Origin of the sequence: Nocardioides sp., from assembly GCF_025965415.1 — a bacterium.
Lineage (GTDB): Bacteria > Actinomycetota > Actinomycetes > Propionibacteriales > Nocardioidaceae > Nocardioides.
In genome coordinates this window covers 1-50,255 of the sequence record NZ_JAOPWY010000114.1, presented here as the reverse complement: position 1 = coordinate 50,255, position 50,255 = coordinate 1, and the positions used below count along the sequence as shown (strand labels likewise).

Genomic DNA, 50,255 nt, shown 5'->3' with positions numbered 1-50,255 from the left:
GGCGAACACCGCGTGGTGCCGATTCGCCGGCTGCTCAGCACGGCGCCTCATCAGCACGTCGACCGCGAACGGCGGCAGGGCGATGGTGCGCTTGGACGCATCGGACTTGGGCTTGGACTTGCGGTAGGTGCCCTTTCCGGTCTCCGTCTTGATCGTCCCGCTGATCGTGGCCGTCGGCGGGGTCGCAGACAGGTCGATGTCGGTCCATCGCAACGCGAGTACTTCACCGATCCGGCAACCGGTAGCGAGCAGCAGGTCGATGATGTCGGGCATGTCCATGCTCGGCTTCGGGCCGGGCCGCTTCTGGGTCATCCATGCGTCGACGGCTGAACGGACGGCGTTGAGATCCGCGAGCGAGAGCGCCTGGATCTCGTTCTTCTGGCCACGGAGCCTCGATGTGGAGGAGACAGGGTTGGCGGGGAGCGCGTCATCGATGACAGCAGCGTCGAGCATCATCTTGAGCACCGTCTTGGTCTTCTTACGGCGGCTGTGCGATTCCTGCGACCTGATCAGCCGTTCCAGGCGCCCAGCTGTTGCCTCGCGCAGACGGATGTTGCCGATGGCGGGGTTGATGACGTTCTCGATGACGCGCTGGTACTCGTTCGCCGTGGTTGCTTCCGAGCGTTGCTCGGCGCGATACAGCGAGAGCCAGATCTCGGCGACGTGACTGATGCGCATGTCGGGATCGATGAGGTCACCGGTGGGTGCGCTCCGGTCGGCGATCTTGGTCTTGAGCTCTCGCGTTGCTGCGGCGGTGCTGCGACCGGTCGCCTTGACTTCGCGGGTCACGCCGTCGAAGTCGCGGAAACGGGTTCGGGCGCGGTAGACGCCGGAGCGCACCTCCGTGGTCGTGATCCTCCCGAATGTTCCGAGGGGAAGTGTGGGGCGAGCCAATGCGGCGTCCTTGTCGACGTGGGCGAGCTAGCGACTGCGTGGACCGGACCGTCGTGACATGGACCTTGGAGCGCGGGACGCGGCCGGCTTGTCGAGCCTCGAGTCCTGGTCGTGCTGCTCGGCGTCCAGTTCCGGTGCGAGATCGAGTGCCTCGGTGTGGGCCTCGAGCCATGCTTCGAGGTCCGAACGGCGGTACCGCAGCGCGCCTCCCGCTTTCACTGCGCGTGGCCCGAAACCGGGGCGCCGCGTGCGCCAGGTGTAGAGGGTCGACTTCGCGATGCCGATGTAGTCGGCCGCTTGCGCAATGGTCATGGTGGCGGGGATTAGTACCAGCCCACCACGTGCGGTGGGGTCTGGGTCGCCACCACGCACCGTCTCCTGCTCCTTCATGGCCGTGCCTTGCTGCTGACCTGGGGTGCTGGCCCTGGTGCTGACGGGTGCGTTCGCCGTGTTGGCCAACCAGCGTTGGATGACCTCACCCATGCTGGGAGTCTGCTCGACGTTGTCCATCTCTTTGTCTCCTCCAACTGCCGCTGGATCGGGGTTGTCGTCACCCATCCCATGTCTGATGGTCACCTATGTTGCCGACCTGGCTCGGAGCGATCAGTGCAGCCTGTGGATAACGTGTGTTGCTCGGCCTGCTTGCGCGTAGGCACTGGCGCGGAGCTCTGGTCCCACTGCGCGTTCGCCAAAGCCGACTGAGCCGGCGAGGCAACAGCTCCAGCGACCGTCGCTGCCTGCACGACTGCTTCGCCGGAGGCCCGGAGGCCTTCAGTGACCGGCGGTGGAGCGGCGACCATGTGCTTGGCGAGGATGTCGGTGGGGGACACCCACACGACATCGCCTTCGAGGGCGGCGACGCGGCCGGCTTCGATGTCGTTGTGCGCTCGGATGGACAGGGCCCGGGCTCGGCCGGTGAGTCCCGGGGTGGTGCCCTTCTCGGCGACGGCGTGGGCGAGCTCGTCGGCGTGCTCGAGCGCGTGGAGGACGGCCTGGAGGTCCTCGTGGAATCCCGGCCGGGTTGCGATCGTGTGCGGAGTCGCCATGGGGGCGCCGTCGTGGGTGAGGTTTCGTGTCGCGGCGCGGATCTCGCTTGCGGCGACCAGTAGTTGGGGCGAGGGTCGCACGTTCGCAGGCGTGAGGTCGTCCCAGCGGCTGCCGAGGTCGTTCCAGGCGGCACCGGATCGTTCGAGAGCAGGCCCGAGCCGCGGCGAGAGGTCGAGTATCCCGCCGGCGGCCGCAGCGGTGACCAGGACCATGGCGGTCCCGGTGATGAGTGCTTGGGTGCGGGTGATCAGGACCATGTTGTCGAGCCAGTCGGGACAGACGAGTCCTCGGTGTGCTTGGACTTCCCAGTGGGCCAGGGCTCGAACGAGCCGGCCGGCGTCCGCCGGCGGTGTGCGTTGTTCGCCGTTGAGCAGGGCGGGGAGTCGGCCGTGGGGGGCGAAGCTGGCCGCGGCGGCCTCGGCCGCGGACATTCGCCGTACCCATGCGGTGGTCGGCGCCACGGCGTACGGGGTCTGGTTGGCTGGCGTGGCCAAGGGCCGGCGGCTGGTTGCGGCTTGGTGGTAGCGGATTCGGCCGTGCTGGAGGAGGGACACGGTGACCGCGTGGGTGGCGACGTAGAGGCTGTGCATGATTCGAGCTCGCGCTGCGTGGAGGTCCTCGCGCGCTGCGTCGCTGAGAGGCGTGCGGTCGGCGAATCGCCGGACGAGGGACGCCGCTTGGTCGAGGGTGTTCGCCATGTTGCTCAGGCGTGGGTCGGGAGCCGTGGCGGGTGGCCATGGGCTGGTCCTCAGCCGCTGGGAGATCCTGTGGCTGATCTGGGCGACGCGGTCGATGGAGGTTGCCGTCTGGGCGGGGTGCCCGGGGGTGTGGGGGAGTGCCTGCCACAGGTCGACAGCCCTGGAGACGAGTGTCGGCCAGGCATGCAGCAGCTGTGCGGCGTCGTCCTCGGTCACGTCGATCAACAGAAGGCGTGCCTGGCGATCGACGTCGACGAGGAGCTCTCCGACGCTGCGCTGGTCGCTGGTGTGCGTGAGCTGGTCGAGGTCGAAGAGCTCGACGTCGGCGTTGGTATACCTGCCCGGCCCGCCGCTAGCAGTCAAGGTGACCGGCCTCGCGGATCAGGTCGCACAGGGCGACGACCAGGTCGGAGGTTTCCGCCATTTCGGGCCGGTGCAACGGCAGAGTCTGGGTGCGGTGCTCTGCATCTCGGAGCAGCTGCGCGACGGTGCGGCCGTCCACGACCCCGAGCGGGATCTGGTAGTCGACAGGCAGCAAGAGGCTTGCCTGCGCGTGCGCGAGGTCGATCCCCAGCCCCAGGGACACGCGCGGCGACTCGGTCGCCGCGTCGTGCCACGTCTGCTCGCTGGCCTGATGCAGCAGCTCGACGATCTCCCCGATCACCCGGTGGGAGTCCTCGGCGATGGTGGCTGAGGCACTCACGTTCGCGGGTTCCCTTCGGTTGGCCGTGATGCCCGATGAACCCACACGGCCGGCCGCTCACGCCCTAGGACCACCGACCTGTGGATAACCGCATCGGTGTCGGCGGTTGGGCACACACTGGTCACGAGTACCTACGGCAAGGGACCGCCGGGAGCGGTCAGGAGATGGTCGGCGCGCGCGCCGTCGGCTTTGGACACCCGAGAGGAGAGGGTCGCGTTGAGAGTCGTTCCGACGCCGTTGTTGCGCCTGGTCCGCGCCGGACCAGTCCTGGTGGTGAGCCTGATGATCGAGCTGACGGTCTTCAGCCTGTTGCCCGACCCGGTCGCAGGGCCGACCATGCTGGTCTTCGCGGTCCTGGTCGGCGCACTGGCCCTTGGCTTCCTCGAGTCCCCGACGGTGAGGCTGGTGACCTGGTCTCGGCCGGCGTCATGTGCTGAGCTCAGATGTGGGCCCCGCTGCAGGCGTACCTGGCCCGGTGCGGGTTGGAGGAGCGGCACGTGTTGATCAGGCGATCGCCGCGGAACACGACTCAAGGGGTAGTTCGACTCGGCCAGGAGTCTCTGGTGATCACCCCAGGCCTACTCGACGCGTTCTACCAGCGACGGCTCACCGTCTCTGAGGTCGCCGCCGTGATCGCTCACACCGAGGGGTGGCACCGGGCCATGACCGGGCGTGGCGAGCTGGCCATGATGGTGGTCACCGTCCCGTGGCGAGTGCTGGCTGCCGTGTTCCGCGAGATGACGGGCGGGATGTCCCGGCTCCCGCTGGGCGGGATCGCATGGCAATTCCGAGGCGTGATTGGCGTGATCTGCGTCGTACAAGCCGCAGTGGAGGACCGGCCATGGAGCGGCGTGCTGGGTGGCGTGGTGATCGCGCTGAGCTACCTGTCGCCCGCCGCCGGGCAGAAGCTTTCCGGACGAGCAATGGAGCGGGCAGACGACCTGGTGGTCAGCCTCGGGTTGGGCAGCGTCCTCGCTGCGCTGTGGTGTCGCTTGGGCGAGCCAGTAGCGAACCTGCAACTGCAGCGTCTGGAGACACCTGCGGCGCCTGCCATGGAAGCTCCGAAGCGCGGTCTCTACATGGTTCCGGGCTGAAGTCGATTAGAACGTGGTGCTTCCCACTGGTGGGCCTCCAACCAGCTTCGAACCGCCCAATGAGATCCCGTGTGAGAATCAGGGTGCGCGGTGGAGCGCGGCACATAGTTGTTGGGTGACGCGGGTTGACCCGCAGGACCCGCCGCCTAGTGGGAAGACCGACGAGGACGGCGACTGGTACTACTGCGCTCCTCCGCCGCCCTACATCGCCCCGCCCGGTGGACCTCCGAAGGTGTGGATCGAGGAGCCTCCGACAACCTGGGTGAATCCGGGCGAGCTGGCCGCTAGAGCGGTGGCGGCGATGGATCTCGAGCCGATCGGGATCGGGATCGTCCCGGAGCCGGGTCAGAACCGGATGGGCTTGATCGGTCTACCCGTCTGGATGTGGGTCGCGAACCCGACGCCGAATACGTACGGACCCATCACTAGGTCCGCATCCGAAGCGGGCGTCACGGTGACCGCGAGCGCGTCCGTCGTCGAGGTCGTGTGGGACATGGGCGACGGCTCGGAACCGATCTCGTGTGGGACGGGCACGCCGTATGCAGATCATTTCGGAAAGAAGGATTCTCCGACCTGTGGCCACCGCTACCAGCTCACGAGCGCGGATCAGCCCGCGGGTGCGTACACGGTGACTGCCTCGTCGTACTGGGTGGTTGAGTGGGCCGGTGGTGGGATGACTGGGACGATGGAGTTCGATCTGGCCAGCACCGAGGACGTCAGGGTCGGCGAGGCCCAGGTCCTTACCCAGTAGGGGCAGGGGCGGGAGATGCCGTACGCAGGGCGGTTGCGGCTCAGCCACGTCCTGAGTAGGAGCAAACCGCGGTCGCGAGGTCAAACGCCTCGTCAGTGCGCCTGGTCGCGACCAGTTGCGGCGGCGGAATACGGCTCTGGTCGAGCGGGTCGCGAGCTGCGCGACCTCACCAGAACTGCTCCGCGTGCTCTTCTCGAATGGTGACACCACGGCCGGAGGGCCAGGTCAGGATGCTTGAGGCTTCCTGGCTGCCGTCGACGCGCTCAGGTGTCGACCTGTCGAAGACGACCGGGCGTTGGCAATTTTCGTGACGGACGAACGCGTGGTCACGCCCTTGGCCGTATTCCGCTTGATGATGTTGCGAGCAGCGGACTGTTCAGCGCCCGTCACTGTGACTCGCTTAGCCATCGGCAGATCCTTCCGCTTCGTCGTCCTGTGTTGAGTCTAGGTCGTCCGAGGGTGGCGGTTCCAGCGAAGAGGGCTCCCAGTCGCGCACGACTTCGACCTCTGGTCCCGCGGCTTCGACCTCTTGGACGGCGTCGTTCACAACCGCTGCGAGCGCCGCATCGACGAAGAGCTGTTGGTCGACGTCGAGCAGGTCGGAGTCTCCAAGGGCGACGAGTTGTGCGACACCGAGCGCAGACTTCGCCTCGTCGTCGGTTACGGCGAGCTCGGCGGCCCACCGAAGGTTGCGCATCGTCTCTTCACGCTTGGAACGGGTCTCCAATTCTTTGGCGCCCTTCCTGCCGACGAGCTGCGCGAAGAGCACCCCGAGGAACGCGAGCACCGGGGCGCCGAAGCTGACCGCAAACACGGCCCACAGAGGCATGGTCACCACGCTTTCAGGCTAGGCGGGAAGGGCCGGGTCGGCCGGTCGCCACGCGGTGCCCGCCCGCCACGGTGAGCTGAGCGCTCTCGACGCGCAGAGTAGTCACGCGGCGCCGGCGCGCGAGACGCATCCTCTACATCTAGTTGTGGGGACCGGCCTTGGAGGTAGCGAGCACCGGGGCCCCTTCCACTTTCGGGGGGACGCCCTCTGGCCTGCGTAAACGCGCTTCGGCGGGGGCGTCCCCCCACGCGTTCTACGGGATGGGGGGACGGGTACGGGGACGCCGCTCGGCGACCTTCACGACGTGCTGATTCATGTCGTGGAAGGAGTTTGATCGATGAGTGCAGTGGAAGAACTACTTGGCCTGGAGGACGGCGGCGAGCTGTTGGAGATTGCTCGGTGCCGCTGGGCTGAGTGGTCGGAGGCTGATGCCCGGTTCCGGGTTGTCGCCGAATACGACCAGCTGCGGCCGTGGCTCCGCGAAGCCGACTACGAGGCGATCGACGACATCTTCTTGGCGTTGGCAGAGCTGGCGGCACCGGACGGCGGCAACGACGTCGTGGCCGCGGGCGTGCTCGCCAAGTGCCTGATGCCGGGCGCATGTCAGCTCGCCGCCTGGCTGCACCGGCGGCACAAGAGCCAGCCCTTCCGCGACAACCAACCCGCAGTCAGCGTGGGTACGGCCAGCGTCGTCGACGAGCTCGTCGCTTCCCAGCTGTGGATCGAAGTCCGCACAGTCGGGTGGCAGCGGATACGGCGGGTGGCCGCGAACATCCTGCTTGACACTCGTGCCGCGGTGTTGCTGGAGCTGGGCGACCACTTCCAGGTGGAGCGCCGTGACCGCTCCTGGGCGCGCACGCTCGTGACAGACGACCCAGTCAACGCGGCACCCCCGGCGACAGACGAGCACGGCGGCGAAGCGGTCTCGGAGCTCGCCGACCTGCTGGCGTGGGCGGACGAGTCGGAGGTGATCTCATCCAGCGACGGGCAGCTGCTCGCTTCGGTCCTGGAAGAGGCGGCCGCGTTGGAGACCCGCAACCTGCGACGCGGGTGCGGCGGGTTCATGAGCAACGAGCTGTCGCGTCGGGTCGCAGCCCGTATGGGGGTCTCGGAAAGCACGGTGCGACGCCACACCTCGCGCACCGTCCGCGCGTTGGCCGACGCGGCGCCGAGGTTCACCAATGCCTGTTGACGGCCGACACCGGCCCAGCGGACGTAGGGGAGTGGAGGTGGTCCAGATGACCCACGACAGGTCGGCAGCGCGGAGCCCGGAGGGGGTGGCTGAGCTGTTGGAGATCGCTGCCAGTGAGGCACTGGTGATCCGACACCTCACCGACTGCCTGGAGCAGCTGACTCAGGCACATGCCGCCCAGCGCGAGCTGTCTGAACTGACGTCCGCCGAGGTCCAGGACGCCGTGGCCCGCCGCCGGACGATCAGCGTCCGAGGGATCAGCGCATGACGAGGACGACTACCGCAAGTCCGGTGCGTCCGGTGGCAGTCGACGAGCTCAAGCGAGCCTGGCAGGCCGTGACCGCCGGGACGTTTCGACCTGAAGGAGTCGGACCCATCGTGCCCTGCCGGACTGCGGTCGCGGCCGAGTGGACGCGGGCCAAGGGCGAGCGGACGGTGGCGATCGTGGGATGTGTGGGCTCGGCCGGCGCCAGCACCCTTGCGCTGTCGGCCGCGCTGGCCGCGCCCGGCCCGGTGCGGGTGCTCGAGTGTTGCTCGGCGACCGCGTCGGGGCTCGCCTCGGCTGCCACCGCGGAGCTCGGGGTCGACCCGAGTGGCTGGAGCCAGGCCCGGCGCGAGCATGTGCTGCTCGAGCGGGCCAGTGAGGTCCTGGCCGCCCTCGACGACGTCCCGGTCCCCACGCCAGCCAACTCGGGCACCCTCACCTTCCTCGATGTCGGTTGGGAGGCCGGCCAGCTGCACACCGCCGCGAGCTGGCTCACCCATTCGGTCGCCGAGGCCGACCTGCTGGTCCTGGTGACCCCGGCGACCACGCCGGGGATGCGGCGCCTCGGCGTGGCCCTCGGTTTGCTGACCGACCCGGCCAGCCCACACCTCGACGAGCGGGTCGTGGTCGCCGTACGCGGACCCCGCCGACGCAGGTGGGACCGAGGCGTGGAACACGCGGCCGGCCCGCACCTTCAGCGGGTGCTGGCGAGCGGCGCTCTTGTGCAGATCCCCGAGTGCCGCGGCATCGCCGTGACCGGCCTGGACTCCCGGCCGGTGCCGCCTGCCCTGGTCACGGCTGCCGGTCAGCTGCTCGGCGCCCTCAGGTGCACCACCCCGAACCCCTGACTCGCCTCCTGAGGCGAGGACACCCAACCGAAGGGAAGCACTCGGCATGGACATCGTCACCGCAACCGCCCACGCATCGTCGACCGTGATGGCGGTCTGCCCCAAGGCGCCAGCGGGCGCCCAGGTCCCCACCGACACAATCACGGGATACGTGCTGTGGGGCGTCGGCATCCTCTTCGTGATCGGCATCGTCATCGCCATCGGCGCGATCGTCGCCGGCCGCGTGTTCGCCATGCCCCACGCCTCGAAGGTCGGCGTCATCTCGGTGGTGGTCGTCTTCTTGGCCGCCATCGGATATCTGGTGCTGCCCAGCATGCTCAGCGCCCTCCTCGGCAGCGGCTGCATCTGATGGACGCAGCCGTTACTACGTCCCAGAACTCGCCGGCGGGGTGGAGCCGCGGGCGGCTGGTGGGGATCCTCGCCGCCGCCGGCGGGGTGGCCGCCGTGCTCTTGTGCGCCCTGGCGTACGGGATCTACCTCGCGATCTCCGGGGTGCACACCGTCACTACGACGAAGGCTTCGTCGCCCGGGACCGGCGAGTCGTCTCTTCCTGAGGCGGGACCGCAGCGACGCGACGCGATCGCGGCCGCGCTGATGCTCGAGGTCAGCCCGACTGCGGCCAGGCCCACCGAACAGACCAGTTCAGACGGTTCCACGATCAAGGTCCCTGCTGGCACTGCCGTGCCGGGTCCGGCCCTGGTGATGACTGGGTACCCCCGAACGCCCCAGGGGGCGATCGGGCAGCTCGCGCAGATCGACGCTGCGGTGCTGCACGCCATGAGCGTGGCCGCCGCACGCGAGGTGCACGCCGCGTGGGCGCTGCCGGGAGGCGCCCCTGTCGACTCGTGGTGGATCACCACCAGCGTCCGCGCCTTCCTGGACGGCGCCGGCATGGGGCAGGTCAAGGACTCAGCGGTGTGGGTCCGCGTCGAGCCCGCGGCCGCACTAGTGAAGGGCGTCGACGGGCCGGACTGGACAACCGTGTGCGTGCTGATGAAGGTCACCGCCACCTACCGGAGCGAGGGACAGACCGCCCTGGGACATTGCGAGCGCATGCAGTGGGTCGGTGGCCGCTGGATGATCGCGCCCGGCGCCCCACCTGCCCCGGCGCCCTCGACCTGGCCCCAGACCCCGCTGGCGGTCGAGGCCGGCTGGGCCACGTGGGTGACCACCGAGCCAGAGGCGGCAGGACAGTGATGACGCGGGTCTCCCTGCGAAGCACGCTCGTTCTCGTCGCCGTCGCGGTGCTCGCCGCAGTGACCGTCGGTGCGGTCTCCCTGCATCGCGATCCCCCCGACGCCACTCGAGCAGCCTCGGCGGACGGCACGCGCGCTGGAGTGCGCGCGATCTCCGCCGAGGCAACACCCCATGCGTCGCTGCTCACCGGCACACGTCACGTTGACGGGCTCCCAACTGGCTTCGCGCACGACGAGGTGGGCGCGGTGGCCACCGCGGTGGCGGTGACGCGCGCCCAGATCGGGTTCGACCCCGATCAGGCGGCCGCCGTGGCCGCCGCCTATGCCGACCCCGCAGAACGGGTTGCCTACGAGGACCGCGCGCGGGCCGCGGTGGCCGACCGGCGCGCTCAGGCGGGTGTCGGGGCGACGGAGCCGCCACCGCCTCCGGCATCGTACGCCGCCACACCCCTGGCCTACACCGTCCACGAGGTCGCCCCCGAGCTGTACGCGGTCCACCTCCTCAGCTGGATCACGCTGACCTCGACCACCGCCGAAATCAAGGACCACCTCTATGTCGGCACGCAGCTGCTCAGGTGGAGCGGCGACTGGCGACTGATCACACCCGCGGCTGACCTGCGCCGCGACCTCGCCGAGCAGCAGCCACCCACTGCCGCCTCGGGCAGCGACGCGTTCACCCGCGCCGGCTGGGTGCTGATCGAGGACGTGAACCGATGACGACACCTGGGTGCGGGCGCCGGTGCGGCGGGATGCTCGCACGACCGTTCAGGTTCATCGTCGCCTGCCTTGCCGCCGGGCTCCTCCTCGGTCCGGCTAGTCCGGCCACCGCCGCCAGCACCAGCACCAGCAATGGCTCCAGCACCGCCACGGTCAGCAGCACTGCGACGGTGACTCTCTCTACGTCCGAGCGGGCCAGGAGAGCCGCCGATCGACGTCACCGCGAACCCGCGACGTGCTCGACCCTGGACTCGCTGTGCGCCACCGAACCCGCGCGGCCGGGCAGACATCGCACACCGCCGGCCGCGAAGATCGACCTGGTCCCTGACATCGATCTCAACCCGCTCGACGACCTGGGTTCGACGATCGCGAAGGCGGCCGCGGACGTGTGGACATCAGCCATGATGGCCGTCTGGGCCTCGGGCCTGTTCGTGCTGCGCATCGTGCTCACCTTCTCCGAGGCCTTCCTCACCCCCGACATCGGCAGTGACGGACCGGGCCGTGACGTCTACGCGTTCACGTTGTGGATGGCCGGCGCGCTGGCCACGGTCCTGGTGTTGGTGCAGCTGGGCGCGGCCGCCTTCAAACGCGAGGGCAAGAGCCTGGCGCGAGCCGTGATCGGTGCCGCCCAGTTCGTGCTGGCCTACGCCTGCTGGTTCGGCTACTGCGCGGTCATCGTCGCGGCCTGCGGGGCCCTGTCCAGGGCGCTGATGAACGCGCTTCTGAGCATCCAGACCTGGCCGGACTTCGACCCCCTGAAGGGCGTCTCGACCGAGGACATCACCGACGCCGGCACGGCCACGGTGCTGGCGTTCCTCGGCGTGTTCTTGTGGTTGGCCGCGATCGGCCACATTCTCGTCTACCTGGCCCGGGCTGCGTCGCTGCTGGTGCTCGCTGCCACCGGGCCCATCGCCGCGGCCGGGCTGGTGGCCGATGCGACCAGGTCGTGGTTCTGGAAGAGCCTCCGCTGGTTCCACGCCGCCGCGTTCACACCGGTGTTGATGGTGCTCGTGCTCGGCATCGGGGTGCAGTTCAGCAACGGGGTGGCCGCCTCCATGTCCGACGGCGCCCAGAAGGCAGTCGGCACCGCACTGCCGGCGGTGATGCTCATCTTGGTCAGCGTGGTCGCGCCCCTGGCTTTGTTCAAGCTGTTGGCGTTCGTCGACCCGGGCACCCCCTCGGGTGCCTCGTTCCGCCACGGGATGGCCGCTGTTGGTGGCGTACAAGGTCTCCTGTCCGGCGGCGGCGCGGGTGGGGGAGCGGGCGGGGCAGGCGGCGGTTCCGCGACTGCCGCCAGCGCCGATGGGAACGGCCGGTCATCGGGTGAGCAGACTGCCGAGGATGCCACCGGCGACCGGTTCAACAAGTCCGCCCAGGGCCTCATCGGCACGCTCGGCCCGATGGGCCAGGCCGCTGCCGCTGGAATGGGGATGGTCACCAAGGCCGGCGGCATGGCGGTCTCACTCATGTCGGACGCGTCCAACCAGGCCGGTGTGGGTCAGGGCATCTACGGCCCGGACTTCAGCGCAATGGGCAGCCGCGGCCGTGGCGGCCAGTCCGGGTCCGGTTCGGGTGGGCGGCCCGAACCCTCCGACGACAACTCCTCCGACGGCGACGTTGGAAGCCCGCCGAGCCCGGCGACGCGACCGGCGTCACCACTCCCCGGAAACCGGGTCGGTACCGGCAGCCCTGCCGCGCCCGACGCCGCACCGAATCCCTGGTCCACGCCCGCTGTTGCCGGTGGCGCATCGGGGGCTCTGCCGGCAGGAGGGGCCGCCCCTGGCGGCGTCGCTGGGGGCGGTGCCGCCGTGATCCCGCCCGTCGCCTAAGGAAGCGAGTCCATCATGAGTACGACGTACAGCGCCTACACCCGTGACCGCATCGGCTGGTTCTTCGGACTCTCCGGGTTTCAGCTCGGGTTCTTGGCGGTGACCATCCTCCCGGTGTTCTGGTCGATCAGCCGCAGCGCGTGGACGTCGGCGCTGCTCTTTGCCCCGATCTGGGTGGTGATGCTGCTGGTCACGATCGTGCCCGTGCACGGCCGCTCGGCGCTCGGGTGGTTGGCCGCGTCGCTCAACTATGCCGCGGGTGGGCTGGCCGGCTGGACGTCCTTCCGAGCCGCTGCAACCGCCGGCAAAGCCGAGGACCTCGCCACACCCGACCTCCCGGGAGTGCTCCAAGGCGTCCAGGTGCACGAGGGCCCACCGCAAGGGCCTCAGATGACCCGGGTCGCCATCATCCAGAACCACGCCACCCGCACCTGGGCGGTGACCGCAGCCGTGGTCCACCCGGGCATCGGGATGCAGGACGCCAGCGCCCGCCACGCCTACGGCGAGGCACTGGCCGGTCTCCTGGACGTCGCGGCCCGCACCGAGAAGATCGACGAGCTCCTCATCCTGGTTCGTACCGTTCCCGAGGACGGCGCGGAGCGGGAGCTGTGGGTCTCCCGGCACCGTCGGCCGGGGTCGCCCGTCCTGGCTGAGCAGGTCAACACCGACCTGGCCCACAGCCTCACCCAAGCGTCGGTGCGCACCGAGACGTTCGTGACGATCGTGGTGCCGGAGACCCGGATTGCCCGCGCCGCGAAGGAGTCCGGTGGTGGCCTGGAAGGCCGGTGCCGGGAGATCTACCTGCTCATGGGTGAGGTCGAGGCCCACCTGATGGGTCCGCTGGGCATGACGTCGGTGCGGTGGTTGCGAAGCCCCGAACTGTCCATGGCGTGTCGTACCGGGTTCGCCCCGGGGGACCGGGCCGGAATCATCGAGGCGCTGGCACAACGCGCAGCCGATGCCGGGGTCAACGCCGACGTGCCCTGGGCCATGGCTGGCCCCTCGGGCGCGGACACCACCGTGCGGCACTACAGCCACGACGCGTGGAACTCGATCAGCGCCACCCTCAAGCTCCCGAACCGGGGAGCCGTGATGGGGGCGCTGGCTCCGGTCCTGACTCCCAGCGAGGCCGGCGAGCGGCGGTCCTTCCTGGTCGCCTACCCGATCATGTCGCAGGCCAAGGCGGACCGGCAGTCCGGCAACGCGGAGTGGGCCGCCGACCTGTCCCAAGGCGTCAACGACAAGCTCGGCCGCAAGACCCGGGCCGCCCAGCGAGACGCCCAGAGCAAGACTCGAGGGTTCGACGCGAAGCTGGCCCGGGGGAGCGCGCTCACTCGCCCGTACGCCGTAGCGACCGTCACCGTTCCGAAGACGATGCGGATCACGGAGTTCGGCCGCCGTCTGGACGCGGCGGTGCGCCGGTCCGGCTTCGCGCCGCTGCGGCTCGACCTGGCCCAAGACGTCGGGTTCGCTGCCTCCACGGTGCCGATGGGGATCAGCCTCACCCGGAACGGGGCCGCGTGATGGCGAAAAGTCGAAGCGCCCGCATAGGCGAGAGCAGGGATGTCGCGTCTCTACTCGCTGACTTCGGCCACGATCTGCCCGCCGTTCCTGCGCCGGCGGCACCGGTCAAGGAGCCGAAGCTGTGGCGTCACCTGCCGTCGCGCGGTGCTACGCGCCGCGGCCGAGGGTGGGCGCCGGCGAAGGCGCCTGCGGCGGCGTGGCGGATGACGTCCGATCAGGCGCCGGTGCTGTGGCCGTTCATCTCCGCGCCAGCCCTGCCGCCCTCTGGCGCCCTGATGGGTATCGACCAGCTGTCGGGCGGGTCGTTCTACTGCGACCCGTTCGGGTGGGTGCTGCGTGACGACGTGCCGGTGACCAACCCGAACATCTTCCAGTTCGCCAAACCCGGCACTGGGAAGTCCGGGACGACCAAGAGCTTCTGTAACCGGATGATGCCGTTCGGGTACCGCACTCTGGTCCTCGGCGATCCGAAGGACGAGTACGAGGCGCTGTGCCGGGCACATGGCGTGCAGCCGTTCGTGATCGGCCCCGGGATGGGCACGCGGATCAACCCCATGTCGATAGGCCCGCTCGCGCACGGCTGGGACGACCTCTCGGCCGCGGAGGCCCAGCAGCGGGCCACGATCCTCTTCGGACGCTGGCTGACCCTGGTCCGGGGACTCATCGGCAGCATGAAGATCGGTCAGGCCCATGTGCCGTTCGGACCCGACGAAAGCGACGTGGTCCGTACCGGGCTGCAGATCCTCACCGGCTACGCGGCCGGCGACACCCGGGTACGCGAGACCACCATCCCCGAGCTGTGGCACCTGCTGCACAACCCCACCCAGGACCTCATCGCCCTATCGCGCTACGAGAGCGAACGCCAGTTCCTCGACGAGACCAGGCTGCTCCGCAACGCGCTGGGTCAGCTCGTGACGGGCACCCTGGCCGGACTGTTCGACGAGCACACCAACATCGAGATCGACTGGCGCGCACCGATCCAGTCCTTGAGCCTGTCGCGGCTCGACCCTCTGGGGGACGAGGCGATGGGCATCGCGTTGCTGTGCCTCAACTCCTGGGGCCGTGGCCTGCGCGAGATCGCCGAGCCCGGCGACCTACGCATCGTGGTCCGAGACGAGGTCTGGAAGCAGATGCGCCTCGGAGTGGCGGCAGTGATGAGCTTCGACGCCGACCTGCGGCTCTCCCGCGGCATGGCCGGCAAGGGCGGAGACATCCAGTTCGCCAACCTGCACAAGCCCTCCGACCTGCTCTCGGTCGGTGACGCCGGTTCACAGGCCGCCATGATCGCCAAGGATCTGCTCGAGCTTGCCGACATCAAGATCCTCGGCGGGCAAAAACCCAGGGTCGCCGAGGAGCTCGACTCGATGCTCGGACTCGGGCCGATCGCCCAGTCCCTGGTCAGCGGCTGGGCGATGCAGGGCAAGGGCCGGGCCCTGTGGAGCGTGGGCGAGTCCGCCTACAAGGTGCAGACCGTGCTGCACCCGGTCGAGCGGCAGCTGTTCTACACCAACGACGCCATCGCGGCCGCGTCCTGAAGGCCTAGGGGTATCGGTGAAGAAGGCACTCGGAGCGACCCTCGCCGTCCTGATGATCCTGCTCGGGCTACCGCTCGCGGCCGCCGTGGTGGTGTCCATGGGCGCTGGCGCAGCCACCGAATGCTCGATCGAGGCCTCGCAGCCCACCACCATCGGCACCGTCCCGGTCGAGGGGCCGGTGGGCGGGCCCGTGAGAGGGGACATCGTGGTTGCGCACGCCAACATCCCCAACCGGGTCGGCATGGTCGGCTTCAACGCCTCGATGCCGCGCGTGCTCTCCACCCGGCCCGACTTCGTGTCGCTCAACGAGATGGCCGGGCGCAGCCTCGCGCAGATCGAGGCCGCGGCGCCCGGCTATGCGGCCTACCGAGAACCCGACGCCGTCCCCGGCTCGAGCGCTCGGGAGTCGATCAGCAACGTCGTCGCCTGGCGCACCGACACCTGGACCCGCGTCGCCGGCGGCCGGGTCACGATCGTCGACGGCGACCGGGGGTTCTACGACGGTCGCCCGATCGTGTGGGACCGCTACGTCATCTGGACGATGCTGCAACGCGCCGACGGTGCGGTGGTGTCGATGCTCTCGACCCACCACATGATCAACCCGCACAAGTACCCCCGCCAGCACGGCCACCCGCCCCTGACCCGCGCCGAGCAGTACGGCCACGGCATGGACACCCTCATCGGGCTGGCCACTTCGCTGGCTGCTCACGGACCGGTCCTCGTCGCCGGCGACATGAACACCCACGCCACCTACACCGACCTCCCGTGGTCGGCGGTCGCGAAGATGAGCGCGGCCGGGTATGGCTGGCATTCGGCGGCAGTCGACTTCATCTTCTACCCACACCAGCTAGGCGTCACCCTCACCCGAAGCTGGTCCGGGCCGATGCAGTCTGACCACCCCTGGATCGCCGCCAAGTTCGCGATGAACGGCGTCGGACCCACCACCAGCCCAGCAGCGCCCGCCACCCCCACCCCGACCCCCAGCCTGGCCAGCGACGTGGTGACGCAGCTGACCGCGCTGCCCCTCGGTCCAGGCCTTCCCTCGCTGACCGCCGAGCAGGCGGGCAACGCGCTCGAGATTGCCCGGGTGGCCGACGACCTGCAGGTACCCACCTTCGGGCTGCAGATCGCGCTGGCGACCGCGCTCCAGGAGTCTGGCCTGCGCAACCTCGGCGGGGGTCACGCACACTCCGCCGGCCTGTTCCAGCAACGGCCCTCGACTGGATGGGGCACCAGGGCCAACGTCACGGACCCCGCGCTTGCGACGCAGGCGTTCTTCGGCCGAGCCCCGCACACCACCAACCCCGGGCTCCTCGACGTCAGCGGTTGGGAACAGCTCTCGCTGACCGAGGCGGCCGCTCGTGTTCAACGACCCAGTGACAACCTCCGCGGCGCCTACGCAGCGTGGGAGACGGTCGCCGGCGACATCGCCGCCATTGTCAGCGGCAACCTCACCACCTCCTTCACGCCGACGTCGACGTCGACGGGGGAGTGCGCCACCACCAGCACCAGCAGCGCATGCACGATCCAGCCTGCTGGCTACGCCCTCGGTCCCGTGACGCCTGAGCTCGCACGACTCGTCGGGATCCTCGCGCCGATGTTCGGCATCCACACCGTCGGCGGGTACCGAGAGTCCGCCCACGACCCGAACGGACACCCCTCCGGACTGGCGGCCGACTTCATGGTGCCCTTCACAGCGGCGGGCAAGGCGCAGGGGACAGCGCTCGCCGAGTACGCCCGCTCCCGTGCCGGACGGCTCGGCGTCGACTACATCATCTGGTACCAGCGGATCTGGTCCGCTGCTCGCGCCGGAGAGGGCTGGCGGCCGATGGACGACCGGGGGAACGCCACCGAGATCCATCGCGACCACGTGTACATCAACGTCGTACCGGCGACCTCAGTGGACAGTGTCGGCGACGTCGCCGGCACCCCGGGCTGCGCTGAGGTGGTCTACCCGGTCCCGGAGCAGTACGTCGGCAGCGACCAGCACAACTGGCACGCCGAGGGCTCGAGCTGGTCGTCGTGGCACACCGGGACCGACTTCTCCATGCCCTGCGGCACCCCGGTCTACGCCGCCCACGCCGGCACGGTCGAGATCGACACCACGCAGTCATGGGCGGGCCCGTACCTGGTCAAGATCGCCACCGGGCCGACGTCACTAGCGACGTGGTACGCCCACATGGAGTCGGTCACGGTCAGCCGCGCACAAGTCGTCGCCGCCGGCGACCGGATCGGCACCACCGGGAACCTCGGCAACTCACGCGGATGCCACCTGCACCTCGAGGTGCACCTGGAGAACGGCTCGATCTACGGCCCCGACAACGTCAATCCCAGCGACTGGCTCGCCCAACACGCACCACGCCCCATCGCGCGCCGGGTGACCGCCCGCACCACCCGCAGCGACATAGGTGGGCAGGAGGCACACCATGCAGCGTGAACGACTCAAGACGCCCTACCCGTGGACCTGGGAGATCCCGGCCGCGGTGACCGTTGTGGTCCTGCTCTGCGTCGTCCTCGGTATCCAGGTCGGCAGGACGCTGGCCAACCTGGTCGCCGGGGCCGGTATGACCTGGCCCGCCGCCAACACCTACGCGGACACCTCCGCCGGCATCGGCGGTGTAGAGGTGTCCTCACCGATTGGGGCACAATTTTGGACCAGCCTGCCCGGTGTCCTCAGTGGAGACGCTGCCGCCGGGCTGCCGACTCCGGCGCCCGATGCGCTGGCCCCGCCGTGGCTGGTGTGGGCGGCCGTGTCCGGCATCGAAGTGCTGTTCCTCAGCCTCACGACCTGGGTGGGCGTCATGTGCGCCACCCGGTGGGGACCGGGGCGCATGCGAGGGATGGCGTCGGCCGCCGAGGCCGAGCAACTCCTGGGGCTGACCAAGTTGGGCAAGGTCTCGGCGCTGGTGCGACCCGATGTCTACGGCAAGAAGGCCGCTCTGCTGTCCGCCCCTATCGAGCAGGACCCGTTGAGGTCGACGTTCAACCCGAACGGCGAACGCCGCAGTCCCTGGCTGATGGTGAGCCGCGATCGGGGAGAGACGCGATGAGACAGCGCGTGAACGCCGGGGACGTCGGCTGGCGTATCGGTCGGGCGCACGAGCCGCGTGGCGGGGATCTGTGGGTGCCTTGGGATCGCACGGCCGGCGTGATTGGTCCGCAGGGGTCCGGGAAGACGCTCGACCTGCTCACTCCGGCTCTGCTGGGAGCCCCGGGTGCGGCGCTGGTCACCCTCACCAAGGTCGAGGACCTTCTGCTCAGCCTCACCTCCCGATCAGCGGGCGACCGGCCCTGCGTCGTCCTCGACCCGTTCGGTCTGGCTGACGGGTTGTGGGGCCCCGCTGGAGGTGGGGGAGTCCAGGAGCTCGTGTGGGACCCGATCGCCGGGTGTGTGGATCCCAAGGTGGCCGAGCGACGCGCAAAGGCGTTCACGGCCGGCACGGTGAAGGGCGCGATCAACGGCGGCACCGGCGACGACGCCGCCCGCTTCTACGCAGCGGAATCCGCCAAAGTCCTGCAGGGCTACTTCCACGCCGCAGCCCTCACCGGGAAGACCCTCAACGACCTGCTCCGCTGGGTCGCCAACCCCGCTGCGGCATCCGACCCCGCCGAGATCCTGCGCCGACACCCGCATGCCGAACCCTTCTGGCACGGACTGCTCCATGGAGCCCTCAACGGCGACCATCGGACCGCCGGGAACACCGTCACCACTGTCCAGCAGGCGCTGTCGCTGTTCTTCCAAGCCGACACCCGACGCCGCTGCGTCCCCAGCCACAAAAGACCCGCCACCGATCTGGCCGAGGTGATCGACCAGCGAGGCACGATCTACCTTCTCGGCCGCGAGGACCCCTACGCCTCGGCAAGCCCGTTGATGACCGCAGTCGCCGAGCACGTGCTCGACACCGCTCTCATGCTGGCCCACACGTCACCGTGGGGCGGCCGGCTCTGCCCACCGCTGCTCGCGTGCCTCGACGAGCTGCCCTCGACCGCACCGCTGCCGACGTTGCGGACCCGGATGGCCAACGAACGGGCGCTGGGCCTGTCGTTCATCTACGCGGCGCAGACCCGCGCCCAGCTCACCTCGCTGTTCGGCGAACACGAGTCGCGGGCGCTGTTGGGACTGACCAACGTCCTGGTCATGTTCGGTGGTTCCAAGGACGTCTCCTTCAACCAGGAGATCTCTGACCTTTTGGGCACGGTGCGGGTCGGTCGCGTCACCCACAACTCCGGAGGCCGCGGCGCAGGACGCAGCTACTCCGGCGACGACATCGCGATCATGCGACCCGAAGAAGTGCGCCAGTTGCCCGAACGCAAAGCACTGGTCATCGCCGAGAACGGCAAACCCATCATCGCGAAGCTGCAGCGCTGTGTCGAAGGCAAAGAAGGTGCCGACCTGCTGGCCCAGCAGCGAGCCTTGAGACAGCAACTCACCAGGGACCGCAGCCGCCAAACCGTTACGCCCGAAGCGCGGACCGCCGCGGCACAGGTCGAAGCCCGCCGACTCGGATTCAGCCATGACGACGACCGGAGCGCCGCCTCGTGACCGCCCGCCCAGAGCCACGCCCCCAGCACAGGCCGATGATCCTGCCCTTTCCCCAACCAGGAGAGCTGGTCCGGCTCGCGTACTGGGAGCTGCACGTCGCGGCCAACGGCACCCCTGCAGAACAGAAGGCGCTGGGTCCGCACTCGCAGTTGCCGCGCCCTTGGGAGCCCAGCACCTGCACCGACCCCCGTCTGCGGCACCAGGTGTGGGAATGGCTCGAGCAGGTAGTGATCTGGCTCAACCATGAGTACACCTGGGGTGCGCACGCATTGGTACCGCCGTGCTGGCCCGAACACCCACACCTGATCCACGAGATTGCAGTGATCGCCGACCAGCGCCGCCGATCAGTCCTGGCCAAGACCAGCGACGCCTTGGAGGAATGGCACCGCTACTGCCTACCTACGTTCGTAGACCGCATGCAGAACCGGCTGCGCGGGCGCTGCGACGACGCCCACGCGCCCTGGCCCGGCCGGCCCAGTCACAGCGAGTACACCGCGACGTCCCAGACGCAGCGCCGACAGGACCTCTTCGCCGAGGATGCCAATGCGCTCTCGAAGACACCCAGCCCCGGCACGAACGTCTCGGAATGGCCGCGGCTCGTGGTCGTCGACCGCGAGACCGGCGAGGTCATCGGTGACGGACCAGACGAGACCTTCCCCCGCACCCGGACCACGAAGGGGCCGCACGAATGATGACGAGCAGGCCGTCAATGTTCGAGACTCCGCTCCGGACTGGTCTCCGCCTCGCTGGCCACTAGCAGCTGTTCGCGGCGCACACTGACTCACTCTCCGAGGCACAAGGGACCGTTTCGGTTAGGGCCTCGGCCGAGGATCGGGACGACGGCAGACTCTTTGATTCGCTTGCTCGAGGCCTGACTTCAATGCGAGCGCGCGTCTTCTTGACAGTCAAAGGCGGCGCTTCGACGCGTGTACGGGCGCGACATGTTCGCAGCTGGCCCAGACGACACCGAACCGCAACCGATCCCATATGCCAGAGGCGGAGCAACGACCTTCCAGTGCTCGCGATCACGAAGACGATCAAGAAGGACTTGCCCGATCCAGTTCCAGCACTTGGTGCTGATCCCGGTTACGCACCCACTTCTGCCCTGCCCTCACCTGGCGGGTGTAGCCGAGACAGCGGGGACGCGCTCGGTCTGTTGTCGCGGTGACGGTGGGCATGCCCGGATCTTCCGCGGAGCGTGCGCGGCGAAGGCAGATGCGTGTCAACGGGGCTCGCCGGGTCAAGTCGCAGGCCAGCTCCCTGACCCGACGAGCCTTCGGAGCCGCCGATCGTCATACCGGTTCCCTCAGGTTCCGGCGCCCGACCACAGGGGTTGGCAGCTCCTTGAGCGACAAGATTGGCAGCGCTGGGATTGTTACGGATCAGTTGTGACCGAGGTCACATGGCCGTGCCCGGCCTTTGACCGGTATCGGGCGGGGGCACGATGGCCTGCTTGCCGATGGACATCGAAATGCTTCCCCCACGGTCGCATTCGCAATCGTCTTCCCGGGCCCCCCAAAGTAGTGCTCCCGTTTGGGGGCGCCTGCCATACAAGTGCGCTGTTACCAAGCGGCACAGAACTGTGTTCGAGCCGTGTGCCAGGAATCTAAGTGGCGTGAGGTCTCGCACCCTCCACGAGCCTCTGAGCGGCACTGCACACTCCACGGGAGAAGTCAGGTCTGGGAGCTGCGTGGATTCACCGGACGCGGCCCGGCATCCACGCAAGACTGCCCGGGACCCCTTTTGACCAGGAGATCCCATGCGTACTCGCACCACGGCCGGCCTGCTCGCTTCCGTTCTTGCCCTGACCCTCGGTCCGGCACTCGCCCTCCCGGCGAGTGCCGGCGCCGCGGGGAAGCCGGGCCGGGCCGCCCAAGCCGTGGCGGCCCAGGCGGCGTTGGCCGCGGTCGAGGCCGCGGTCGTCGGGGAGACTGATGACGCCCGCCACCGGGACCTCACCCTGGCCATGCGCGACCTCTTCGTCGCCAAGCACGCGTTGCGCGGCGACGACCGGGCAGATGCCGAGCGCCTGCTGCTGCGACCCACCACGCCGCCCGACGACCCGACCGACCCGCGCGACATCTACTACGGCGAGGACGCCGACCTGCAGACGCAGTGCGGGGAAACGTTCTGCCTGCACTGGGTCGAGGAGGGCGAGCACGCCAGCACTGCCGCGTTCGCCGCGGCGGCGTTCGAGACCATCGCCCATGTCGCGGGCGTCTATGCCGCCGCCGGGTTCCGCGCCCCGTTGCCCGACGAGGGCCAGGAGGGTGACACCCGGACCGACTTCTACCTCGGCGACCTCGACCAGTACGGCGCCCTCGGGTTCTGCCGTTCCGATGCCGACGGTCCGGTCGTGGGCAGCGCCTGGTACGGCTACTGCGGGTTCGACAACGACTACGCGAACTCCCCGTGGCTCGACCCGACCTCCCTGCTGCAGGTCACCGTCGCGCACGAGTACTTCCACGCGGTCCAGTTCGCCTACGACGCCGAGGACGACGGCTGGCTCATGGAGTCGACCGCGACCGCGATGGAGGACGAGCTGTACGACGACGTCAACGACAACGCGTTCTTCCTCAACTACGGCCAGATGGGTGACCCGGACACGTTGGGCTATCCGCTCGCCGGCCCGTCCACTCCGCTGGACACCTTCGACTTCACCGCCTACGGCAACTGGGGCTTCTGGCGCTACCTGACAGAGCAGCACGACGACGAGACCGCCGGTGTGCCGAACCTGGTCCGTGAGGTCTGGGAAGCGCTCGACACCACCCAGGGCTCGAACCCTGCCTTCTCGCTGACGGCGCTGGACAGCGTGCTTGCTGCCCGCGGCACCTCGACGCCGCAGCAGTCCGTCGCGTTTGCTGCCGCCAACCAGCACCCGGCAGGCGTGTACGAGGAGGCCGTCGAGCAGTTCTACCCGACCGCCCCGAACACCCTCGACACCGTCCAGCTCTCCCGCCAGATGCCCTCCGCGGCACGTACGGCCGTGCTCGACCACCTCACCAGCGCCACCGGCGCCGTACTGCCCTTCGCCGGCAGCCGTGAGCTCAAGGTCCGCGTCGACCTCCGCGCCACCGACGTCGCCCAAGCCGCCGTGACGGTCCACCGGGTCGACGGCACCAGCACCACGTCGTACGTGTCGGTCAACCGGCAGGGCAAGGGCAGCGTGACGGTGCCGTTTGCGGCCGACGACGTGACCTCGGTCGAGGTCACCGTGGCCAACGGCAGCACGACGATGGTCGAGTGCGGCTCGTTCAGCATCTATGCCTGCGGCGGGGTCAGCCCCGACGACGGCCTGGTCGCGGAGATCCGGTTCCAGGCCGTCCGGTGACCTGCACCGTCGGGTACCTCCAGGCCTGAGCCAGACCGGTCCCCTGACAGCTCGTCACCAGTTCTGACGTTGCCTAGAGCGCGTCTCGCCCTGATTGCTGCCGATGCCCGCCATCCCGATCGCTGACTGTGCATTACCCGTTGGCGGCGCAACGGGCTACGGCGATGGATGCCAGACATGTCAGGCCGGCGGCCAAGCGAGCGGGGTGAGCGACCGCGGCTGGCCTCGATGGCAGGGCGGTCTGGATCGCGACGGGCACACTCCCTTTGCGACGTTGGCGGGCGACAACAGCTCCGTTCTGAGTGCATTCAAGCTGACACATGTTTGGCGTGGCCCGACACCTCATGCTGCAGCAGACCCAATCGAATCCAAGCGGCATGGTCGACGTCAGGGCCGCACTGACCTGCATCCACTCCCAGACCCTGACCACGAAGCGACGCTGACCCGGGCGCCTCCACACTGCGGGACGACAACGGCAGGAGCGGGTCCACGACTGCAGCAGCGTGCATCGCCTGGCACGGGCCGTAACGCCGATCACCATGCGGCGTTGACCCGGCAGCCGCCCAAACCCCAGGGGCGCCTCGAAAGGACCGACCTTGCGCAAACTTTCGTCCCTCGTGCTTGCCCCACTCCTGGCGAGCAGTTCCCTGGTTGCCACAGCGACCATCGCGACGGCGCCCGCCCAGGCCAGCCCGGCCGACGACTACGTGGGCCCCTACTTCGGTGACGGCAACCTGCCGCCCGGGTGCGTCAAGGACATGAGCCGGGACAACCCGGACAACATCTGCTATCACGGCAAGCTGGGGCTCAACGCCCTGGACTCCCCGCAGGTGGACGTCGCCATCCTCGTGCCGGCCTCGCCGACCGCCGAGCGTGACATGCGGATCATGCGCCAGGCGGTGAAGTCGTGGGAGGGAGGCATCGACTACCTCTCGGACGAGATGGGCCTGGACTGGCTCGAGGAGGGTGTTGACTTCCACGTCACCGTCGACCAGATCGATCTCACCGGCGAGAACGGCGGTGAGCTGACGACATACCCGTTGGTCGACCCTGAGATCGTCGTGATCGCCACCAACCCCGTCGGGGGCATCGGCATCGGCGTCGACCCGGTCTACCTCGGTGCCGAGCTGGGCATCGTGGACGAGAATGGCGTCCCTTGCACCAACATCGAGAATCCTTTCGACATGGACGCCTGGGACATGGTCCTTGGCTTCAACTCTCACCATGAGACCCGCGGCGGCACCTACGTCGAGGACTGTGGCGGCCAGGGTGGCAACGTGTGCTTCTCGGTCAACGGTGCCATCGACCCGGTGCCCGGCAGGACCGACACGTTCTCGCTCTACGACCTGGTGCTGCACGAGACGGGCCACTGCCTGACGTTGGGCCACGTCGGCGACGGCGCCGAAGGCGCCTGGGGGCCCGTCCCGACGGCCGACATCATGGCCTACAGCGCCGACCCGGCCGGTCAGAACAAGTGTGTCTCCACCCTCAACGTCGAGGCCTTCGCCACCCGGATGAGCAACTACCTCGACGTGAACGGCGACGGCGAGGTCACCGAGGCAGACCGGCTGGAACCCAACGACGTGGCCGGCGACGGAGCGAACTCCTTCCAGGTCCAACACCCCGACGATCATCTCTACGCCTCCTCGACCGGCTCGGTGTGGGACTGCCCGCAGCCCGACCTCGGCCTCGTTCCGGGCGACCCGGTGGACTTCTCCCCGGACCCGGTCGAGACCACCACGCCGTCGCTGACCATCAGCACACCGGCGCACGGTGCTGAGACCTCGGACGGCCAGGTGCAGGTCGCCGGCACCGTGGAGCGCCTTGCCAAGGACGGCGCACCGACATCGCCGAACTCCTCGCACGACGACGGGCTCGGCGACTCGCTGAGCCCGGTCACCGACATCTCACACCTTCAGGTAGAGGTCACCGACCTCGAGGTGGTCGCCACTGTCAAGGTGGAGGAGCTGTGGCCCGACGGCGTCGCCGGTGCCGCGAAGTACGGGGTGAGCATCGACGGCCGCGAGATCGAGTCGACGGTCCCCGACCCGCGAACTCCAGGCGACGTGGTGACGTACGACCACTCGATGGAGACCTACCTGCCCAGCGACTGGTCGGCCTGGGACGCTGCCGCCGGCACTGTCACCTTCCGCATACCCCGCAGCTACCTGGCCGCCGCGAAGGTCACCGCTCCGTACGACGTCTTCGCGCTCACCAGCTACCGCTCACCGTCGCACATGTGGACCCTGGTGGCCGACGACCGGGCGCCCGACCTGGGTGGCATCGGTGTAGCCGCACCCGCTGGGGCGGAGGCCCCTGCCGGCACCGGCTCGTCCACGGCCACGGGCGGCGGCACCACCCGCGGCAGCGTGCTCAACCCGGTGGTCCTCGAGCAGCCCGGCGGCAACACCTTCATGGTCACCGACAGCACGCTCGGGGCCACCGGAGGCCCCGGGCACACGTTCACCCTGGCCGTGCCAGACACCAGCACGGTCGAGCTGCTGGTGTCCTGGCCGGACGCCAGCGACCTCGACATGACGGTGACCGGTGCCGCATCGGGCTCGGCGGCCACCGCCGGCCAGCCCGAGCGGCTCGTGCTCGCGGACGTGCAGGGCACCCTGGACATCAAGGTCGACCCCTATCTGATAGCAGGGGTGCCGTCGACCACCTACACGCTGCAGGCCACGATCGTGCCGAACGGCCCGGTTGACGGTGAGACTCCCGTCGACACCGACACCGACGGCGACGGCGTCGCCGACGGGAGCGACGCGTGCCCCGACCTGCCCGCACCCGGGAGCAGCGGCTGTCCGGTGCCCTCCGACGAGACGGTGACGGTGTACATCGACGGTGCTGAGATGGGCAGTCAGGACGTTGAGTCCAGCAATGGTCCCGACGTGTTCGCCATCGACGTCACGGTGCCCGCCGGGGCCCACGAGTTGAAGACGGTCTGGACGCAGGACGACGAGGTGCTCGCGACCGACGTCCGGAACGTCGTCCACTCGGCTCCCGGGACCGACCGGGACGGTGACGGCGTCGCCGACACCCGCGACAACTGTGTCGAGCAGCCCAACACGGGCCAGGCTGACCTCGACCGGGACGGCCTGGGCGATGCGTGCGACAACGACATCGACGGCGACGGGCACTCCAACGCCAAGGAGCAGAAGCACGGCACGGATCTGTACGACGCGGCTTCCTACCCGGGCAAGAAGAAGAAGAGGAGCACCGCCCTCGTCGGGTGAAGCAGATGACGGTGGGCCGGTCCCTGGGGGCCGGTCCATCGTCGTCACGTGCGGCTCCTCGAACGTCTGGAAAGGTACGTCCACCCTGAGCCCCCCATGTGGTACCCCCCGAGGCAGCGGCGACCCTCGCAAGCGCGCAGCCGCTGATCCGCCGTCCCCGGCGCCCGGTGGAGCGCGCTGGGCGGTCCTAGCGGCGCTCGCTCTGGCGTTCGTCCTGGTCTTGTTCGCTGTCCTGGCGTTGCAGGGGGCCGACGCGCCGGGCACCACGGCCGACGGTTCACAGCCGGGCGGTGCGTCGTCCGTCGACGCCCGGGCCCTGATGCATGCAGAGGTGGCATGCGACTACCTGAGCAAGGCCGCGGAGGCGGCCCAGGCGTCGAAGCTCGACGAGCGGACGCGCTACGCAGTGGCCGTGCTCCTGCTCGACCAAGCGATCATCGAGTCCGGTCGTGCCGCACAGTCCGACACCGGGCTGGTCGAGCTCGACACCGCGCTTCAGGCAGCCCACGCTGCAGGCCACGCAGGTGACCACGACGGGTGGCAGCGCGCCCTTCGTACGGCGCACGCTGAGTGCCGGACGGTGCCCGGCTGAAGGACGGCAGTCGCGTCGGGCGCGACCGGTCGACGTCCGCACAGCTTCGTGTCGCCCGGAACGGGTGACGCAGACCGCCGCGGCGACTACACCGTTGATCGTTCATGCGGCGAGGACCGCCGCCCACACCCCTCCGGAGGATCTCCATGCGACGTCACAACCTTTCGCACCGACAGGCGATGGCTGCGGTGCTGTCCGCACTCGCGATCGGCGCCACCGCGTTGAGCGTTCCGTCGCCGGCCCAAGGCACCGCCCTCGGAGTCGCTGATGAGTTCTCGCCCAGCCTGGTCACGGTCGACACACCGACGCGAGCCGACAAGTCCCGGCTGCAGGCCCTCGGCCTGGACCTGACCGAGCACGCCGGCCACGACTACGTCGAGGTCGTGCTCCACACGGCGGCCGACCGCGAGGAGCTCCGCGCCGCCGGCTTCACGTGGGACGTCCGCATCCCCGACCTCCTCCAGCGCGAGGCAGAGATCAACCGCCTCGACGACCTCTTCGCCGCGACCCGCCTCCGGACAGCAATGCCGTCCGGTCGTAACGCCTACCGGAGCCTGGCCGACTACAACGCTGAGATGAAGGCGATGGCCGGGGCCAACCCCGGCCTCGTCAAGCTGCTCACGCTGCCGGAGAAGACGCTCGACGGCCGGACCGTGCACGGCGTCGAGATCGCGAAGAACGTCGCCGTCCGCGACGGCCGGCCCACCTTCGCCATGTTCGGCGTCCACCACGCCCGCGAGTGGCCCTCAGGCGAGCACGCCATGGAGTTCGCTGTCGACCTGGTCAAGGGAGCCCGCGCCGGTGACCCACGGATCAGCAGTCTGCTCGAGCGCGGCCGGATGGTCGTCGTCCCCGTCGTGAACCCCGACGGCTTCCACCTGTCCTTCACCGACGGCCAGCTGATCGACTTGCGTGAGGTTGACAGCGGTGGCACCGCGACGATCCTCGGCACCCCCGGCAACGCGTACAAGCGCAAGAACTGCCGCGTGGTCGACGGCCAGGACACACCAGACGGAAGCTGTGCGGTCTTCAGCGCCACCAGCCCCGGTGGCTTCCTCGTCGGCACCGACCTCAACCGCAACTATGGCGGGCTGTGGGGTGGCCCCGGCGCCTCTGACCTGTTCGCCGACCCGACCTACCGCGGCGCGGCGCCCTTCTCGGAGCCCGAGACCCGCAACGTGCGCCAGCTGATCTCCTCGCGTCAGGTCACGATGATGATCTCCAACCACACATTCTCCAACCTGGTGCTGCGACCCAACGGCGTGAACCCCACGACCATCGGTCCCGACGGGCTGCCGGTGGGAGACGCCCCTGACGAGCAGGCGATGAAGGCGCTCGGCGCGCGGATGACCGCTCAGAACGGCTACGCCAACATTCACGGCTGGGAGCTCTACGACACGACCGGCACCACCGAGGACTGGTCCTACAACGCCACCGGTGGCTACGGCTACACCTTCGAGATCGGGCCGAACGAGTTCCACCCGCCGTTCGCGCAGGTCGTCGACGAGTACCTCGGCGCCGGGCAGTTCGCCGGCAAGGGCAACCGCGAGGCCTACCTCGTGGCCTTCGAGGAGGCGGTCAGCCGCGCCAGCCACGCCGTGATCTCGGGCAAGGCACCCGTCGGCGCCACCCTGCGGCTACGCAAGCAGTTCTCCACCCCGACGTGGAACCCGGAGAACGACTTCACGGACACGCTGGAGAGCTCGATGGCCACCACGGGCAAGACCTTCAGCTGGGACGTCAACCAGTCGACCCGCCCCGCAGTCCAGGCACGGCTCGTCAAGCTCCTCGACGACGAGCCGACCCGCAGCGAGACCTTCACCGGCACCGCAGCCCCCACCGAGTCGGTCGACCACGAGCTTGTCGTGACCGAGGCCGACCAGGAGATCCTCCAGGTGGTCCTCGACTGGCCGACCCCAGACGACCTCGACCTCGAGGTCTACCGCAAGAACGCAGACGGCTCGCTCACCGAAGTCGGCAGCTCAGGCAACTTCGTCGGCGAGAAGGAGAAGGCGACGATCAACGCCCCGACTCCCGGCACCTATGTCCTGCGCGTCATCAACTTTGCGTCAGTCACTCCGACGTACACCCTCACGGCGAGCCTCTACAACGCGACCGAGCAGACGACGGCGCCGATGATCGAGGCTTGGACGCTGACCTGTGAGCGGAACGGTCAGGTCTTGCAGTCGGTGCCGGTCGTCGTCGAGCGCGGGCAGCACGTGAAGGTCGACCTGCGGGTGTGTGGGCAGCTCTGGAATCGTTGACCCCGAGTCTGGCGTCCCGCCTCTCAATGACGGGCGGGACGGGACGTCAGCAGAGGTCGTGACGTCGGGCGACATCTGCCCGGCTCGTCATGCGGTGGCTCGGGGCTGCGAGGGACCCTAGCCCGCCGGTGCCTAGCGTCTATTGCAGGCAAGCCCCGGCTCCTACAGGCAACGGGCCCGGTGCATCTTGCGCCGGGTCCGAGGCTCCGCACGTGGCCGGCAAGCCCCGATGCCGGGTCGCTGCTGAGCTGGTCGCACACCTCGCGCGGATCTACGCGCGGAAGAAGGCGGCGAACAAGGAACTGACCGAACTGGTCGAGGCAACCGGCGCCACCTTGCTGGACCTGCACGACATCGGACCCTCTGGGGCTGCCCGGTTGCTGGTCGAGGTTGGCGACATCACCCGCTTCCCCGACCGTGGCCACTTCGCGTCCTGGAACGGCACCGCACCGATCGACGCATCCTCAGGCGACCCGCCGCCGGCTGTCGCGAGCCGGGAACCACCAGATCAACTGGGTCGTGCACATCACATTCGAGGGTGGTCCGCCACCTCCGATTGAAACCGCCGCTGAGTGGTGTCGACAATGCAAGGCGGAGTGAATCGACCGTGTGCCGTCGAGCCCCGGCGACCAGGGCAGCAGGCAGGTCCCCGAATCCGACCTGACTGTCCTGGACGCCGAGTCCCCTGACAGTCGGCCATGTGCGTAACGTGACCTGCATCGATCTGGATGGATTGAGCCTGCGTCGGGGTCTGGGACGCGCTGCTGCGTTGATCGGACCATGGGCCTATATGTGTCGCTTGCATAGGGTCAAGTCGACCCTCAGCGAGGCGGCCGCGCCGTCGTGACTCGAAGCGGTAACGGGCGCGCCCGCGGCGCTAGGCCTCCTCCAAACGTTGGAGGGCCAGTCGATGTCGCGAAGCTACTGCTCGAGGTCGTCGCGCGTCCCCGCTTTGGTCTTTGGACGGGCCGCTCAGCAGCAGCGTCCGCCGGGCAGCTGCTCACGTTCCTGGTCGCGTCGACGTTCGAACTGGCGGCGGGACATCGGCTGCTCACCGAAGGCAGCGCACTCCGCGACGTAGTCGTCCCACTTGGCCTCACCGGTGAGTTCACGGACGTACCAGCGCAGCTTGCGTGCCACCTCCAGGACCACAGTCATCGGTGACTCCCCACTTCGCTCCCACGCCCTGTAGCCTCCCACTGCTGGAGGGCCTCCTTCTCCTCGGCCGTGGCGAAGAAGTCGGAGGGCGCGACCAAGTGGGACTCGTGCCACGGCACTTCTGTGGTCGGCAGACCGCCGGAGCGGAGGGCCCGGACCCAGATGACGATGGCGTTGGCGACCACCACGAGCACCAGGAGTGCGAAGAGCGACTGCAGGGTGCCGTTGACCGTGGAGTTGAAGACCACCTGCTCCATCTGGTCGACGCTGGTCGCGGGGGCGAGCAGCTCACCGGCATCCAGGGCGTCGGCGTAGCGCTCGCGCTGGGTGAAGTATCCGATGGCTGGGTTGTCGGAGAACACCTTCTGGTAGCTGGCCGTCATGGTGGTGACGAGATCCCAGGCTAGACCGATTCCCGGCACCCACGCCCATTTCGCCTTGCCGTGCTTGATCAGCAGCGTCACGCAGAGCGTCAACGCGATCGCCGCGAGCAGTTGGTTGGCGATGCCGAAGAGCGGGAAGAGCTGGTTGATGCCGCCCAGTGGGTCTGTCACGCCGACGTACAGCATGTAGCCCCAGAGCCCTACCACCACGGCGCTCGCCGACCAGGAGGCCGGTTTCCAGGAGAGGTCGGCGTACTTGGGCCACACGTTGCCGACGGTGTCCTGGAGCATGAAGCGACCCACCCGGGTGCCGGCGTCGACGGCGGTCAGGATGAAGAGCGCCTCGAACATGATTGCGAAGTGGTACCAGAAGGCGGCGAGCCCGCCGCCGAATGCCTGAGTGAAGATCTGGGACATGCCGAGCGCGAGTGTCGGTGCGCCACCCGTGCGGGAGATGAGCGTCTGTTCCTCCACTGCTGCGGCAGCTCCGGTCAGCTGGTCGGGCGTGATGACGAAGCCCAGTCCGTTGACGAATTCCGCCGCGGTGGCCGGGTCGCCCCCGGTGGCACCGGCCGGGCTGTTGATCGCGAAGTAGAGGCCCGGGTCGATCACGGAGGCGGCGATGAGGGCGCTGATGGCAACGAACGACTCCATGAGCATGCCGCCGTAGCCGATCATCCGGACTTGGCTCTCCTTGGCCACCATCTTGGGGGTGGTGCCGGAGGCGATGAGGGCGTGGAACCCCGACAGTGCGCCGCACGCGATGGTGATGAAGACGAACGGGAAGAGCTTGCCGGCGAACACGGGTCCGGTGCCCTCTCGGGCGAAGTCGGTCACCGCCTCCTGCTGCAGGACCGGGGCGGCGAGCACCAGGCCGACGGCCAGGAGGACGATCACGCCGATTTTCATGAACGTGGAGAGGTAGTCGCGAGGAGTGAGCAGCATCCAGACCGGCAGGATCGAAGCGATGAAGCCGTAGAGGACCAGGCCGAGCGTCAGCTGCTCCTTCGATAGGGTCAGCGCGTCCTCGAGACCCATCTGCTCGACGTACCCCCCGCCGATGATCGCGAGCAGCAACAGACTGACACCGATGACGGTGACCTCCGAGACCCGGCCGGGGCGCAGCACTCGCAGGTAGTAGCCCATGAACAGGGCGATGGGGATGGTCAGGCTGATGGAGAAGACGCCCCAGGGCGACTCGGCCAGGGCGTTGACGACCACCAGTGCGAGCACGGCCAGGATGATGATCATGATCGCGAAGACTGCGATCAGTGCGGCGATCCCGCCCACCACGCCGATCTCCTCGCGGACCATTTGACCGAGGCTCTTGCCGTCGCGGCGCATCGAGAAGAAGAGCACCACCATGTCCTGCACAGCGCCGGCCAGGATGACGCCGACGATGATCCAGATCGTGCCGGGCAGGTAACCCATCTGGGCGGCGAGTACCGGACCCACCAGCGGGCCCGCCCCGGCAATCGCGGCGAAGTGGTGCCCGAACAGCACGTGACGATGGGTGACGTCGAAGTCCCGGCCGTTGTCGTGCCGCTCCGCCGGTGTGGCGCGGGTGTCGTCGACCCCCAGCACCCGGTAGGCGATGAAGCGGGCGTAGAAGCGGTAGGCGATGGCATAGGAGGCCAGGGCCGCGAAGAGGATCCAGAGGGCCGAGACCTCCTCTCCGCGAGACAGCGCGAGGACGGCCCAGCAGACGGCACCGACTACGGCCACCGTCCCCCAGATGGCCATCGACTTTGCGGTCCTGCGGGGCGGACCACCGGTCGGGGTTGGGGATTCAGGGGTGTGTGTCGACTGCGTGGACATGGAGCGACCTCCTCCTGCTCAGGCGCGCCCCGGCGGGCCGCGAGCCTTCTCCTGATCTGTACCGCGGTCTAGACCTCACCGCAAGAGGTTGCCTCGTACCAGGGGTCGGCCTCGCCAGCTGGACGCCCCGCACCAATGCGCCTCCGTCCTGCTGCGGCTCGGTAGCTATGTCTCTGCCTTACCCTGTGCAACCAACGCGGCTGTCACATGTCCTCGAGCAGATTCACCACCCGATGAGCGCAAGACCTCGGGTTGCCGCTTCCGTGGCGCTCGCGGCAAGCGCTTCGATGCCGATGACGTCGCAGCAGCAGAGCACTAGCAGGAACCTGGCCGCGGCGGTGTCGGCTGAACGAGAGATTGACGAGCTCGGGATCGCGATCGTCAACCGCACGATCATCGGGCAGGCCCAGGGCATTCTGGAGAACGACTCCGTAGCGCTGCTGGTGCTTGCGATCAGCCGCGGGCAACTTCGGCAGACCGGCTAGGTTGAGCCGTCGTCATCGCTGGGCAGTGCGCCAGCGAGCCTGTGTTTGCACGCTCCCTTTGAGATGTTGGCGGGCGCGACCTATCCGCACGCTTTGAGCGTGGAAATGCACCCTCCGTATGTTGGTCCGACGTCCTTGACTTCAGTGAGTCGCGGGGGAGGGGAAGACTTCATCGGTCGCTTGGCTCGCGCGCCCTTCAGGCTTGCGGGGCAAAAACGGCGGACTGAAGCAGCAACACAAGTCACTCAGCTGGCCGAATGATGGTCCGAGCTCTAACCAACCCTGATGAAGCGCTCGGTCTTGTAGTCCTCTGACGTGATCACCCACGTGTCATCGGCGCGGAGCGGGGCGGGAACGCTGGCACATACATAGCCGGTCAGGCTCTGCCCCCGGGCGAGGGGCTGCTCGTCGAGGTATGCCGGACCTGTGCCACACCAGTCACTCGTGCCGGACCCGAACGTGTCGTAACGGTCGGAATCGCGGGCGAGTTCAAAGTCCAGCCAGCTCGGCGCCCCCGAGCCCGCGCTGATGCGCGTCACGGTGACCGCGACGCGTACGTAGACCCAGCCAGGTGCGGGAGGTCCTCCGTAAGTGACACTCCCGGGCGATGCGGTGTTCTCGGCCTGCATCTCGGGTAGGGCGTCGGGATCTGTCGCGGCGAACTGGTAGCGCCACGAGCCGAAGTCGAAGATGGTACCAATCAGGTAGGGGTTCTTCTCGCTGCCAGCGTTCTCGAAGCACTCGCCGTACAGTCCCTGGCGACGGTAAGAGGCCTGGCCGGCCCACCGCTCGTAGCGGGTGCGGTCGCTGAACCGGTACTTGGCGACCGTGGCCCAACCGGAACCGACCTGGGTGCCGCCGATCGTGTAGTTGCCGCGCTTGGTGACAACATTGGCCAACGTCACGCCCTTGCGCCGCTTCGGCGCCCGCCTGTCGATCTCGACGGTGACCACGCGCCCTGGCTTGATCCACGACTTCAGATCACGACGCGCACCGTTGGCGACGCACGAGTTTCCCTTCACCTCGGCGCCCACGAGCCGGACCTTGTAGGCAGGCTTGCCTTCTTGGCGAAGTTTGAGCAGATCGCCGGCCAGCACCTTGACAACCTTGATCGGCCTAGGTTTAAGGGGCTTCGGAGGGTGAGGCGTCGGGTTGTTGCTTCCCGGGTTCGGGTTGCTGCCGTAGTAGTACGGCCCGCCGAGGGACTCGCAGGCGACGCCATCACTGTCGGAGTCCAAGCCGTCCGGGTCGGCAGCAGGGTTGTGGTTGAGGTAGTACAGCTGGGCGGCCTGCTGACTTGGGAAGCCACCGCAATCCCTGTCGCGGACGACGTTCGCGTCGGCCGGCGACTGCACAATCAGCAGCCCAGCGATCAGTGACAGCGGAATTCCGATGAGTCGCACGATGTCCCCCCGAACGTTGTATCCGTGAGAACACCACACCACGGTTCCGCGGTCCAGGCATCGTTCAGAGACCGCGAACGCCAACTGGTCTAGTCAGGACCGCCCTGACGCTCGTGCCCGCAGCGCTGTAATTCCGACACGGCGCTCGGAGTCCGTGCATGGACCGTGGCGTGCAAACCGACATCAGCGATGCCACCTGCGGATCCCTCGGATGCGCGGCACTGCTCCGTCGCAGATGGGTGTGTGGACTGCGACGGATAAGCGTTTAGGAGGGGGAGTAGGCATGAGCGGCGTTGCGCGCGTGATCGACCCGACCACGGGGTACCTACCTCGTGGTTCCGGGGCATGGCTGAGGAGCGCAGCCTCCACCCCCGAAGTGGTGCGCCGGGCACATCCGCCGATGCACGGCTCGCTGGGCGACCAGCGAGCTTCGAGCCGTGCTGAGGACTCGGTGCCATCCCGCTAACAAGCGGTGCTCCTGTCGAGCCGGTAGATGACCTCCATGTCGCCTGAGACCGTGGTGAAGGTGGCGCTGCCTTCGAGGGGTATGTCGGAGATGGAATGTGCTGCTGTGAAACCTATGATCACGTCGTCCGGCGTGCTGTTGTCCTGGTTGTAGTCGCCGTTGGCGGCGCCCTCCGCGCCGTTGTCACCGCCTTCGTCGTCGTCCCAGCCGTGGAGGGCGACTCGGAAACGACCGGTGGCTCCTGGGCAGTACTGGACCGGTGCTGGCACCTTCGCGTCGACCAGCGTCGAACTGGTCCCACCGTCGTCGGCGAAGAGCGGGCCGACCTTCGACTTCTCCGACTGGTTGAAGCGCGACGGCGGGTCGTAGAGCACGAGTGACAGGTTGATCTCGCCCGGCTCGTCCTCCTGGATGTCCTTGTCCTGCACAATCGTGACCCGGTCGATACTGACTCGCACCCCAACTGGTCCGGTTGCCGTGACGGGACCGCACGGTGTGTTCTGCGGATGCGGCGACGCGCCTTCCCGCACCCACAAGGCGAGCAGCACGCCGTCGGCTCCGCGGGAGCTCCCACCGGATCGGTTGACCAGCCGGCACCACTCGTAGGCGGTCTGCAAGCCTGCCAGGGCGAGTGCCTTGGGAAAGCGAGTCGGTCCGTCAGCGTGCTTGTCCTTGCGCAGCTCGGAGTCGTCGCTCCCGCTGTGCGTCAGGGCGAATCGTGAGCCGTGATAGGCGATGCACGAGTAATGATCGGGGAACTGAGGGCCGGGCGGATTGGTACACGAGTTGATCGTCAGAGGCTGGGTGCGTTTTCCATCCTCATCTCTCTCGTAGGGGTCGCACTGGTTCTTGAACACTGAGGTGGCCGGTCGAGCACCCACGCCGCTGGTGAGCAGGCGGGCGTCACCACCGGACTGCAGGACAGGAACCCTTCGAGGCCCGAACGTGGGAAGCGAGGTGAACTGACCGTCACCGTCGACGTCGACTCCCGGAACGAAACCGGCCTTGCCGGACAGGGTCGGGTGAGAGAGCAGCCCGACCCGCCAGCCCCTTGGGGAAGTCGGTCACGGTGGCATCATTCGCGTCGATCCGACCGTCGTTGTTCACGTCGGCGACCTCGAGGAAGCCCGAGCTGGACCGCGTCAGCCTGGTCGTGACGAAGTCGGCGCTCCGGATGTCGCGTCGCACCGAAGGGACGGCCCGCGCACGCGGCGAAATGACTGTGAGGATCGCCAACGCAGCCTGATGGTGATGGGCTGTGGCTGGTGACCGCGTGTGTGACCCCCGGAATGACTGGCTTCGTGCCTTCGTGCGACCTGTCCACTCGCGGTTGCTGGCCCCGGCCCGGTTGGAGGAGCTGGCCTGATCAGGAGCCTGACCACCTGGCGTTAGCGGCGCCTGGCGTGTCTCATCACAGTCCTGCCGAGCCTCCGTCCCGGACCGGAACCACGTCCCGTCCGGCGGAGGAGAGAACGCATGAACAGTCTGACCGATCTGCGCGAGATGGTCGATGTCGTCATCGGCGTCGACACCCACGTCCATACTCACTCCGCGGCCGTGGTCGATGCTGCGACCGGTGGTGTCCTCGACGAGATCACCGTCGACGCGACAGCCGAGGGCTATGCCGAGCTGGTGGAGTTCGCCAATACCCGCGCGACGCTAAGGGCCTGGGCGATCGAAGGGACCGGTGGCCACGGCGCCGGCCTGAGCCGACACCTGCTGGAGATGTCGGAGATCGTCATCGAGCTGGACCGCCCGAAGCGGGCCGCACGCCGCAACGGCGCGAAGTCCGACCCTTCGACGCGATCCGCGCTGCACGTGAAGCGATGGCCCGGCCGCGGTTGGGAACACCCCGCGCCGGTGGCGATCGCCAAGCCCTGTCGGTGCTCCTGGCCGCTCGCCGCTCCGCGATCAACGCCTCCACCGAGGCCCAGCAGCAGGTCTTCAGCATGGTCATCGCCGCACCCGAACCGATCCGTGCCAGGTTCCGCGGCCAGAAGCTCGCAGCGATGCTCAACACCGCCGCGAGCCTGCGCGTGCACTCGTCGTGGGACGTTGAGACGACCAGCACCGTGGTGGCGCTGCGAACCTTGGCGCGTCGCGCGCACGCGATGCTCAGAGAGGCCCGTGAGCTGCAGAAGGCGATCGTGGCCATCATCCGCAAGTGGCGCCCGGATCTGCTCGAGGAGTTCGGCGTCGGACCGATCGTCGCAGCGACGGTGCTGTGCGCGTGGTCCCACCCCGGCCGCATCCACTCCGAGGCCGCGTTCGCGATGCTCGCCGGAGTGGCACCCATCCCCGCCAACAGCGGCCAGGTCACCACCCGCTATCGACTCAACCGCTACGGCGACCGCCAACTCAACAACGCACTGCACACCGTGGTCCAAAGCCGGATCCAGTACCAGCCAGCCACCCGCGACTACGTCGCCCGCCGCACCGCCGAAGGCAAGACCAGCCGAGAGATCAAACGCTGCCTGGCCCGCTACGTCGCCCGAGACCTGTATCGCCTACTCGAAAGCAGCCCGCCGCGGGCTTGACGAAGCATAGGAGCGTCTCACTCATCGCGGATGAGCGTGCGTTTGTGACCTGCCCCACAGGTTGGGTTTCAGATTTGCTGATGAGTCGAGGGCCTGACTGAAGGGCTTCGAGAGTACCTCGCCCCTACCCGCCTGAGTTCCGTGCGCGTGCGGTCGCGTTGGTCCGTTCAGGCAAACAGGTCAAACAGACCGCCTACGAGCTCGGCATCAGCGCCGGCTGCCTACACGCCTGGGTCCGGCAGGACCAGATCGATCGCGGTGAACGTCGGGGCGTGAGCACGAGCGAGTCGGCCGAGCTCCACGCGGCTCGTAAACGCCTCCGTGAGCTCGAGACCGAACTGGCGGTCATCCGGCAGGGCGTGAAGTTCCTCGATCAGGACAGGCTGCACCCAAAGGGGTTCACACGGTGATCGATCGTCTGGCCGACGCCGGGAATGCCCGTCGACGTCGCGTGCAGGGTCCTCGGGGTCTCGCGTCAGGGCTATTGCCGTTACAAGCGCCGCCCGTTGTCCGCGACCCAGATGCGCCGCCATGGCTTCCGGACTGATCCGCGAGATCCACGTCGCGTCCCGAAGTACTTACCGCTATCGACGGTTCCACGCAGAGCTCACGATCGGGATGAAGGTCTAGGTGAGCTCGCGACTGGTGTCGGTACTGATGACACAGGCCGAGATCTACGGCCTACCAGGCCCGCCGCGCGCCAAGCGACTCAAGGGCGCAGCGACCGCCGAGGACCTGGCGAACCGCAAGTTCCATCGACTACGTCCCAACGAGTTTTGGGTCACCGACTAACCGAGCACCCCACCAGGGAAGGCAAGGTGTTCTGTGCCGCTGGCTGGTCGGTCGACACCCGGCAGGACTCCACGCTGGTCGTCAACGCCCTCGACATGGCCATCCGCAACCGTCGACCCGAACCAGCGGCATGGTCCATGCCGCTCACGGGGGTGCAGTTCACCTCGTGGGCCTTCGGTGAGCGCATCCGTACCGCCGGGCTTCTACCGTCCTTCGGGAACCGTCGGCGACTGTCTCGACAGCGCGATGATGGAGAGCTTCTGGTCCTCGATGCAGATCGAGCTACTCAATCGCCGCAAGTGGAAGACCCGGGTCGAGCTCGCGAACGCGACCTCGCCTGAAGACTCACGACCGCAGGTGGAAACCACGCTGTAGGGCAGGGCAGACTGTCACCCGTTCGTGCAGCAGACTCTCTTGTCGCAAGCGCAGCGGCCCCGCGAGCCTCGCAAGACTCACCCCGACTCCAGCCCAGGTCGCAGCTCGACTCACCGGCAACGCCAGGCCTATCGGGTGACCTCCTTTGGGGCGAGAACCTTTGGGGCGTTCTGCGGACCGATGCTACTTTCGATCCTCCTGCCAAAGGGCGGGCGTACAAGGCGGACCCAGGGGGTTTTCATGACGCGCTCGCGTCGCATGGACATCCAGGATGCGCGCGCTTCGCAAACGGGTATCGAGGACGTCTCGCACGATGGCCATCAATTGCCCGAGGCGTTTGAGCCCCGGGACTCGCGTCCCGCCACCGTCGACGGGTCATTCGACCACTATGCGCTGCTGGTGCAGCGGCTGTTGAAGGTGCCCACGGCGCTCGTGACGATCTTGGAGGCGCATCGGCAGGTCTTTCCGGGCGCGGTCGGCCTTGCCGAGCCCTACAGGAGCGCTCGCCAGACCCCGCTGTCGCACTCCTTCTGCAAGTACGTGGCAGTGGATGGAGCGCCGTTGCTCATTGAGGACGCGCGCAAGGACGAGCGCGTCGCCGACAATCCGGCCATTGCGGAGCTGGACGTGATTGCGTACGCCGGGTGGCCTGTGGTCGGCTGTGATGGTCGTGTTGTGGGATCGGTCTGCGCCATTGACTCGACACCACGTGCGTGGAGCGAGGACGATGTCGCCATCCTGGAGCAACTGGCGCTGGCGTGCTCGGCGGAGCTGTGCAACGCCAGCGCGCTGGCCGAGGACGGCGAAGATCTCGCCCGGACGATCTTCGACTCCGTCGATGTGGCGATGGCGTTCTACGACGACCGCGGGCACCTGGTTCTCGCGAACGACCTCGCGCGTCGGTGGGCCAAAATCGCGGGGTTTCGCCTCGACGGACCGGACCGGGCGGGATCGCAGGTTCGTCGTGCAGACAACGAAACGCTAGTGCCCGCGGAGGATCAGCTCATCCCGCGAGCGCTGAAGGGCGACCTCGCCGACCAGGAGATGCTGTGGGTTGGGCCACCCGGGAAACAGGCCGCACTGGTGGCGTCGTCGCACCGGGTGTTCCGTCCCGACGGCACGGCACGGGGGACGCTGCTCGCAGCCCACGACGTTACCGACCTGGCGCGCGCGCTCCAGCTCAGGGAGAACTTCATCCCCACCGTCGCCCACGAACTGCTCACCCCACTCAGCTCCCTGATGGGGCACGTCGAACTGCTCCTGCACGACGTGGACGGCCACGACGACGACCTTGAGCGCACGGCCCACAAGATCCACGGCGCCGCGGTCAAGCTGAGCAACAGGATGACGGAACTTCTCGACATCGCCGATGACCGACGCAAGCTACATCTCCGGTCTACCGACCTTGCGGATCTCACCTACTCTGTGGCTGCCACCTTCACGACGCAGGCCGCGGCGGCGCGCATCACATTGAGGACCGACGCGCAGCGGGCCGAGTGGGCGCTGGCGGACGGCTCCCGAATCGAGGTTGCGGTGCGGAACGTGGTCTCGAACGCGATCAAGTTCACCGGTCGTGGCGGCCAAGTCGCGCTACTAGTGCACGGTAACGCGGACCACGTACGCATTGCAGTGACCGACAACGGAGTCGGGATGTCGCACGACGAGGTGACCCAAGCCTGTGACACGTTCTGGCGAGCCGAGAGCACCCACCGCCAAGCTATTCCGGGAACGGGCGTCGGCCTCGCAATCGCACGGGACATCGTCGCCGCCCACCACGGATCACTCACGATCGACAGCACCCCCGGAGTAGGCACCACCGTGACCATCGCCCTCCCCCGCGACCTGAGTCAGACCACGTACTCACACCCAAGCTGAGCTGCTGAGCACCTCGACGGCGCACCTTGTCGACATCCTCGTCTCGCCGGCGTTGCCGAGGAAGGCTGGCACCGGAATTGGCCCAACGACCCAACGCGACACGCGAGCGCGAGATATGCCACGGCCGACGTCGTCCGGATCTTCTCCGCGTGCATCTCCGCGACCGGACCCGTGGTTAGTCCGTCACTTGGTCCTGCAGCAGATCCGTCACGAGACGTCCGCCACGCGGTTTACCCTGCGGTATGACCCTCCCCGCTGACCCTGAGCGCAGGGAGGCCGACACCGCGCGTGCCGCGCGGCAGGCCGGCCTCCTGTTTCTCGTGTCGGCCGTGTTGAGTCTGGTGGCGATCACCTCACTGCCCGACCGTCGCGATCCGTTGCTGCTCCTCGCCGCAATCGACCTCTTGATCGCGGTGGGGACCGTCGTGCTGCCGTGGGCCCGCTGGCCGGCCGGCAGCACCGCAGTGCTCGCGGTGCTTGCCTGGACCGTGATCGGCGCCTCGACGTGGACCATCGGCGGTATCGGCTCTGGCTCCGGCGCGTTCTTCGTCCTCGCGTTCGCCTGGTTGGGGCTACACCACAGCCGGCGGACGATCCTCCTCAACGCACCGGTTGCTGCGCTGGCATACCTCGGTGCCCTGGTCCTTGGCGATACGGCCCGGCACGCACTCGCCGGCACCGTCTTGGTGATCCCGTTCGCCGTGAGCATCGCACTGATCATTGAGGGCCGCGTCCGACGGTTGAGGGCCGCCCGCGAGGCCCTCGAGGAGGAGCAGCGCTGGCGGGCCGCCTTGATGGCCACCCTGGCCCACGACGTCCGATCTCCCCTGGCCACCATCGAGTCCGTGCTCGAGATCATCGGCGAGGAGCCGGGCTTGCCGGCCGACCTGAAGCCCCTCGTAGCTGCCGCCGCACGGCAGACCTCCCGGCTCTCCACGCTGGCCATCACGCTGCTCGACCTCGAGCGGGTGGAGGGCGGCAAGCTGATCTTGGACTGGGAAGACGTGGACGTGGAGGAGCTCTCCCATCAAGTCACCGAGCTGCTGGGCAGCACCGACGTCATCGTCGAGGTCGAACCGGGGCTCACCGTCCGCGCCGACCCCGTGCGCCTGCAGCAGATGATGGTCAACCTCGGCGCCAATGCCCAGCGGCACGGCGAGCCTCCGATCGTGATCGGCGCGCGGTCGGTGGACGCCGGAGTCGAAATGTTCGTCCGGGACCACGGTGCCGGCGTACCGATAGCCGACCGCCACCTGCTCTTTCAACGGCTCAACCGCACCGAACGCAACCCCGAGTCCGTCGGGCTCGGACTCTGGATCGTGCGACTGCTCGCGCAGGCCCACGGAGGTGACGCCGTCTACCGCCCCGCCGACCCCGGCTCGGCGTTCGTCATCACACTGCCGAGGCACTCGATCCTTGCGACGCCCCCTGCCCGCGCTCGCCGACGCCTTGGGCATCAGCACGACACTCCGTCCTAGACGCCAACGAGCAGCCAGCGCCACACGGCGCTAATGGCGCTGTAGGCGCCGGTGACATCGGAAGTCGCCGTGATGTGTCGCAGTTGGCCAGGCTCTCGCGCTGTTGCCGAAGATGATCAGTCGCGGCACCTCACGCCGCGGCGTCGGCGGCCGTCGTTGTCGCGTGAGTAGGTGCTCGAGCTCGTGGCCACCTGAAGGGCGGCGGTTGAGGAGCGTGAGTGTCCGCGTGCTCGTCGAGCGTCCGACCCAGTGCCGCCTACGGATCCGACTAAGCCGCCGGACGCGGCGACGGCACCGTCGACAGCGCGTGTTGTCGCCGAGCAACAGACCGCAGGATGGCGACACCTGACGCCAGAATAAGGGCAACTGGGGTCATGATCCCCGTTCGACTGTCGCTGGCGGCTCAGGCGACGGGAGGGGTCGACGATCTCGTTCGGGAACTGCAGATCAGCATGGTGAACAAACTGCATCAGATTGACGAGACGTTGGATCGGATGCTCTCGGAGGCGCAGGCTTCATGGTCCGCGCGGCCGAGCCAGATCCTCCCGCTGATAGTCAACGGCGCTGGCTCGTCGATCTCGGGTGTGGTGGAGCAGGGTGCTGTTGGAGTCATTGAGGCGGAACGCTGGCGCCGCCTCGCCCGGGACCCGCGCGTACTTCAGCCGGCGGTCATGGGGCTCGATGATCTTGAGCGTGCTGCATCCATGGCGCATGCTGGACAGGCGAACTTCGGATCGCTGGTCGCGCAGTGGAGACGGTCTGAACTCGCCGGTGGGTCGTTCTCGTACTGGCTGTGGAACCAATGCGACCGAGGAGCGCTATCCCACCTGGCGCCGAAGGGGTCACCGTCACATAAGTTGCTCACAGGGGCTCGGGCGAACTTCTAACATGCCTGCTGCCCCGAGGAGTTGGTGTCACGGCCCGTTCCGTACCGCAGCAGGGCCGCACTTGCGTCGTTGAAAGAGGCCTCGTCCGTGATCGCAGAATGGGTGCGCGAATCACCTGGCGACCGGTCCTGATCGCGGCGGAGTGGCGCTCGAACATAGCGAGCACCGCGGCAGCGGCGGCTACCTGCCCGCCCTGTATCGATGAGCCGGTGCAGACCGGCTATTGCCACGTGCGTCGCCCAGGTGGAGAGTCAGGGGCAGAAAGGGGCTACCCCGTGCCTGAGTTCATGGACGTACACACAACGATGCAAGGCGTCACGCCAGAGGCGCTTGCCGAGGCGCACAACGCTGACTTGGCCATTCAGGATGAGGAAGGCGTGAACTTCAAGCACGCTTGGGCCGACCCCGAGAGTGGGATGGTTTTTTGCCTCTCTGAAGCGCCGAGCGCTGAAGCAGTCCGCAAGATTCACGAACGAGCAGGACACCCGGCGGACGACATCTATCAGGTGCCTGTGCAGGCGTAGTTCGTTAGCGCGATGGGATCGCGGCTTCTCCCCGCTCCCGAAGACCGCAAGCGCGCCCCAGCGCATCGGGGGAGGGGCCGTCAAGACTCCGCCGGCCTGTGTCGACCTCATGGCCTGACAGCAGTTCGTCCCCGTCTACCGCCGTCTGAGTCGAGCTGCGGCCTCGGTGCGGTTGTGCACGCCCAACTTCGTGAGGATGTGGCTGACGTGGTGGCCGGCTGTCTTCTCGGAGATGATCAGCGACGAGGCGATGCGGGCGTTCGACATGCCTTGCGCGACGAGTTCGAGCACCTCCTGCTCGCGTGGCGTGAGCGGTGCCAGTTCCCGGTGCCGGCTCTCAGCCGTACCCGACGTGCTGAGGAAGGCTAGGGCGGCTTCTGCAGGCCTGGCGGCACCGAGCCGTTCGAAGACGGCGAGGGCGGTTTGCGCCTCGTCCTCGGCGACGGCAGGGGCTCCATTGAGAAGAGCCCGTGCCAGCTGGAGTCGAGCCTCCGCCGCGTCGAGGGGCATGGCCAGGCGCAGGAAGCCGCTCAGTGCCAGGTGTGCCCGCTCGGCTGCTTCTTCCAGGCTCCCCTCCGCGTGGGCGACACGCGCGTGGGCCAGCTCAGTCTGCGCGGTCACGACGCTGATGTTTGAGGTGCGCGACAGTTCAGCCAGGTGGTGGCTTGCAGCGCGGGCCCCGTAGAGGTCTGCGAGCTCCAGGCGGGCTTCGACCAAAGTGGACAGGACGCGCGCTGTCCCGACGACGCCAGCCGTGCCGTGGCGCAACGCTCGTTCTAGAAGGACGACGGCCACCTCCCGTCGGCCCTGGGCCAACCGGAGCATGGCCAGCACCCGTAGTGCCGGAGGAGCTTCCTCACGCCCAGCCAGCAATGCCTCCGCCTCGTGCAGACGGCCTTGACGGATGCGAAGTTCGGCGAGCGAGGCCACCGACGGCTCGGCGAGCTCCGGCACGTGCCCCGTGAGGGTGACCAGAGACGTGTCAAGGGCTCGCTCCGCCTCGACCCAGTGCCCCGTGGCGAAGAGCACGTCCGCATGTACCCCTCGGCACGTGCCGAACAAGGGAGCGGCCGCGTTCTTGCGGGCGAAGGCGTCGACGTGCTGACACCACTCGTTGGCTCGCACCCAGTCACCGGCGCTGGTGCTTGCCATGATCAGGTTGCAGTAGGCCTCAGCCAGGGTGTGGACGTTGCGCACCTGTCCGCCAGCTGCACCGGCCATCGCCTCCTCCAGCAGCAGAAGGCCATCCTCGACGTTTCCCCCCTCGACCCGCGCGCGCCCCACCACGCTCAAAGCGAAGATCTCGAGGTCGCCGGCGTGGAGCCTGCGGGCGATGTCGACCGCGCGGAGAGCATGGGTGATCCGGTCCTCCAGCGCCGTGGCGTGCCGTGCCCTCTCCACCGCGACCCAGCCGTGACCCTCGCACTCCGCCACAGCGTCGAGCACCCTCTCCGCGCGACCCAGCCACCCCCGGGCAGCGGAGACGCGGCCACCGATGACGTGCTGGTGGGACACCCACACGGCTGTGCGCGCAGCCTCGTCGCACCGGCCCTGTGCTGCGTACAGCTCAAACGCACGCGACCGCGAGTCGATCGCGCCGGCGACGTCGCCCAGAAACCACAAAGCCAACCCGAGACCCTCGCGCGCCTGCGCCGAGTCATCAGCGGCAAGCACCGCCTCGAAGGACGTTCGTGCAACCGCCCAGCTGGCCCGTTCCAGCGCGCGCCGGCCGGCCTCGAGATCGTCGGCGGGCGCCTCCATTATCTGATTGTAGGGACGGGATGGGGATTTCGCCCGATGTACTCGACAGCTGACGACGAGATGGTGGAGACCCCTTTATCGAAAGGAAGACCATGACGACCCAGACAGCCGACAGCGAACTCAAGGCTCGGCACCGGAGCATGTGGGCATCCGGCGACTACCCGCAGATGGTGGACACGTTCCTGCTCCCGCTCGGGCCGCGCTTGGTCGAGGCGTGTCCCATCGAGGCCGGCACCCACGTCCTCGACGTCGCCGCCGGCACCGGGAACGCCTCGATCCCGGCGGCCCAGCGAGGTGCGAGGGTCACGGCAAGCGACCTGACACCGGAACTGCTCGACGCCGGCCGGGCTCGACCAGACGCGGAGGGACTCGACATCACGTGGGTTCCTGCCGACGCGGAGGCCTTGCCGTTCGACGATGCGTCGTATGACGTGGTGATGTCGTCGATCGGCGTGATGTTCGCGCCGCACCACCAGGCTGCGGCCGACGAGCTCGTGCGGGTATGCCGACCCGGAGGAACCATCGGTATCCTGAGTTGGACTCCGGAAGGGATGCTCGGAGCGCTCTTCGCCACGATGAAGCCCTTCGCGCCGCCGCCGCCTCCCGGGGCGTCCCCGCCACCCCTGTGGGGAAGCGAGGAGCACCTGCGCGGCTTGTTCGGCGGGAGGGTCGAGCTCCACACCCTCGAAAAGCAGACCCTCGAGATCACGGCCTTCTCCAGGGCCCGCGACTACGGCGAGCACTTCAAGTCCTACTACGGCCCAACCATCGCGGTGCGTGCCAATGCCGCACGCGAAGGCCGGGAGACGGAGTTCGACGCAGCTCTCGACGCGTTCTGCGACACCTGGAATCGCGGTACCCCAGACGCGGCACGTTTCGAGAAGGAGTACCTCATCGCCGTCGGCACCCGCGTCTGAGCGACCAGTTCCGAGGCGTCGGCCGCTGATCCCACTCGAGCACAGTGACCGCCGCCGTGCTGCTGGCACCCACCATCCGGGGGTAGTCGACCAGCGCGGGATCATGACGGGACGCCGAGCGGCGCCTGCAGCGTGATGGTGACGTACCGGTCGGCGGCGTCGACAGTCGGCTGGACGATCTAACGTGGAGCGCTGGGCAGGGGAATGACGGAACGCTGCAGTGCTTCGCCACACGGACGAAGCAGAGCTCGACGTCACCCCGATGGCGCGACCGCAGCAGCCACAAGGTACGGCACTTAGCCGACAGGAGGAAGGACGCACCTGACCAATCCCGTGGTGGCGCGGCCGACCGAGGTGCGCGGCCACCCGCCCACGTCGGCGGTGGACGGTGGGCGAGAAGTCGATCGTTCAACCATGGTTGCGCCAACCCGACGCCCGGAGTAAGCCTAGTCCTGCTCAACTGGGTGCCCGAAGATCCTCGCTCACGCAGTCGAGCGCCGGCGGGCACCCAGTGAGACCAAGGCTTCGAGCGGGATACGAGAACTCAGGCCCGCATCAAGCACGCCGCAACGCCTGGCAAAGGGTACCTACTCACACGGGTTGCAGCAGTAGGTGCAGCGGGTCTGACACGGTCGACGAACAGCGTGCTGGCGGTGCGGAGTGCTGCAGCTTTTCGCCGCCACACGAACGCGCCGATTGACCGGGTGACCCATGCCATTCGGTTACCCAAGGGCCAATGGGCCGGCGTTCATCCGCCGCGGGGTGTGTCGGCTCGTGGAGGGCCTTCGACGCAGCATTCAGGTGTCAGGAGCGCTTCATGTCGGCGAGCAGGGATCCTGCGCTACCCGGATTGCAGGGCTCCGTCCACAGCGATCTCGGCGCCGGTGACATAGCCGAGACGTTCGGACAACAACAGCACGACCGCTGAGGCGATCTCTTCAGGACTGGCGAATCGACCGAGCGGCGAGACCTGCTTCACACCGGTCACGTACTGATCCACCGAACCCCCTGTCTCGGCTACGACCTGCTCGGCGATGCGACCCGGTCCGACCTGCATGTCGGTCAGGACCGGACCCGGCGAGACCGCATTAACACGCACACCCAGCGGCGTGAGCTCCAGCGCCAGCGACCGCGTCAGGTTGAGCTGCGCGGCCTTCATCGCGGAATACTCGGGAGCCTCGGGCGCAGGGATCCGCCCATTGAGCGAGGCGATATTGACGATGACTCCATGACGCTCGATCAAATGCGGGATCGCTGCCCTGATCGTCCGCACGGTACTCATGAAGTTCACCTCGAACGACCAGAGCCAGTCCTCGTCGGTAATCGATGTGAAGCCGCCGAAGTGAAGGCGAAGGTCGCCGAGATTGTTGACGACGAAGTCGACACCGCCATGGGCGGAGACGGCAGCGTCGAGGAGAAGTCCCGGTCCCTCCGGAGTGGCGAGATCCACCGACACTGCGCTGACGTCCGTAACCCCCAGCAGCGACGTCACGTCGCGCGCTCCCGCGACGACGAGGACTCCTTCGGCCAGGAGCTCATCGACGACCGCGCGGCCGATGCCCCGACTTGCACCCGTGACGACCGCGACCTTGCCTGCCAGACCAAGCTCCACCAAGTGCCTCCTCACGATCGGCCAGATCAGGCCTGCCCACTGGCGAGGACACTAACGTGCGGAGAAACCCACACATCGCGACACAGCCGCGCCTCGCCGGCCGTTAGGTGACCCAGTTCGCCGCCTGAGCTGCCACGCGGCCGCCTTCGGGCCAGGGCAGGTGGATGCCCCGAGGGAAGCCCGGCAATGTCAGGGTCTGCCGATCGAGGCGCTGGTCGCCTTGCCCTGCCATTCAGCCCACGGAATTGGGGGCGCTCCGCATGTGGCTTGCGCGACGATCTCGTGGGTCATCCAGGCACGTAGCTCCTGCACGTCAGGAGGTGAGGCGAGTGTGAGGAGTTGACCGTCCTTGCAGAGCTGGTCGGCACGAGTAACAGCCTCTTGCAACTGCACGATCAACTCACTGAACTCCCGAGGCATGGCCATGTCCACGTCCACCACCTCCTTGCCCTGCTCGCGAGCACGCTCTGCGGCCCGGCGCCCGGTCAGACGTGCATGCGTCGGCGAGACCAGCAGCCCGCGTATCTCGTCTGCGAGCGCAACTGACTGGCCACTGCCTTCGTCCACCGACAGCAGCTGGAGCTCTCGTACCAACTCGTCGAGGTGACGGTCTTGCTGCAGGCTGAGCGCAACGGGGCATTGAGCGAGCCGGACCATGACCCACCCCGGCGGCAGTTGATCTGACGCTAGGGAGCCCGTGGTGGGGCGGGTGCGCAGGGGCTCTCCGAAGGAATGGAGGGCGTCGTCCGGATCGACCAGCTCCGCCCACACCTGCTTCCCGCGAGCGGTCTCGTCCACGCCCCAACACCCGGCCACCATCCCCACGATGGCCATGCCGCGACCGGTCGCGTCCAGCTCGGTCCACCCGGACGCATCTCCGCCGGCCTGCGTCCGCGCCTGCACCACGTCGGCGCCGAGCGGACCGTCGTCCTCCACGGACACTCGCACGCACGTCGTCCTGCGTTCCAGGGTCACATAAATGAAGTCGGCCCGCGCATGGAGGGCCGCGTTGGTCGTGAGCTCGCTTGCCACGAGCTCCGCCGCGTCCACGAACCGCGTGTCCCCCCACGCGCTGAGGCCATCGACGACAAAGCGGCGCGCACCCGAGACACTGGCCGCGTCCGCGGCCAGGCGCACGTGCAACTTGCCCGGTGCACTCCCCATGGACAGGAAGGCTAGCCCTGACAGGCGCACTACGTCGTCAAGATTGAGACGAGATCCGAGCCGCAGCGTCGAACGCGCCATCGGCCGCGCTACGGCGCGGCTCACCCGTGACTCCGTGTCTCTGGGCGCCTCCTGCAGCCCGGTCTAGCGAACCCCGAACGAGCGACCCCTCGCGGGATTATTCTTCTGTTGACGGTCAAATAGCCTCACGGCGCTGGCGACCGTGTTCGTCCAGGCGCCCCAGAGATCCGAGGACATGTGGTCGTACCGATCCCAGCACGTGGCGAGCTCAGAGGGCTGTCGTGGCTCGGGGGCGTGCTGCTGCTCGGCTTGATGGTGGCCGTCGACCTCGCGCGCTGGGGCGTTAGATCAACGGGGCGTACGCCGGCGCCGCGGTGCTTACCGCCATCAACGCCGACGTGCGCCGCACCGCCAACGTCGTCGCGCTTGCGGTGGTGGCATCGGTCGCCTCGGGTACGTGGAACGACAACCTCGGCGAACGGGACTGGGCCATCCGCTTCGCCACGTGCGTTCTGATCTGCGCGCTAGCACTGATCGCCGCAGACGCGAACCATCGCCGGAGCGAACGCCTCGCCCGGACGACGGCCTTGGCGCAACGCGTGCTCGACGCACTCGCCATCGAGCTCACGGGTGCCCGCACCGTGAAGGACGCAGCCGAAGGTTTCCTCGGTCAAGCCATGGGCACCCTGGGCGCCAAGTCGGCGATGGTGCTGTCCCTGGACGCCGACGACGTGCTTCGGACCCTCAGCTGGCACGGACGAGTCGGTGGTGGTGCGGACCACTACCAGGAGGTCCCCCTTTCCAGCGACCTGCCGGGCGCGGTCGCGACGCGGGAGCGCACGGACATGCACTTCCGATCTTTGGACGAGATCGTCATGTCCTTCCCCGAACTGTCCGGGTACTACTCGACCGACCGCAGCTTGCACCTGCATGCGTTGCACCGCGACGACACGACGTACGGGCTCCTGGCCATCACGTTCCCCCGGATCTCTTCACGCCGCACGAGGACGGCTTTCTCCATTCGCTCGCTGGGGCTCTGACTAGCGCCATGCGCCGGGCAGCCGAGCTCCAAGTCCAAGATGCTGCAACGCAGCGCACCGTCCTGCTGGCGGAAGCATCGATGAGCCTGTCGCGCAGCCTCGACATGGACACCACGCTGGCAGAGGTCGGGCGGCTCCTCGTGCCCCGGTTTGCAGACTGGTGCTCGGTGCAGATGCTGAACGACGGCCGGTTGGAGACGGTCGCGCTTCAGCATCGCGACCCGGAGACCACCGAGTGGGCACGTTCGCTGATGGGTGCTTTCCCGACCCGGATGGATGCCCCCCACGGCGCCGCCAACGTCGTGCGCAGCGGGCGGAGCGAGATCTATCCGTTCATCCCTTCAGAGGTCATCGAGGCGACCGCCGCCAGTGCCGAGCACCTGGCCCTGGTCCGCAGGCTGGGCCTCACCAGCGCGCTCATCGTGCCGCTGGCCGGTCGCGATGGGGGCGTCGTCGGGACGTTGACGC

Annotated in this window: 40 protein-coding genes and 2 pseudogenes; 30 read left to right on the top strand and 12 right to left on the bottom strand. The window is 68.1% G+C overall.

Annotated elements, in window-relative coordinates; genetic code table 11:
- The 4 genes and pseudogenes from JWN97_RS12235 to JWN97_RS12220 form a co-directional block, all read right to left on the bottom strand.
- Positions 1–840: pseudogene (locus JWN97_RS12235) on the bottom strand (hypothetical protein); the annotation flags it as partial.
- A gap of 81 nt (positions 841–921) precedes the next feature.
- Complete coding sequence (locus JWN97_RS12230) at positions 922–1,404, bottom strand: helix-turn-helix domain-containing protein (RefSeq protein WP_297622884.1); 483 nt, start codon at positions 1,402–1,404, stop codon at positions 922–924.
- A gap of 62 nt (positions 1,405–1,466) precedes the next feature.
- A complete protein-coding gene (locus tag JWN97_RS12225) occupies positions 1,467–3,002 on the bottom strand; it encodes a hypothetical protein (protein ID WP_297622882.1) in 1,536 nt (511 codons plus the stop codon).
- Entirely contained in the window at positions 2,992–3,303 is a 312-nt protein-coding gene (locus JWN97_RS12220) for a hypothetical protein (RefSeq protein WP_297622880.1), read from the bottom strand. Before JWN97_RS12220 ends, JWN97_RS12225 begins: the two co-directional genes overlap by 11 nt.
- Positions 3,304–3,905: 602 nt before the next feature.
- On the opposite strand from JWN97_RS12220, the gene JWN97_RS12215 reads away from it, so the two are divergent.
- Complete coding sequence (locus JWN97_RS12215) at positions 3,906–4,436, top strand: hypothetical protein (protein ID WP_297622878.1); 531 nt, start codon at positions 3,906–3,908, stop codon at positions 4,434–4,436.
- A gap of 115 nt (positions 4,437–4,551) precedes the next feature.
- Positions 4,552–5,187, top strand: coding sequence for a hypothetical protein (locus JWN97_RS12210; protein ID WP_297622876.1), 636 nt, complete (start codon positions 4,552–4,554; stop codon positions 5,185–5,187).
- A 400-nt stretch (positions 5,188–5,587) separates the two neighbouring features.
- On the opposite strand, the gene JWN97_RS12205 is transcribed toward JWN97_RS12210, so the two are convergent.
- Entirely contained in the window at positions 5,588–6,025 is a 438-nt protein-coding gene (locus tag JWN97_RS12205; protein WP_297622874.1) for a hypothetical protein, read from the bottom strand.
- A gap of 328 nt (positions 6,026–6,353) precedes the next feature.
- On the opposite strand from JWN97_RS12205, the gene JWN97_RS12200 reads away from it, so the two are divergent.
- From JWN97_RS12200 to JWN97_RS12115, 18 genes are all read left to right on the top strand, one after another.
- The gene (locus tag JWN97_RS12200) at positions 6,354–7,208 is read left to right on the top strand and encodes a hypothetical protein (RefSeq protein WP_297622872.1); all 855 of its coding nucleotides are present in this window, start codon (positions 6,354–6,356) and stop codon (positions 7,206–7,208) included.
- A gap of 46 nt (positions 7,209–7,254) precedes the next feature.
- Positions 7,255–7,476 carry a hypothetical protein gene (locus tag JWN97_RS12195; RefSeq protein ID WP_297622870.1) on the top strand — a complete coding sequence of 74 codons (222 nt, stop codon included), beginning with the start codon at positions 7,255–7,257 and terminating at the stop codon, positions 7,474–7,476.
- A gap of 110 nt (positions 7,477–7,586) precedes the next feature.
- On the top strand, positions 7,587–8,321 hold the full coding sequence (locus JWN97_RS12190) for a hypothetical protein (protein ID WP_297622869.1): 735 nt from the start codon (positions 7,587–7,589) through the stop codon (positions 8,319–8,321).
- A 46-nt stretch (positions 8,322–8,367) separates the two neighbouring features.
- A complete protein-coding gene (locus tag JWN97_RS12185) occupies positions 8,368–8,670 on the top strand; it encodes a hypothetical protein (RefSeq protein WP_297622867.1) in 303 nt (100 codons plus the stop codon).
- Positions 8,670–9,518, top strand: coding sequence for a hypothetical protein (locus JWN97_RS12180; RefSeq protein ID WP_297622865.1), 849 nt, complete (start codon positions 8,670–8,672; stop codon positions 9,516–9,518). The genes JWN97_RS12185 and JWN97_RS12180 overlap by 1 nt, the downstream gene beginning before the upstream one ends.
- A complete protein-coding gene (locus JWN97_RS12175; protein ID WP_297622863.1) occupies positions 9,518–10,234 on the top strand; it encodes a hypothetical protein in 717 nt (238 codons plus the stop codon). Before JWN97_RS12180 ends, JWN97_RS12175 begins: the two co-directional genes overlap by 1 nt.
- Before the next feature lie 401 nt (positions 10,235–10,635).
- The gene (locus JWN97_RS12170) at positions 10,636–12,063 is read left to right on the top strand and encodes a type IV secretion system protein (RefSeq protein WP_297622861.1); all 1,428 of its coding nucleotides are present in this window, start codon (positions 10,636–10,638) and stop codon (positions 12,061–12,063) included.
- A gap of 15 nt (positions 12,064–12,078) precedes the next feature.
- Positions 12,079–13,587, top strand: coding sequence for an SCO6880 family protein (locus JWN97_RS12165; protein WP_297622858.1), 1,509 nt, complete (start codon positions 12,079–12,081; stop codon positions 13,585–13,587).
- Between the two features lie 203 nt (positions 13,588–13,790).
- A complete protein-coding gene (locus tag JWN97_RS12160) occupies positions 13,791–15,122 on the top strand; it encodes an ATP-binding protein (RefSeq protein WP_297622856.1) in 1,332 nt (443 codons plus the stop codon).
- Positions 15,123–15,138: 16 nt separating this feature from the next.
- Positions 15,139–17,559 (top strand): peptidoglycan DD-metalloendopeptidase family protein, encoded by a 2,421-nt coding sequence (locus tag JWN97_RS12155; protein WP_297622854.1) that lies wholly within the window; start codon positions 15,139–15,141, stop codon positions 17,557–17,559.
- Positions 17,549–18,172, top strand: a complete 624-nt coding sequence (locus JWN97_RS12150; protein WP_297622852.1) for a hypothetical protein — start codon at positions 17,549–17,551, stop codon at positions 18,170–18,172. Before JWN97_RS12155 ends, JWN97_RS12150 begins: the two co-directional genes overlap by 11 nt.
- 8 nt (positions 18,173–18,180) lie before the next feature.
- Complete coding sequence (locus JWN97_RS12145) at positions 18,181–19,665, top strand: TraM recognition domain-containing protein (protein ID WP_297622850.1); 1,485 nt, start codon at positions 18,181–18,183, stop codon at positions 19,663–19,665.
- A 35-nt stretch (positions 19,666–19,700) separates the two neighbouring features.
- Positions 19,701–20,357: a hypothetical protein gene (locus tag JWN97_RS12140; protein ID WP_297622848.1), complete on the top strand. Its 657-nt coding sequence runs from the start codon at positions 19,701–19,703 to the stop codon at positions 20,355–20,357.
- A 1,067-nt stretch (positions 20,358–21,424) separates the two neighbouring features.
- Positions 21,425–22,996: an MXAN_6640 family putative metalloprotease gene (locus tag JWN97_RS12135; protein WP_297622846.1), complete on the top strand. Its 1,572-nt coding sequence runs from the start codon at positions 21,425–21,427 to the stop codon at positions 22,994–22,996.
- Positions 22,997–23,613: 617 nt separating this feature from the next.
- Positions 23,614–26,235, top strand: coding sequence for a thrombospondin type 3 repeat-containing protein (locus JWN97_RS12130; RefSeq protein WP_297622844.1), 2,622 nt, complete (start codon positions 23,614–23,616; stop codon positions 26,233–26,235).
- A 220-nt stretch (positions 26,236–26,455) separates the two neighbouring features.
- Positions 26,456–26,827: a hypothetical protein gene (locus JWN97_RS12125; RefSeq protein ID WP_297622842.1), complete on the top strand. Its 372-nt coding sequence runs from the start codon at positions 26,456–26,458 to the stop codon at positions 26,825–26,827.
- Positions 26,828–27,006: 179 nt separating this feature from the next.
- Complete coding sequence (locus tag JWN97_RS12120; protein WP_297622840.1) at positions 27,007–29,091, top strand: M14 family metallopeptidase; 2,085 nt, start codon at positions 27,007–27,009, stop codon at positions 29,089–29,091.
- A 212-nt stretch (positions 29,092–29,303) separates the two neighbouring features.
- Entirely contained in the window at positions 29,304–29,651 is a 348-nt protein-coding gene (locus tag JWN97_RS12115) for a transposase (RefSeq protein WP_297622838.1), read from the top strand.
- A 412-nt stretch (positions 29,652–30,063) separates the two neighbouring features.
- On the opposite strand, the gene JWN97_RS12110 is transcribed toward JWN97_RS12115, so the two are convergent.
- Both JWN97_RS12110 and JWN97_RS12105 read right to left on the bottom strand, forming a co-directional pair.
- Entirely contained in the window at positions 30,064–30,249 is a 186-nt protein-coding gene (locus JWN97_RS12110) for a YbdD/YjiX family protein (RefSeq protein WP_297622836.1), read from the bottom strand.
- Positions 30,246–32,375: a carbon starvation CstA family protein gene (locus JWN97_RS12105; protein WP_297622834.1), complete on the bottom strand. Its 2,130-nt coding sequence runs from the start codon at positions 32,373–32,375 to the stop codon at positions 30,246–30,248. Before JWN97_RS12105 ends, JWN97_RS12110 begins: the two co-directional genes overlap by 4 nt.
- A 368-nt stretch (positions 32,376–32,743) precedes the next feature.
- Between JWN97_RS12105 and JWN97_RS12100 the strand changes: the two genes are divergently transcribed.
- Positions 32,744–32,935, top strand: a complete 192-nt coding sequence (locus tag JWN97_RS12100) for a hypothetical protein (RefSeq protein WP_297622832.1) — start codon at positions 32,744–32,746, stop codon at positions 32,933–32,935.
- 272 nt (positions 32,936–33,207) lie between these two features.
- On the opposite strand, the gene JWN97_RS12095 is transcribed toward JWN97_RS12100, so the two are convergent.
- Entirely contained in the window at positions 33,208–34,338 is a 1,131-nt protein-coding gene (locus JWN97_RS12095; protein ID WP_297622830.1) for a hypothetical protein, read from the bottom strand.
- Between the two features lie 462 nt (positions 34,339–34,800).
- Entirely contained in the window at positions 34,801–35,661 is an 861-nt protein-coding gene (locus JWN97_RS12090) for a hypothetical protein (protein ID WP_297622828.1), read from the bottom strand.
- Between the two features lie 1,092 nt (positions 35,662–36,753).
- On the opposite strand from JWN97_RS12090, the gene JWN97_RS12085 reads away from it, so the two are divergent.
- The 6 genes and pseudogenes from JWN97_RS12085 (at position 36,754) to JWN97_RS12060 (ending at position 43,272) form a co-directional block, all read left to right on the top strand.
- Positions 36,754–37,341 carry a transposase gene (locus JWN97_RS12085; protein WP_297622826.1) on the top strand — a complete coding sequence of 196 codons (588 nt, stop codon included), beginning with the start codon at positions 36,754–36,756 and terminating at the stop codon, positions 37,339–37,341.
- Between the two features lie 158 nt (positions 37,342–37,499).
- Positions 37,500–38,463 (top strand): annotated as a pseudogene (locus tag JWN97_RS12080) (IS3 family transposase); the annotation flags it as partial.
- Positions 38,464–38,748: 285 nt separating this feature from the next.
- Positions 38,749–40,383 (top strand): ATP-binding protein, encoded by a 1,635-nt coding sequence (locus JWN97_RS12075; protein ID WP_297622824.1) that lies wholly within the window; start codon positions 38,749–38,751, stop codon positions 40,381–40,383.
- A 329-nt stretch (positions 40,384–40,712) separates the two neighbouring features.
- Positions 40,713–41,861 carry a HAMP domain-containing sensor histidine kinase gene (locus JWN97_RS12070; RefSeq protein WP_297622822.1) on the top strand — a complete coding sequence of 383 codons (1,149 nt, stop codon included), beginning with the start codon at positions 40,713–40,715 and terminating at the stop codon, positions 41,859–41,861.
- A 374-nt stretch (positions 41,862–42,235) separates the two neighbouring features.
- A complete protein-coding gene (locus JWN97_RS12065; protein WP_297622820.1) occupies positions 42,236–42,748 on the top strand; it encodes a hypothetical protein in 513 nt (170 codons plus the stop codon).
- Positions 42,749–43,023: 275 nt separating this feature from the next.
- The gene (locus JWN97_RS12060) at positions 43,024–43,272 is read left to right on the top strand and encodes an SCO4226 family nickel-binding protein (RefSeq protein ID WP_297622817.1); all 249 of its coding nucleotides are present in this window, start codon (positions 43,024–43,026) and stop codon (positions 43,270–43,272) included.
- 135 nt (positions 43,273–43,407) lie between these two features.
- Here JWN97_RS12060 and JWN97_RS12055 read toward each other — a convergent pair whose 3' ends face one another.
- Positions 43,408–45,033 carry a LuxR C-terminal-related transcriptional regulator gene (locus tag JWN97_RS12055; protein WP_297622815.1) on the bottom strand — a complete coding sequence of 542 codons (1,626 nt, stop codon included), beginning with the start codon at positions 45,031–45,033 and terminating at the stop codon, positions 43,408–43,410.
- A 92-nt stretch (positions 45,034–45,125) separates the two neighbouring features.
- Here JWN97_RS12055 and JWN97_RS12050 point away from each other — a divergent pair, with 92 nt between their 5' ends.
- Positions 45,126–45,950: a class I SAM-dependent methyltransferase gene (locus JWN97_RS12050; RefSeq protein WP_297622813.1), complete on the top strand. Its 825-nt coding sequence runs from the start codon at positions 45,126–45,128 to the stop codon at positions 45,948–45,950.
- Between the two features lie 841 nt (positions 45,951–46,791).
- On the opposite strand, the gene JWN97_RS12045 is transcribed toward JWN97_RS12050, so the two are convergent.
- Positions 46,792–47,562 carry an SDR family oxidoreductase gene (locus JWN97_RS12045; RefSeq protein ID WP_297622811.1) on the bottom strand — a complete coding sequence of 257 codons (771 nt, stop codon included), beginning with the start codon at positions 47,560–47,562 and terminating at the stop codon, positions 46,792–46,794.
- Positions 47,563–47,751: 189 nt separating this feature from the next.
- Positions 47,752–48,831, bottom strand: coding sequence for an ATP-binding protein (locus tag JWN97_RS12040; protein WP_297622809.1), 1,080 nt, complete (start codon positions 48,829–48,831; stop codon positions 47,752–47,754).
- Between the two features lie 290 nt (positions 48,832–49,121).
- On the opposite strand from JWN97_RS12040, the gene JWN97_RS12035 reads away from it, so the two are divergent.
- Entirely contained in the window at positions 49,122–49,787 is a 666-nt protein-coding gene (locus tag JWN97_RS12035; protein WP_297622807.1) for a hypothetical protein, read from the top strand.
- Positions 49,788–49,795: 8 nt separating this feature from the next.
- Positions 49,796–50,255: hypothetical protein (locus JWN97_RS12030; RefSeq protein ID WP_297622806.1), on the top strand; the 460-nt coding region annotated here is incomplete at its 3' end.

Bases quoted from the DNA above. Each gene is read 5' to 3' on its own strand.
- JWN97_RS12110 (WP_297622836.1), bottom strand. From the start codon at position 30,249: ATGACTGTGGTCCTGGAGGTGGCACGCAAGCTGCGCTGGTACGTCCGT.
- JWN97_RS12050 (WP_297622813.1), top strand. From the start codon at position 45,126: ATGACGACCCAGACAGCCGACAGCGAACTCAAGGCTCGGCACCGGAGC.
- JWN97_RS12170 (WP_297622861.1), top strand. From the start codon at position 10,636: ATGATGGCCGTCTGGGCCTCGGGCCTGTTCGTGCTGCGCATCGTGCTC.
- JWN97_RS12195 (WP_297622870.1), top strand. From the start codon at position 7,255: ATGACCCACGACAGGTCGGCAGCGCGGAGCCCGGAGGGGGTGGCTGAG.
- JWN97_RS12160 (WP_297622856.1), top strand. From the start codon at position 13,791: ATGACGTCCGATCAGGCGCCGGTGCTGTGGCCGTTCATCTCCGCGCCA.
- JWN97_RS12135 (WP_297622846.1), top strand. From the start codon at position 21,425: ATGCGTACTCGCACCACGGCCGGCCTGCTCGCTTCCGTTCTTGCCCTG.
- JWN97_RS12100 (WP_297622832.1), top strand. From the start codon at position 32,744: ATGACGTCGCAGCAGCAGAGCACTAGCAGGAACCTGGCCGCGGCGGTG.
- JWN97_RS12140 (WP_297622848.1), top strand. From the start codon at position 19,701: ATGATCCTGCCCTTTCCCCAACCAGGAGAGCTGGTCCGGCTCGCGTAC.
- JWN97_RS12165 (WP_297622858.1), top strand. From the start codon at position 12,079: ATGAGTACGACGTACAGCGCCTACACCCGTGACCGCATCGGCTGGTTC.
- JWN97_RS12175 (WP_297622863.1), top strand. From the start codon at position 9,518: ATGACGCGGGTCTCCCTGCGAAGCACGCTCGTTCTCGTCGCCGTCGCG.
- JWN97_RS12185 (WP_297622867.1), top strand. From the start codon at position 8,368: ATGGACATCGTCACCGCAACCGCCCACGCATCGTCGACCGTGATGGCG.
- JWN97_RS12180 (WP_297622865.1), top strand. From the start codon at position 8,670: ATGGACGCAGCCGTTACTACGTCCCAGAACTCGCCGGCGGGGTGGAGC.
- JWN97_RS12230 (WP_297622884.1), bottom strand. From the start codon at position 1,404: ATGGACAACGTCGAGCAGACTCCCAGCATGGGTGAGGTCATCCAACGC.
- JWN97_RS12055 (WP_297622815.1), bottom strand. From the start codon at position 45,033: ATGGAGGCGCCCGCCGACGATCTCGAGGCCGGCCGGCGCGCGCTGGAA.
- JWN97_RS12105 (WP_297622834.1), bottom strand. From the start codon at position 32,375: ATGGCCATCTGGGGGACGGTGGCCGTAGTCGGTGCCGTCTGCTGGGCC.
- JWN97_RS12200 (WP_297622872.1), top strand. From the start codon at position 6,354: ATGAGTGCAGTGGAAGAACTACTTGGCCTGGAGGACGGCGGCGAGCTG.
- JWN97_RS12150 (WP_297622852.1), top strand. From the start codon at position 17,549: ATGCAGCGTGAACGACTCAAGACGCCCTACCCGTGGACCTGGGAGATC.
- JWN97_RS12120 (WP_297622840.1), top strand. From the start codon at position 27,007: ATGGCTGCGGTGCTGTCCGCACTCGCGATCGGCGCCACCGCGTTGAGC.
- JWN97_RS12085 (WP_297622826.1), top strand. From the start codon at position 36,754: ATGGTCATCGCCGCACCCGAACCGATCCGTGCCAGGTTCCGCGGCCAG.
- JWN97_RS12065 (WP_297622820.1), top strand. From the start codon at position 42,236: ATGATCCCCGTTCGACTGTCGCTGGCGGCTCAGGCGACGGGAGGGGTC.
- JWN97_RS12075 (WP_297622824.1), top strand. From the start codon at position 38,749: ATGACGCGCTCGCGTCGCATGGACATCCAGGATGCGCGCGCTTCGCAA.